Below are 57,671 nucleotides of genomic sequence, written 5' to 3'. Positions count from 1 at the left end.
ATTGTGCGGGAAGCCAGCTTACGGAACAGGCTGTCCTGACGGTTTTGCCGCACCGTGCCGACCACGTCGTACCCTTCATCGGCCTTTGCAACCAGACGCGGGATCTCTTCCGGCGGGTTTTGCAGATCGGCATCAAGCGTAATAATCAGATCGCCCGTCACGTGGCTGAACCCGGCCATAATGGCGGAGTGCTGGCCGTAGTTACGGTTAAGCAGCACGGCAACAATATGGCTGCCCTCGGCCTGCGCGGCTTCGGTCAGCATCAGCGCGGAATTATCGCTACTGCCATCATCCACCAGCAGTATTTCATAGGCTTTGCCGAGCGTGTCGCAGGCGGCCGTCGTGCGGCTGATCAGTTCGGGCAGGCTCTCCTGTTCGTTGTAAACGGGGATAACCACAGAAACTTTTTGTACAGGCGGTGCGCTGAACATATCAATTTCCTGCAAGCTGATGGAGCGCGGTAATGACGCGGGTTGTGTCGTCATGAGTCATGTCCGGGAAAAGGGGGAGAGAACAAATACGCGCGCTATTCCATTCAGAATTCGGGAGCGATACATCAGGAAAACGCTCGCGGTAGTATTTTTGCGTGTGCGCCGCGCGGAAATGCAGGCCGGTGCCAATGCCTTTTTCCTTCAGCGCTGCCATCAGGTTGTCGCGAGAAATCCCGCAACGGGCTTCATCCACGCGAATGATGAACAGGTGCCAGGCGTGGACGTGCGGCCATGAAGGAATACGCAGCGGCTGGAACGGCGTATCGGCAAGCTCGCGCAGATAGCGTTCAGCAATGTCATGACGTCGTGCGTTGGCCTCTTTCAGTTTGCCCAACTGCACCAGCGCCAGCGCGGCGTTGATATCCGCCAGGTTGTATTTGAAGCCGGGCGTGATAACTTCTGCCTGCGGCGCACGACCGTGCGTCTGGCGGTCGTAAGCGTCCACACCCAGGCCGTGGAATTTCAGGCTACGGATCCGCTGCGCCAGTTGCGCATCGTCCGTGACCACTAACCCGCCTTCGGCGCAGGTCATGTTTTTAATGGCGTGGAATGAGAAAATCGCGGTGCCCTGCCAGCCCACGTGGCGCGAGTGGTAGTACGTGCCGGCTGCATGCGCCGCATCTTCAATGATCGGAATACCGTGACGTTCCCCGATGGCGCGAATGGCGTCGATGTCACACGGCGCGCCGGCATAATGAACCGGAACAATCGCTTTTGTGCGTGGCGTAATGGCGGCGTCGACCGCATCCGGCGTGACCATCAACGTATCCCGGTCCACATCAATCATCACCGGGGTTGCGCCCAGCAGCACAATCATATTCAGTGTGGATACCCAGGTCAGAGAGGGGGTAATCACTTCATCGCCTGGACCAATACCCAGCGCCATCAGCGTGACATGCATTCCCGCGGTCGCTGAGCTGACGGCAATCGCATGTTGATTCCCGGTTAGCTGACAGAATGCCTCTTCAAGCGCCTGATTTTTCGGTCCTGTGGTGATCCAGCCGGAGGTTAATACCTCCTGCAACGCCGCTAATTCCTCGCTACCCATGGACGGCCGGGAAAAAGGCAAAAAATCACTCATCATTAATTTCCTTGAAATAAGAATGGCACGCTTTTGATATTAACCAAATGCCGGTTCGTTTATTTCAACGAACCATAAACTTATATCAAGGTAGCTAACATTTCTTAGGGAAAAATTAAGAAAGACATTCCATTCACTTTACCCAACCATTAACCACTTCAAATACAAAGAGTTAAATTATTATGAATTATTTATTGTGTGATCAAACTCGATCTTTGGCTGCAATTTTTTTAAACATAACATCAACAAACAAAAAAAATCCCGGCTATTTCTTTTAAAAGAAGAAATATCCGGGAACTTTTCTTTTTAGTTAATTGTCGCGCTTATTTTAAATTATCAGGAAAGTTTTTTGGTAACTCGCTCGCCGCACAGGCAATAACGCTTTCATTATTCGCGCCACAGTCGCGAACAAAGGTGATCGTCGCAAATTCATCAATGACTTCAGTGGGGTATGCCGGGCCCGCATCACGATACGCATTCATCAATGGAATATGATCGTTCTGGAAGCAGACGGTTTTTTCTGGATTGTTGATCACCCAACGTGGGAAGAAGATGGTGCCGTGGAACAGTTTGTCACCCAGGTTTGCTATCAGGCTCACGTCGGTACCGGTTGGTTCTGTCCAGGAAATTTTATAGATGCTCTCCCCTACGCGAACAATATAAGCCTGCTGATCTTTCACCCAACGGTTCGCCACAATCCCGCTGTGAATACGGTAATCAAGGGTGGTTTCATTTTTGACATAAATCTCGTAGTTCCAGCCATTATCATAGGTATATACAAGGTGTTTGCCGACGAAGCCGCTTAAGTCATGTTTGTCGAAGGTGTTCATAATGTGTCTCCTTTGTTTTGATGAGACGATCGTACCCCTTCAAAAAATGAATGAATAACGCTATGTTTGAATCAAATTCATCCAAATTTTAGATTAATCATGCATAAGACGACGCTTGAACAATGGTCATTACTGGAAAGAGTGGTCGAGGCAGGCAGCTTTGCCAAAGCAGCGGAAGAGACCAACCGCAGCCAGTCCTCGGTCAGCTATAACCTGTCGCTGCTGCAGGAGCGGCTGGGCGTGGCGCTGCTGGTGCCCGAGGGTCGGCGGGCTGTCTTAACCCCGGCCGGCGAACTCCTGCTCAACCAGGTTAAACCGTTGCTGAAAGCCTTCGCCTATGTTGAGATTCGTGCGGCAAGCCTGCGTAACGGAATGCGCACGCGGTTAGATCTGGTGGTGGACAGCATTTTCCCGCGCCGACGCCTGTTCGCTATTTTGCGTCAGTTCCAGCAGCTGTATCCGCAAACGCAGGTCCGTCTCACCGAAGTGCTGGAAAATAGCCGCACCGATGTCATTAATGATGAAGCCGACGTGATGGTGTTAACCCGCCGCCAGGACATAACCGGTCTTGGCGAATGGCTGATGAATATCGACTTTGTTGCCGTGGCGCATCATCAACATCCCCTCTTTAGCCTCGACGCGCCGCTTAACGACGATATGCTGCGCCCGTGGCCGCTCATTCAGATAGCCGACAGCCAGACCGACGCGCGTGCGGCCGGTGAGTCGTGGACCTTTTCCACCATTGATGCAGCCATAGAGGCGGTGATGTCTCAGGTCGGCTATGGCTGGCTGCCAGAGGAGCGTATTCAGACCCAGCTTGATCTGGGGGTGCTTAAACGCCTGCCGCTTAGCCATGGCGCACGCCGGGCTACGCCGCTGCACCTGATTGTGAAACGCTCCCTCGGCCCGCTGGATGAACAGGTTGAGACCCTGCTGCGCCTTTTTAGCCAGGAGCCGCCATCCTCACCTGCTACGCTTTAAGGTCCGAACGTTAAACACGATAAGGAGCAGATGATGAAGATCGATTTTACGGGGAAAGTCGCGCTGGTGACCGCCTCTACCGGCGGGATCGGGTTCGCCATAGCCCGAGGGCTGGCTGAAAGCGGTGCGGAAGTGATCATCAATGGCCGTAGCACGGAGTCTGTGAATAAAGGTATCCAGCAGCTACAACAGGTTGTGCCTGGGGTGCAGGTACGCGCCGCGATTGCCGACCTCAGCACGGCTGAAGGGGTGGAATCGCTGCTGAACGTGGCGACCCACGTCGACATCCTGGTCAACAATGCCGGCATTTACGGCCAGCAGGATTTTTATGGCACCGACGATGACACCTGGGAGCGTTACTGGCAGACAAACGTGATGTCCGGCGTGCGTATCTCCCGTGCGCTGCTGCCCGGTATGGTGCAGAAAGGCTGGGGACGCGTGGTGTTTATTTCGTCCGAGTCGGCCTGCAATATCCCGGCGGACATGATCCACTATGGCGTGACCAAAACGGCGCAGCTGTCGCTCGCTCGCGGGCTGGCGAAGTTCGTGGCGGGAAGCGGTGTCACGGTGAACAGCGTATTGCCCGGCCCCACCCTTTCAGACGGTTTTGCCGGCATGATGAAAGACGAGATCGAAAGAACCGGCAAATCGCTGGAGGAACTGGCGAAAGAGTTTGTGATGACTCACCGCCCGAGCTCGGTTATCCAGCGTGCCGCGACGGTGGAAGAAGTCGCCAATATGGTGGTGTATGTCTGCTCGCCCCAGGCCTCCGCCACCTCGGGCGCGGCACTGCGCGTCGATGGCGGCGTGGTGGATGACATCATCTGATCCCTCAGACAGAACGGTCTGTGACCCGTCGGGCAGTAATATAGTGCGCCTGCCAGTAGTCATCAGTCAGGGTTGAGACGGTTACGCCCTGGCTGCGTGAAGCATGAATAAACTGGCTATTGCCGATGTACACGCCCACGTGCCTTCGGTCTGGACCGATCTGAAAGAAGACCAAATCCCCCGCCTTCAGACGGTATTGCGCCACCTTCACGCCGCGATGGATCTGTTCGCCCGTCGTACGCGGCAGATTAAGGTGCGCCGCATCGCTGAACAGATGCTGCATCAGCGCGGAGCAGTCCACGCCCCGATGCGTGGTCCCGCCCCACTGATAGTGGGTGCCTTTCCACTTCTGGTATTGATCAAGGATCCGGTTACGCAGTGGTCCTGTTTCCTGGTGCAGCAGCGTAGATTTTGCCGGAGAAAGGGCGAGCTCGCGGTTCATTGACAGCATCGACGCCGGCAGTTGAAAACTCAATGCCGAAAACGAAGCCAGACTTAACGAGAGGATTGAAATAAGCGATCTAAACGTCATATCAAAATAGATTCAGTGAGTGAATATTTTCCTTACCGGTGGGGGCCAACGTTCCCCCGAAATAGCGCTCAATGTGGCGATAATATAGACAGCTCGCTTTTCAACCAATTATTATTGAGACCAAAAATGGACTCACTTTCCGATCGCAAGATCGCGAAAAAAATGCTCAAGACAGAAGGACAGACAGGGTAAAGCAGGTAAACTAATCAACAGAATGTGTATTTTAGCTAAGACGTATTTATGACCAATATGATTGCCGACGAGGCCGTGGCCAAATCCAACGTGCTCTCCGTCTTCGACTTTGATGGAACACTGACGCACCACGACAGCTTTATCCCTTTCCTGCGTTTTGCCTTTGGTAAACGTTACTTCGCGGGCCGCCTGGTGCGTATGGCCTTACCCACGCTGCACTGCGTGCGTCGTAAGCTGACGCGCGATGAGCTGAAGGAAGTGCTGATTAAAACGTTCCTGACGGGCGTGGATGAACACTGGCTACGCCAGCAGGCGGAAGCGTTTTGCGAAAAATACTGGGACAAGCTGATGCGCCCTGCCGGCGTACTGGCCGTCGCCGCAGAGGTGAATTCCGGTGCGGAAGTGACCATCTGCTCCGCCTCTCCGGCGCTGGTGCTCCAGCCGTGGGCTGACAAGCTGGGGATTAAGCTGATTGGCACACAGCTGGAAGTGAAAGACGGCAAGCTGACCGGGCGTATCACCGGCAACAACTGCCGCTGTGCCCAGAAGGTGGCGAGGCTGGAAAAAGTGTATGGCGATCTGAATAGCTACCACCTGCGCGCGTGGGGCGATACCCGCGGCGACCATGAACTGCTGGCGGCGGCGCAGGATGCACACTGGCGGCACTTCCATCCACCGCGCAAGCGTCGACATTCACCGATTAAGTGTTAGACACTGTCTACCCGAAAACGGCAACCAAAGGTTGCCGTTTTGCTTTTAATGGGCTTCTTTCTTCCCCGGGAACATCACGCTGGTGATAATCCCCAGCGCCAGCACGCCAAGCACCACAAACAGGCTTGCCGTGGCACCAATGCTGTAACCGTGGTGCCAGAAGTGATCGGTGGCATTTAATCCGAGCTTGAACGCCACGAAGAACAGCAGCAGCACGACCGCTTTCTCCAGATGCACCAGATACTGCTTCAGCGCTTCCAGCACGAAGTAGAGCGTACGTAAGCCGAGGATGGCGAACATCATTGCGCTGTAAATAATAAGCGGCTCACGGCTGACGGCAATAATGGCCGGCACGGAGTCAAACGCGAACATCACATCAGAGAGTTCCACGACCGCCACGCAAAGCAACAGCGGCGTTGCGTAGCGCTTCGCCTTCTTCACGCGTCCAACCGTTACGTCCTGGTTTTCAGGTTTCTCCAGCTCCGCGTCCACCTCTTTCTGGGTCAGAATAAAGGCATTGCTGCTGATTTTAGGCCAGACAGGATAGAAGCGTTTCACCAGACGGTAAGCCAGATGGCCGGAGTAATCTTCAACCTCGTCACTCTCTTCATTGCGTCTGAGCATCATCACCGCCGTCCAGCCGACGACCAGCGCGAAGATAACCTCGACGTAAGGCCCCAGACTTAACAAGCTGGTCCCGATGGCCACAAAGATACCGCGGAAAACAATCGCCCCCAGCACGCCCCAGTAGAGGACGCGGTGACGATATTTATCCGGCACGCCGAACCAGGCAAAAATCGCCATCATCACAAACAGGTTATCGACGGAGAGCACCTCTTCCAGCGCGTAACCGGTGAGGAACAGGCTTGCCATCTCTGCGCCGTGGTGAACATACAGGAACCCGGCGAAAGCCATGGCCATCATGACCCAGAAGAGGGACCACATGGCAGCGCTTTTCAGCGAGATCGGTTTATCGTGACGGTGCATAAAGAGGTCGATAAACATCGCCCCGACGGCCATCACTACAAAGACAACAACGGTTTCAGTCGGGAAACCGAGATGAGCAGCAGACATACACAACCCTTTTGGCAGACAAAACACAACACCATGCAAACTGGCGTAAACCAGGAACGGAAAGGGGCAGGCTGTTTACCAGCCTTTAACCCTTAAAACCGCGGCCTTCCAGGCCCGGCAAAGAGAGGTACTTTACCGCACTCCATGGGGTCGCGCATCTGCCGTTTAGGCGCTCATGCCGCGCAAACGCTGCAGTACGGCCACCAGAACCGCCACTGACCAGCCCACCATCAAGGCGCCGACCAGGCCTTCCACACCCCCAATCAGCCGCCAGTGCTGAGGCAACGTGACATCGCCGTATCCCACCGTGGCGTAACTGACCAGCGAAAAGTAGAAGCTGGTGTTCCAGTCGTTAAATGCATCAATAACAAAATAAAACCCGGCGAAGAGACCGGCTTCAAGAAGATGGGCGAAGATCATGGAGATAACGATCCCGACGTTACGCAAAACCACGCGCACCGCAGAGTCGACCTCTAAGTTAATGAATTTTAAAACGCAAAACATCCACAGCGAATGGATGACTACCGTAAGGGTAAGCAAAATAGTGATGCTGAGTAGCTGCATGAAAGGTGCTCTGACCGGGAAGAAAAATGACCCCGCGAACGCAGCGGGGCACCTGGAGCTGTCTGGCCTGGTCGAAGCTTAGTGGATCGGAGGAAAAAAGTTGTCGCAATAATTGCGCTGCGTGATTATCACCCTTATAGAGTCTCCTTTTTGCGGCTGATTCGACTGCTGTGAGCGATATATCTGGAGGGCACTATCTGTGAGTCACCTCTTATTTACATCATTTAAACCTTCCATTAACTGGATAAAAAGAACGCGCCGTCGCTATAGTGGTTTTGTTTAATAAAACTCAGTTGTACCTAATAAAACAAAGAACATACCCTGCGAGGACACAATGACAGAACATTTACGTAATGGTGCTACCGCCACCGAGGACATAGAAAGAGAGACGATGCGGAAGGTGATCTGGCGTATTCTCCCGTTTCTGATTGTCAGTTACCTGGTCTCCATTATCGATCGTGGGAATATCGGCATGGCTTCGCTGCAGATGAATGAGGACCTTGGCCTCAGCAAAGCTGCATTTGGCTTCGCCAGCAGTCTTTATTTCGTGGCCTATTTTCTGTTTGAAGTACCCAGCAACCTGGCCATGCAGAAAGTCGGCGCCCGTCTGTGGATCCCGCGCATTATGATCAGTTGGGGCATCGTCTCCATGTGTATGTCCCTGGTGCAGAACACCACGTCGCTCTATATCGTCCGTTTTCTTCTCGGAGCTGCAGAAGCGGGCTTCTTCCCGGGCGTCGTGCTGTATCTGACCTGGTGGATCCCGTCCCGCTACCGCGCACGCATTATTGCTTCCTTTATGGTCGCCATCCCGCTCGCTAACTTCATTGGCTCCCCGCTTTCCGGGTTGATACTGTCACTGGATGGCTGGCTGGGTCTTCGCGGCTGGCATCTGCTGTTCATTATTGAAGGCTTGCCGGCGGTGCTGCTGGGTATTGCCGCCTGGTTTATTCTCCGGGATCGCCCTCATCAGGCGAGCTGGCTTAGCAGTGACCAGAAACAATGGCTGGAAACCACGCTGGAAACCGAGCGCAATCAGCAAAAGAATATCGGACACCAGACCACCTGGCAGTTGCTAAAGCATCGCCAAATCTGGCTGATGGCGCTGATTTACGCGGGTGCATCGTCCGCGGGTACCACCATCAGCGTCTGGTCTCCTCAACTGCTGAAATCCTTCCATCTCGATAATCTTGAGACAGGTCTGCTTAACGCCATTCCTTACGGTCTGGCATCTGTTCTCATGATTGTATGGGGACGGAATTCCGATCGTACCAACGAACGCCGCTGGCATACCGCACTCACGCTATTCATAATTGCCGCCGGCGTGTTCGCCGCCTTTGTGAGCGTTTCGCTGTCTGCCACGATCGTTATCCTCAGCATTATGCTGATAGGCGCCTATTCAATGAAAGGGCCTTTCTGGGCGCTGGCGTCCGGTTGGATGAGCAGTACCTCAGCGGCGGCGGGACTGGCCGCGATTGGTGCCATCGCAAACCTGATAGGCGGGGCGGTGATGGTAAACGCGTACGGCATTATCAATGAGCGGACGGGCAGCTACACGCTGGCGATGCTTCCGCTGGCCGCGCTGTGCGTGGCCGGGGGGATAGCGGTGCTCATTATGGGCCGACAGGCCCGCAACGCTCAGCTACACGAAAAACAGGTCACGCATTAGCGTTGACAGAAGCGGGACAACTGTCCCGCTTCTGCATTTAAAGATGTTCTTCCGCCGTATCGCTCGTTTCCCCAAAAAACTGCTGACAGAAGAGCTTACTGGCTCCCATTTTCTGCGACAGACGGCTTGCTGCCGCCTTCATCAACTGACCTATCTCCTTCTCACGACGATCTTCCGTCAGCCGTGAGATGGGGCCGGTCAGGGCTAACGCCGCAACCAGCTTGTCGTGAACGCCGAAGACAGGCATCGCAAACGCAGCGGTGTGGGGATCGCGTGCCCCTGACGTGTAGAAAGGGAGTTCAGCGTCTCCCTCCGGCAGGCTCTCATTGAGCCCCCAATGGCGTAATACCTTACTGATGGCCGAATTATCGAGCGGAAACTGGCTACCGGGAAGATTGCTGTGTCGCAGGCCATGCGACGCTTCAGCACGAAACAGGCAAAGCCGCTGCCCTCCCTCCAGCACATACCAGCTGGCACTCTCCTGAGACGCCAGGGATAAGGCCTGAAGCTCTGGCTGAACCACTCGGGAAAGATGGAAAGATTGTTCATACAGCTTGCCGAGGTAAAGCAGACGTGGGCCCAGCGCATAATTGCCGTCTTCATGCCTGACGACGTAATTCATCCGTTCAAGAGAATTCATCAAGCGGTAAACCGTGGTTTTGTGATAACCCGATAGCTGTGCCAGCGCGGTCAGCGTCAGGCTCTCATCTCCAGGACGGAAGCAATCCAGTAAAGCCAGCGCTTTTTCAACCGCTACAACGCCTTCATTCCCCATCATTATCTCCTTGTTAGCCCGGCAGTGAGTGTACCTCAAATTTTGTGAGTCACTTCGTGTTTACATCACAAACGCCATCTCGGGTCTGGCTAAAAGGAAAGCAACACCGCTATAGTTGTTTTGCACTGTACACCTGCATTGTACTTAGTAAAACAATATGGAGGCATTCATGTCCGTTACTGAAAAAAAACCGATTAATCGCCAGTTTGATCGCGTTTCTGCCGAGGACGTTCGTCGGGCTGCCGAGTATCAGGCCGCTATTCTGGCCGACGTGGCCGGTCGCCGCGGTACGCTTCATGGCCGCATCAAACCGCTGGCCCCACACATGTCCGTTGCGGGTCCGGCCATCACCGTTGAAGTCCGGCCGGGTGATAATCTGGCGATTCATGCCGCGATGGCGGTGGCGCAGCCCGGCGATGTCCTGATCGTCGATGGCAAAGGCGACCTGAGCTGCGCGCTGCTTGGGGAAATCATGGCCACTCAGGCTCAGGCGAGCGGCATTGCGGGCATTATTATTGACGGCGCTGTACGAGACGCCGATACCTTGAGCAAAGGCCACTACCCTGTCTTTTCTGCCGGTCTGAACCCCTGCGGCCCGACAAAGCTAATTTCTGGTCGGGTTAATCATCCCATTTCAGTCGCCGGGGCGACGGTTCAGGCCGGGGATCTGGTTGTCGCGGATATCGACGGCGTGGTAGTCATCCCGCGCGATGAGGTTCAGGAAGTTATCGCGCTGGCAAAAGGAAAGCTGGAGATGGAGACCCGACGCCTTGCCGCCATCCGTGAAGGCGATTTACGTCCACACTGGCTTGATGACGCGCTTCGTAAGGCAGGTATGTTAGATGACGGGGAGACGCTGTGATGGGGGGCAAAGACGTAGTTCTGGTTACCGGAAGCGACCTGGCGGAGCAGGCCATGGTGATGTTGCAGGGCTTTGAGGTGGTGTTTGCGGGCCGCCAGCCCACAGAAGATGAACTGATCGCGCTGTGTGAACGACACAATCCTGTGGCGATTCTGGTACGTTACGGCAAGATCACCGCGAAAGTCATGGATGCCGCCCCCGCTCTGCAGGTTATTTCCAAGCACGGAAGCGGGATCGATGTGATAGACCAGACGGCAGCGGCCGAGCGCAACATCGCCGTCCGCGCTGCGCCAGGTGCAAACGCGGCGGCAGTGGCTGAACATACCTGGGCGCAGATCCTCGCCTGCGCAAAGTCGGTGGTGCCTCTGGACAAGCGCCTGCGAGACGGGCACTGGGATAAGGCGACGCATAAATCCATTGAACTGGAGGGCTTAACGTTAGGGCTCATCGGATTGGGTGCTATCGGCTCGCGTGTGGCACATATTGGTCACGCATTCGGCATGAAGGTGCTGGCTTACGATCCCTATGCTAAGTCCATGCCTGCCCTGTGCGAACGCGCAGAAACGCTGAATGGACTTCTTTCCCGTTCCGATGTCATCTCTTTGCACTGTCCGCTGACCGATGAGAATCGGGGGATGATCAATAGCCAGACGCTCGCACACTGCAAGCGGAACGCAATTCTGGTAAATACGGCACGCGGCGGACTGATCGACGATGAATCGTTACTGGCGGCGCTCAGGGATGGCACGCTGCACAGCGCAGCGCTGGACAGCTTTACCCACGAGCCGCTGACGGCGCCGCACCTCTGGCAGTCCGTAGAAAACGTGGTTATTTCACCGCATATTGGCGGCGTTACCGCAGCGTCATATATCAAGATGGGGACAGTGGCCGCGAGCAATATTCTTGCTGTAACAGACGTAACCACCGTCAGCCCGTAAAGCCATCTGTGACGAGTGGCAGTGCTCTTATGTCACTTGTCTTCTGCCAGCGCCTGAGCGCACGCCCAGGCACTTGCCCATGCCCACTGGAAATTGTATCCGCCGAGCCAGCCGGTCACATCCATCACCTCACCAATAAAATAGAGCCCCGGCACGTTGCGCGCTTCCATGGTGCGTGAGGAGAGTTCATTCGTGTCGACCCCGCCAAGCGTCACTTCCGCCGTGCGGTAGCCTTCGGTGCCGTTGGGCTGCACCCGCCAGGCTGTCAGCGTCTCAACCAGCACCGCCTGTTCGCGGCTGTTAAGCTGCTTGAGCGACACATCGGGGATCTGCCCCAGCACCTGCAAACATTCCACCAGACGTTTTGGCAACTGCATGGCCAGCGTGTTTTTCAGGCTTTGATTCGGGTGCGCCGCGCGTTGCTCGTTGAGGAAAGCCTCCAGGTCGCAATCGGGTAGCAGGTTAACCGTGACAAACTCCCCCGGCTGCCAGTAGCTGGAGATTTGCAGTACCGCCGGGCCGGAAAGACCACGGTGGGTAAACAGCAGGTTTTCACGGAACACCGTACCGTCTTCAGCCGTAATGACCGACGGCACCGAGACGCCAGAAAGCGTCTGCAGCTGTTCCAGCAGGGGCTTATGCAGGGTGAACGGTACCAGCCCCGCACGGGTGGGCAGCACGTTCAGGCCAAACTGTTCGGCAATCTTGTAGCCGAATGGTGAAGCACCGAGCCCCGGCATGGAGAGGCCACCGCTGGCAATCACCAGGTTATCGGCGCTGACGCTTTCCCCATTTAACTGCAGCGTGTAGCCCTGCTCATCGCGGGACACCTCCAGCACTTCCGTGCGCAGGCGCATCACCACGCCGCCCTTCTCGCACTCGGCCACCAGCATATCGACAATCTGCTGGGCGGAGTCATCACAGAACAGCTGGCCCAGCGTCTTCTCATGCCATGCGATACCGTGCTTACCCACCAGGTCGATAAAGTCCCACTGGGTGTAACGCGCCAGGGCCGATTTGCAAAAATGACGGTTCTGGCTCAGATAAGCTGCGGGTTCGACATAGAGATTTGTAAAGTTGCAGCGCCCGCCACCGGACATCAGAATTTTACGTCCTGGCTTTTTACCGTTATCCAGCAACAGCACGCGACGACCCGCCTGTCCGGCCATCGCCGCACAAAACATACCCGCCGCACCGGCGCCAATTACCACGGCATCAAACCTTTCCACGTCAAAATCCTCTTCGTTAACTGCCGCGGATTGTAAAGTTTCCTCTGTGGTCACACCAGCGCAATTAACCGAGATATCAGTCATATACTTGAAATATAAAATATATTTCTTTACCTAACGCCAACAAAGCCGAAGTTATATCAAAAAAAAGCTATATTTCACTTTGCCCGCCGCGCATTTGTCCTGGATAATGCGCCGCGTTCATGTCCTCAAAATGGCGTAACGTCCTATGCTACATTTGTTTGCTGGCCTGGATTTACATACCGGGCTTTTATTATTGCTTGCTCTGGTTTTTGTACTGTTTTACGAAGCGATCAACGGCTTCCACGACACTGCAAACGCAGTAGCAACGGTTATCTACACTCGCGCAATGCGATCGCAGCTCGCGGTTGTTATGGCGGCGGTATTTAACTTTTTTGGTGTTCTTCTGGGTGGACTGAGCGTTGCATATGCGATCGTGCATATGTTGCCAACGGATCTGCTTCTCAACGTTAGTTCTGGCCATGGCCTCGCTATGGTGTTCTCAATGCTGCTTGCTGCAATTATCTGGAACCTCGGTACCTGGTATTTCGGCCTGCCTGCATCCAGTTCTCACACCCTCATCGGCGCGATTATCGGTATTGGGTTAACGAATGCCCTCATGACCGGTACCTCGGTTGTTGATGCGTTAAACATCCCGAAAGTGCTGGGAATTTTCGCCTCACTGATTGTCTCCCCTATCGTGGGTCTGGTGGTAGCAGGCGGATTGATTTTCATCCTGCGTCGTTACTGGAGCAATACGAAAAAACGCTCCCGTATTCACCTGACGCCGGCAGAGCGTGAGAAGAAAGACGGCAAGAAAAAGCCGCCATTCTGGACGCGGATTGCCCTGATCCTTTCCGCTATCGGCGTAGCCTTCTCTCACGGCGCGAACGACGGTCAGAAAGGCATTGGTCTGGTAATGCTGGTACTGATTGGCGTCGCACCGGCGGGATTCGTGGTCAACATGAACGCCTCCGGTTACGAAATCACCCGTACCCGTGATGCGGTGAACAACGTTGAAATCTACTTCCAGCAACACCCTGAGCTGCTGAAGAAGGCAACCGGCGTTGACCAGTTGATCCCTTCTCCTGAAGCAGGCGCTACCACTGCGCCGGGCGAATTCCACTGCCATCCGGCAAACGCGATTAACGCGCTGGAACGTGCCAAAGGCATGCTGGGTAATATCGAAAGCTACGACAAACTGTCCGTTGAGCAACGTGGTCAACTGCGTCGCATTATGCTGTGCATCTCTGATGTCACGGATAAAGTGGCGAAGCTGCCAGAAGTGAATGCTGACGACCAGCGTCTGCTGAAGAAACTGAAAGGCGATATGCTCAATACTATTGAGTACGCGCCAATCTGGATCATCATGGCTGTCGCACTGGCTCTCGGTATCGGTACGATGATTGGCTGGCGTCGTGTGGCGACCACCATCGGCGAGAAGATCGGTAAGAAAGGCATGACGTATGCGCAGGGTATGTCCGCGCAGATGACGGCGGCGGTTTCAATCGGTCTGGCGAGCTATACCGGTATGCCAGTTTCGACCACCCACGTACTCTCCTCTTCCGTGGCAGGGACCATGATTGTTGACGGCGGCGGTCTGCAACGCAAAACCGTGACCAACATTCTGATGGCCTGGGTATTTACCCTTCCGGCCTCTATCCTGCTGTCGGGTGGGTTGTACTGGATTTCGCTGAAGCTTATCTAATCGGCAGAACGCGATAAAAAAGCGGGTCAGGAAACTGACCCGCTTTTTTTATGCTCAGTGCCAAATCATCAAGGCAATCATGCTGACCACAACCAGACCACACAGGGCGCTGGTTAAAATGAACTGACGGCGAAGACGCTCGCAACGGCGAATAAACTCTTCATCGTGGTGATCGCGATAACGCTGGTAATAGATATACCCTACCAGACGCATCTGCTTGCTGGGCTGTCCGTGCGAGGTGAAGAACCCTCCACCGTCCACATACTGATAAAGCAACGGATCGCAACCACGAAGTACCACTAACAGCGCACGTAACGATGAGAAGTAGCGCGCCATATTCACTATGCAAACCACGCATAACGCCCAAAACAATGCGACGGTGCTAATCATACATCCTCCCCGGCGTACGCCCACGAAGCAAGGCCTCTGAGCTACCGCACTCCAGTGCCCTGACAGACAGTTCAGTGAAAGAATGAACAAAAGTCGATCCGGTTCGCGTTTTAATATCCGAACGGCTCATTAAATAGTGTAGGAGATCCGTTAATTTTTTTGCCACAAGGTTAATCGTTATCAACACCAAAGCTTGAAAAATATGTTTTACTGGGCCGTAATGAAAGCATCAGACGACGGCTTTTCCATTTAGTCATCGATAACTTAAGGAAGGAGTAACACTATGGCTTACAAACACATTCTCATCGCGGTAGACCTCTCTCCGGAGAGTAAAGTGCTGGTTGATAAAGCGGTATCCATGGCACGCCCTTACAACGCGAAAGTTTCTCTTATCCACGTTGATGTGAATTACTCCGACCTCTATACCGGTCTGATTGACGTCAATCTCGGTGATATGCAGAAACGCATCTCTGAAGAGACACACCACGCCCTGAGCGAACTGTCCACCAACGCGGGCTACCCTATCACCGAAACCTTAAGCGGCAGCGGCGATCTGGGTCAGGTGCTGGTTGATGCGATTAAGAAATACGATATGGACCTGGTCGTTTGTGGTCACCACCAGGACTTCTGGAGCAAGCTGATGTCTTCAGCGCGTCAGCTGATTAACACCGTTCATGTGGATATGCTGATTGTTCCACTGCGTGACGAAGAAGACGAGTAAGTCTGCTTTCCCTCTCCCAAAGGGAGAGGGAACCGTTCGAGCCTCTTTCCAGCGCGGGTTGGGGTGACGGCATCAAACCGCACACCCTAACCTTCCTGTTCCGGCGTCCCCGAATAAATATCAAACCGGTGCCCTTTGGTGACCACCGCATTGGCCGTGGCCACGTCCGCCAGCGGCGGCGCATAGTCCGGACGTTTCACCACCACGCGCTTCGTGGCTAGCTGACGAGCAGGTGCCAGCAAACCATCCGCGTCTAAATCCGGCCCGACCAGCGACTGGAACACCCGCATCTCTTTCTTCACTAGCGCGCTTTTCTGCTTATGCGGGAACATCGGGTCGAGATAGACCACCTGCGGACGCGGAGTGATATCGGTCAGCGCCGTCAGGCTGGAGGCGTGAATCAACTGCAAGCGCGCCTGCAGCCACGGCCCAATCTCCGGGTCGGCATAGCCGCGCGTCAGCCCGTCGTCGAGCAGCGCGGCCACGACCGGATTGCGCTCCAGCATCCGCACGTGACACCCTACCGAGGCCAGCACAAACGCATCGCGCCCTAAACCCGCCGTGGCATCCACCACGTCCGGAAGATAGCTTCCTTTGACGCCAACCGCTTTGGCAACCGCTTCACCGCGACCGCCGCCGAATTTGCGCCGGTGCGCCATGGCGCCCCCCACAAAATCGACAAATATCCCGCCGAGCCTGGCTTCGTCACGCTTACGTAATTCCAGATGCGCCGGCGTCATCACCAGCGCCATCAGGTTTTCATCATCATGCTCCAGCCCCCAGCGGGCGGCCAGAACAGATAAGGCGCCGTCTCCGGCGCCTGTTTCATCGACTAAACAGATCTTCACGTAACGGTTAGCCTTTAATTCCGTAGTGCTCAAGCATCGCATCCAGCTGCGGCTCGCGGCCACGGAAGCGTTTGAACAGCACCATTGGCTCTTCAGAACCGCCGCGCGTCAGGATGTTATCAAGGAACGACTGGCCGGTTTCACGGTTGAAAATGCCCTCTTCTTCAAAGCGAGAGAACGCATCCGCCGCCAGCACGTCGGCCCACAGGTAGCTGTAATAGCCTGCCGCATAGCCGCCCGCGAAGATATGGCTGAACGCGTGCGGGAAGCGGCCCCAGGTTGGGCCAGGAATAACGGCGACCTGCTTTTTGATCTCGGCCAGCGTCTCGAGGATTTTCGCCCCCTGCTCCGGACTAAACTCGGCGTGCAGACGGAAGTCGAACAGGCCGAACTCCAGCTGGCGCAGGATAAACATCGCCGCCTGGTAGTTTTTCGCCGCCAGCATTTTATCCAGCAGTTCTTTCGGCAGCGGCTCGCCGGTTTCGTAATGGCCGGAGATAAACGCCAGCGCGTCCGGCTCCCAGCACCAGTTTTCCATAAACTGGCTTGGCAGTTCGACCGCATCCCATGGCACACCGCTGATACCGGCAACGCCTGCGGTTTCGATACGGGTCAGCATATGGTGCAGGCCGTGGCCGAACTCGTGGAACAGGGTAATCACTTCGTCATGGGTAAACAGCGCAGGCTTGCCATTCACCGGACGGTTGAAGTTACAGGTCAGGTACGCCACCGGCTTCTGCAGGGAGCCGTCCGCTTTACGCATCTGCCCGACGCAATCATCCATCCATGCACCGCCGCGTTTGTTCTCGCGAGCGTACAGATCCAGGTAGAAGCTCCCGCGCAACTCGTTCTTCTCGTCATACAGTTCGAAGAAGCGCACGTCCGGATGCCAGACGTCGATGTCGGTACGTTCTTTGGCGGTGATCCCGTAAATGCGTTTAACCACTTCAAACAGGCCGTTAACGGCTTTATTTTCCGGGAAGTAAGGGCGCAGCTGCTCATCGCTGATGCTGTAAAGGTGCTGTTTCTGTTTTTCGCTGTACCAGGCGATATCCCACGGCTGCAGCTCGCCGACACCGTATTCCGCTTTCGCGAAGGCGCGCAGCTGCGCCAGCTCTTTCTCGCCCTGCGGACGCGCACGTTTCGCCAGGTCAGTCAGGAAATCGAGGACCTGCTGTGGATTTTCCGCCATTTTGGTGGCGAGGGATTTGGAAGCGTAGCTCTCAAAGCCCAGCAGCTGTGACAGCTCGTGACGCAGCGCGAGGATTTCAGCCATCACCGGGCTGTTATCCCACTTACCGGCATTCGGGCCCTGATCGGAGGCGCGGGTGCTGTACGCACGGTACATCTCTTCGCGCAGCGCCTGATTGTCGCAGTAGGTCATGACCGGCAGGTAGCTCGGGATGTCCAGGGTTAAGAGGAAGCCTTCCTGCTCTTTCGCTTCGGCCTGCGCTTTCGCCGCCGCCAGCGCGCTTTCCGGCATACCGGCCAGCTCGGCTTCGTCGGTAATCAGCTTCGTCCAGCCCATGGTCGCGTCCAGCACGTTGTTGCTGTACTGGTTGCCCAGCTCAGACAGACGGGCCGCAATTTCACCGTAACGGGTCTGTTTCTCTTTCGGCAAACCAATACCGGAGAGTTCGAAATCACGCAGAGCGTTATCGACCGATTTTTTCTGCGCGGTATTGAGTTCGGCATAGTGGTCGCCATCGCGCAGGTCGCGATAGGCTTTGTACAGCCCCTCGTGTTGACCAACCCAGGTGCTGTACTCAGAGAGCAACGGCAGGGTTTGTTCATACGCTTCACGGAGTTCCGGGCTGTTTTTCACTGAATTCAGATGGCTTACCGGGGAGAAGAGGCGTCCCAGCACGTCATCCACTTCGGCCAGCGGCTGACACAGATTTTCCCAGGTGTACGGCGCGCCCTGCGCCACCACGCTTTCTACCGCCGCACGGCAGTTGTCCAGCGCCTGTGTTACGGCTGGAACCACATGCTCAGGGCGGATTTTAGAAAACGGTGGCAACGAAAAAGGCGTCAGTAATGGATTGGTCATAAACGCTGTCCTGTTGAATAAGATGAATGAAGCGCGCATCCGGCGCTGTGCATATGCGATCTAGAATGGGGATAAGTGTAGAGGATTTCAATGCCAGACGTTGCGCTTTCGCGGCAGGATAAACTTTTCTGTATACTGTGGCGATACGCTCTATTTTTGCCCGATGGCGCTACGCTTATCAGGCCTACGTTTACTACCTGGAACACATTCATTCATGCTCAGTTATCGCCACAGCTTTCACGCAGGCAACCACGCCGACGTCCTTAAACACACCGTTCAGAGCCTGATCATTGAATCACTCAAAGAGAAAGATAAACCGTTTCTCTATCTGGACACCCACGCGGGCGCGGGACGTTATCAGCTGAGCGGCGAACATGCCGAACGCACCGGGGAATACCTGGAAGGGATCGCCCGCATCAGGCAGCAGGACGACCTGCCGGCAGAGCTGGAGCCCTACATTGGTGTGGTGAATCATTTTAACCGCAACGGCCAGCTGCGCTACTACCCTGGCTCGCCGTTGATTGCCCGCCAGCTGCTGCGCGAGCAGGACAGCCTTCAGCTGACCGAGCTGCACCCAAGCGACTTCCCGCTGCTGCGTTCTGAATTCCAGAAAGACAGCCGCGCCCGTGTGGAAAAGGCGGATGGCTACCAGCAGTTGAAGGCCAAACTGCCGCCGGTATCCCGTCGTGGTCTGGTGCTGATCGACCCGCCTTATGAGATCAAAACCGATTATCAGGCGGTAGTGAGCGGTATTAACGACGGCTACAAACGTTTTGCGACGGGCACCTATGCCCTGTGGTATCCGGTGGTGCTGCGTGCGCAAATTAAACGCATGATCAAAGACCTGGAAGCGACCGGTATCCGCAAAATTCTGCAAATTGAACTGGCCGTGCGCCCGGACAGCGACCAGCGCGGCATGACCGCTTCCGGCATGATTGTGATCAACCCGCCATGGAAGCTCGAAGCGCAGATGAACAACGTGCTGCCATGGCTGCACAAGACGCTGGTGCCGGCCGGAACGGGCCATGCCACCGTCAGTTGGATCGTGCCGGAGTAATCGCAGTCATCGGTGGAAACTATTGATTTCAGGTATACAATCGCGGCAATTCACGATTAAGGATAAAAGCTATGACTAAGCATTATGACTACATCGCAATCGGCGGCGGCAGCGGCGGCATCGCCTCCATCAACCGCGCGGCCATGTATGGCCAGAAATGTGCGCTGATCGAAGCCAAAGCGCTGGGCGGCACCTGCGTCAACGTGGGTTGTGTACCGAAGAAAGTGATGTGGCATGCGGCCCAGATCCGTGAAGCAATCCATATGTATGGCCCGGATTACGGCTTTGACACCACCATCAATAACTTTGACTGGAACAAGCTGATCGCCAGCCGTACAGCCTATATCGACCGTATTCATACCTCGTACGACAATGTGCTGGGCAAGAACAATGTCGATGTTATTCATGGTTTTGCGCGCTTTGTTGATGCGAAGACGATCGACGTTAACGGTGAGACGATCACTGCCGATCACATCCTGATCGCGACCGGCGGGCGTCCGAGCCACCCGGATATTCCCGGTGTGGAATACGGTATCGACTCCGACGGTTTCTTCGAGCTGCCTGCTCTGCCAGAACGTGTTGCCGTGGTGGGCGCGGGATACATCGCCGTAGAACTGGCCGGTGTGATTAATGGCCTGGGCGCAGAAACGCACCTGTTCGTGCGTAAACACGCGCCGCTGCGCAACTTTGACCCGCTGATCGTCGATACGCTGGTCGAAGTGATGAATACCGAAGGCCCAACGCTGCACACCCACGCCGTGCCAAAAGCGGTTGTGAAAAATGCAGACGGTAGCCTGACGCTTGAGCTGGAAGATGGCCGTAGCCAGACCGTGGATTGCCTGATCTGGGCGATTGGTCGTGAACCGGCTAACGACAACTTCAACCTGGCGGCGACGGGCGTTAAAACCGATGAGAAAGGGTATATCGTTGTCGATAAATTCCAGAACACCAGCGTTCCGGGCATTTACGCGGTGGGCGATAACACCGGTGCGGTCGAACTGACGCCGGTTGCGGTTGCCGCGGGCCGTCGCCTCTCTGAGCGTCTGTTTAACAACAAACCGGAAGAGCATCTGGACTACAGTAACATTCCGACCGTGGTCTTCAGCCACCCGCCAATCGGCACAGTGGGCTTAACAGAACCTCAGGCGCGCGAGCAGTATGGCGATGACCAGGTGAAAGTGTATAAATCCGCGTTCACCGCGATGTATACCGCCGTCACCTCTCACCGTCAGCCATGCCGCATGAAGCTGGTCTGCGTGGGTCCGGAAGAGAAGATTGTCGGTATCCACGGCATTGGCTTTGGCATGGACGAGATCCTGCAGGGCTTCGCCGTGGCGCTAAAAATGGGTGCCACCAAGAAAGACTTCGATAACACCGTTGCGATCCACCCGACAGCGGCCGAGGAATTTGTCACCATGCGTTAAGCAAAATGCCCCTCTGCGGAGGGGCGTTTGTTTCAGACATAAATGGTTGCACAACGAATGCTCTGAATTATTTGCCCCATAAATCTGTCTAAAAATCCCTTTTAGCCTTTATTTTTCAGCGAATTACTGTTTTAACTCCGCAAATACCCCGCGCTTAAAAACGTGATCAACCGCACATTTCCCTCAGCCAACACCGAAGCGAATGTCTACGCTTATAAGACGCCCGGAAAAAACTGTTATTTTGAACACACAACCGGAGGTCCTTATCGCCATGTTCAACCAGAAACTACAGGCTGCCGAGAACATCGAGTTCGAGATTGCAGAAGAGCTGCGCTACGAGACCGATCCCTGCGAGTTAAAACTGGATGAAATGATTGAGGCGGAGCCGGAACCCGAAATGATTGAGGGGCTACCCGCCTCTGATGCTCTGACGCCCGCCGATCGCTATCTGGAACTGTTCGAGCACGTGCAGTCGACACGGCTGTTTGCGGACAGCAAAACCTTCCCCGACTGTGCCCCGAAGATGGATCCTCTGGATATTCTGATCCGCTATCGCAAGGTCAGGCGCCACCGGGATTTCGACCTGCGCCGGTTCGTGGAGAACCACTTCTGGCTGCCAGAGACCTATACCACGGAATATGTCTCCGACCCCGGCCTGTCGCTAAAAGAGCACATTGACAGCCTGTGGCCCGTGCTGACGCGCGAGCCGCAGGACCACATCCCCTGGTCTTCTCTGCTGGCGCTGCCGCAGGCCTATATCGTGCCCGGCGGGCGTTTTAGCGAGACCTATTACTGGGATTCCTACTTCTCCATGCTGGGTCTGGCAGAGAGCGGACGTAACGATCTGCTGAAATGTATGGCGGATAACTTTGCGTGGTTGATTGAACGCTACGGCCATATCCCGAACGGTAACCGTACCTATTATCTCAGCCGCTCCCAGCCGCCAGTATTTGCCCTGATGGTAGAGCTGTTTGAAGAGGATGGTGTGCGCGGTGCAAAGCGCTACCTTGAACACCTCAAAATGGAGCATGCCTTCTGGATGGACGGGGCGGAATCGCTGCTGCTTAATCAGGCCTATCGCAGCGCGGTGCGTATGCCGGATGGCTCGCTGTTAAACCGCTACTGGGACGACCGTGACACGCCGCGTGATGAATCATGGATTGAGGATGTGGAAACCGCCCGTCACTCTGGCCGTCCGCCGAATGAGGTTTATCGCGATTTGCGCGCAGGCGCGGCCTCCGGCTGGGATTACTCCTCGCGCTGGCTGCGGGAGCCTGGCCGACTTGCCAGCATCCGCACCACGCAATTTATCCCTATCGATTTGAACGCGTTCCTGTTCAAGCTGGAAAGCGCGATCGCCAATATTTCGGCATCGAAAGGGGATAAAGAGACCGCGGAACTGTTCCGCCAGAAAGCCAGCGATCGCCGCGCCGCGGTGAACCGGTATCTGTGGGATGACGAGAATGGCTGTTACCGTGACTACGACTGGCGCCGCGAGGTCATGGCGCTGTTCTCAGCGGCGAGCATTGTGCCGCTGTACGTTGGCATGGCGACCCACGAGCAGGCTGAACGCTTGTCGGATGCGGTAAAAGCACGTCTGCTGACGCCGGGCGGGATTCTGGCCACCGAGTACGAAACCGGCGAGCAGTGGGATAAACCCAACGGCTGGGCGCCGCTGCAGTGGATGGCGATTCAGGGCTTCAAACAGTACGGCAATGACTCGCTGGGCGATGAGATTGCCTGGAGCTGGCTGCAGACGGTGAATCATTTCTATAAAGCCCACCATAAGCTGATTGAGAAATATCACATCGCCAGCAGTACGCCGCGCGAAGGGGGCGGGGGTGAGTACCCGCTGCAGGATGGCTTCGGCTGGACTAACGGCGTGGTACGGCGGTTGATTGGGTTGTATGGGGAGCCGTGACCTTCTGCGGTCTGATGCCCGTATTCCATCCCTCTCCTCCCGGGAGAGGGAGAAGACAGGATTAACGAATCACTTCATAAATGGCGGTCTGGATGGACTGCCATTTTTTTGTGGTGGCATCCGGCTGTGACTGTGCCCGACGCGTCGCCATATCCAGATCATGCTGCTGGCGCTTCACCACAGCAGGCACGGTGCAAAATGCCTTCAGATACTGTTTACGCATTGACGTCAGGGACTCGCCATTCGACATGGCATGGCTGAGCGTGTTGATAAAGCGCCGGCACGGCTTCTGTTCCACCATGTTCTGTCGGTAGCGCAACATCAGCTCCAGAACGTCGTCATAGTCAGCCGACATCGCCTCTTCCGTCCAGGAGAGCTTCCAGTCCATCCCTCCCTGCAAAAACAGCAGTGCCACCCGGGTATCATTGCGGTTAATCGCCGAGCGGAAATTATTCTCGTCCCAGGTCACGCCCATGCGCGACAGCGTCTCGCGCGAGGACGGGGTTTCGCGCATCTCCTGAGGCTGGGCCGTTTCTGCAACGTTCCCGGCTGCAGGCTGGGGTTTACTGCTGGTTACCAGCCAGAAGCCGCCCGCCACAATGGCAATCACCATCACGCCAACCGCCCCCCATAACGCGCCGGAAATAAGCTGCTCACGCTGTTCTGGCGTGCGCGGTGCGCGCTGGGTCGGTTTTTCAATCGTGTCACGAACCTCAAAGAGATCCCCGCCGGTCACGCGATCCATTTTCTGCGCCTTTTCCCAGAAAGCATGCAGCTCGCTGGCATCCACCGCCATCAGTCCGGCCGGGTTGACGCGGGTTCTCCCCTCTTCAAAAGCACGTTGAACCGGTCGGGTGATCTGCGTGTAGTAGTTATCCAGCAGCTGGATTTGCGCCGAACTTAACGCTTTCTGCACGGTAATATTGTTGCGGATTTGCCGAATATCATCGAGGAAGGTTTGCAGGGTTTTCCGCGGTTCCACCATCAGCGTGAGCATTGACGGATCGTTAAACAGCGAGGCGTAGTAGCGGCTGAACTCTTTTTTATCCACCAGCATCTGTGCCAGCTCACTGAACATCATGCCGCTCAGCACATCATTGATGTCACCAAGCTTCAGCCAGCGCCGCACGCGGTCCGCGTTAAACAGGGTTTTAAGATGGTTATTCAGCCGCACCTGATCGGGCCAGGCCTGCTGGATGAGCCCTTTTATCATCAACTCAATTGTACGCACCTGCTTGTGCGCCTGTTGTTGCTGGAGTTCACTGCCAGGCGCCACTTCGGTGCTGTAGGTCAGAAGAGGCTGTTGCAAACGAAGGTGCTCCAGCGTGGTCACAAACCGCATCGCGGCAATCAGCTGGTTTTCACTGACATCCTGACCACTTTCGTACTGAGGAACACGCTGCTGAAGCAGACGCAATTGTAGTGTGAATTCGGACATCTCCGCGTCATTCAAATTGAGCGTCTTCGCAACCGCATTCCAGCCCCCCAGGCCTAAACGCGCGCTGTCCAGTTGTTCCAGAAACCAGCGTGGATCTTTTCCCTCAGAAACATGTACATTCAGGAGAAGTAAAATTTCAACCGAGGCCTGGCGAATAACCGCCAGACAGTGTTCGAACTGTTCGCGGATAGGGTGTGCTGTGCTGAGAGTCATTGTTTTCCTTAAGCGACAACGAAGACAACCAGAATGGGCCCGTAATGGCCGTTTTTCTTTTTATTTATACGAGGTTAACCATACCTGACTTTCTGTTGAAATAAAGTGACACCACGAAAATCATTTTAAATGTTTCAGGAGAATCTGAATGCCTGTCTTAACGACATCGCGTCTTATCTGTTCATCGCTGCAAGACCATGACTGGCCCTTTTTCCTGGCGTTGCAGCACGACCCCGAGGTGATGCGTTTTGTCGCGGAAGATCGCCCCGTGGAGGCGATCCGCGAGGCGTTCGAATCTCGTCTGACGCCCTGGACGCCGGGCAGCGCGCACTGGCTTTGCCTCGTTGTGCGTGACGCCACCTCCGGCGTACCGCTCGGCGTCACCGGTTATATTCATCGCGATGACGATTGCGCGGAAGTGGGTTTTCTTTTTGCACCTGCGGCCCAGGGGAAAGGCTACGGCTTCGAATCGCTGCAGGCGCTGTGCGGTTACGCCTTTCATCAGGGCGGCATACGCCGCCTCACCGCCACCGTCACGGCGGGGAATATCGCCTCCAGACGCCTGCTGGAAAAAACGGGCTTTCGTCTGGAGGGCGAGTTACGCGAGAGTTATTACCTTGGCGGACAATGGCATAATGACTGGCTGTTCGGTTTATTGAAGCAGGAATATCTCAGCAATCATTCCTGATCTATAGCCATTTGGCGGATATTTTGCGCGTGTCGTTTCCTCTACAATATTGCCATTAAGAGGAAACGAATATGAAAGGTCATGCGCTGAAGATATCTTCTGCCGCCATTGCGTTAATAAAAAAACACCAGGGGCTTTCTTTGGAGAAATATCGTGATGAAAACGGTTTATGGGTTATTGGCTATGGCCATGTTATTCGCCAGGGCGAATGTTTTCAGCGTCTTATCACGCCGCTACAGGCTGAATATTTACTTCACGATGATATTCAGCTGTGCGAAACGCTGCTGCGGGAAAAATTTAAACGCCCGTTAACCCAACAGCAGCACGACGCGCTGGTGTTGATGATGCTCAGTTTCGGTGAGACGACCTCACTCCCGACCGCAATTCTTCAGGCCGTCGCCCGGGTATAGTACATCGCGGCCTGGGTTCTGTTTTTCACCTCCAGGCGGCGGAAAAGCGCTTCCAGGTGCGCTTTCACCGTGGCGGCGCTGATGTTGAGATTGCGTCCGATCTCTTTGTTGGACTCCCCCGCCGCCAGTAATTTCAGGACTTCGCGCTGGCGTTCGCTTAAGGATAATAACGCCTGCGGCGCCGACGGTTGCCTCACCCACTCACCGGGGAAGCACACCATTCCTCGGGAGACCGAATCCAGCACTGCGGAAAAGCGCTCCGGGTGCGCATTGCGGGGAACAATGGCCATCACGTTTCGCTGCAGCAATTGCTCAACCCATCGGGCCTCTTTTTTAGCCAGAACCATTACCACGCGTATCGTCGGAAAACGCTGCATGATCGCTTCCAGCCAGCCGATCCCCTCATCCTCAATTAAATTCCCGTCAATCATGACGATAGCCGTGGGTGACGCTGAAATTTGCGCCCGTATATCTTCTGCCTGACAGCTTCCCGTAATATTTATTTCCGGAATTAATTTCTGAAGACTGTGTATCGCTCCGTGAATAAACAGGGACTGCCTGTCAAACATAATTACCCGCATCGTTTTTCTCCCTCTGAGAGTCGCGAAGGGAGATTCTACAGAGGTATTATTTAAGAAAAAACTCAATGAACGGAGACGTTACAAATCCACCAGTGTTATTTATATCTCCCAGTATCTGGACACATTCAATTTGAGGATTTCCTTAAGAGGTTCCATCCCCTTAAGCGAAGGCATCACAGGAACATACCGCCTGATACTTCAATACGTTGCGCATTCATCCAGCCCAGTTTATCGCTGAGCAGCGCCGCAATGGCATCACCGATATCATCCGGCAGCCCTACGCGCCCGAGCGCCGTCTGCGATGCCAGCATCTGATTAAGCTGCGCGTTGTCACGCACGCGTCCGCCGCCAAAGTCGGTTTCTATCGCACCGGGAGCAATGATATTGACGGAGATGCCGCGCGCGCCCAGCTCTTTCGCCTGGTAGCGGGTCAGCACTTCCATCGCCCCTTTCATTGCCGCATAGGTGCCGGAACCGGGTTGCGTAAAACGGGCCAGCCCGCTGGAGACGTTCAGGATCCGCCCACCGTCGTTCAGCAAGGGAAGCAAACGCTGCGTCAGGAAAAAAGGCCCTTTGAAATGGATATTCAGTGCCTCATCAAACTGGGCTTCCGTTGTCTCAACATAGGGCGCGTACAAGCCCGTCCCGGCATTGTTTAATAAATAATCAAAGGTTTCACGCTGCCATACGGTCTTAAGGATTTCCTGAAGCTGAGCGGCAAAAAGGTCGAAACTGGCAACATCTCCGACGTTGAGCTGCAATGCTGCCGCGTTAACGCCTTTTTGCTGAATTTCGCGCACAACATCCAGCGCGTCCTGTTGGCTTCGGTTATAGGTCAGGATAATTCCCGTTCCGTCTGCTGCGAGCTTCAACGCCGCATTTTTACCCAGACCACGGCTACCACCTGTGACTAACGCAATACGTTCAGACATAAGAAACCTCGTTTTGACTGTTGTGGAGATTGAGAAAGAGCTTATTAGGTGATAGAAGATCAATAAAGATGTCGCAGAGCGCTTCACTGTTTCAATTGCAACAACAATGAGCTTCGTCTATGGATAAAATTCACGCAATGCAGCTGTTTGTTCGTGTCGCGGAACTGGAGAGTTTTTCCCGGGCGGCGGAGTCACTGACGCTGCCGAAAGGCAGTGTTTCGCGGCAAATTCAGGCGCTGGAAAACCGACTGGGAACCCAGCTATTGCACCGAACCACGCGTCGCGTAAGCCTGACGCAGGACGGCATGGTGTATTACGAGCGGGCAAAAGATCTTCTGACAAACCTGGATGAACTGGACGGTATGTTCCAGCATGACCCCTCCACCATCAGCGGTCGGTTACGCGTGGATATGCCCGTCAGCGTTGCTCGAAATTTAGTCATCCCCAAACTGCCTGCTTTTCTGCAGCAATATCCGGGCATCGAGCTGGAACTTAGCAGCAGCGATCGCCTGGTGGATGTTATTCGTGAAGGGTTTGATTGTGTGGTACGCGTCGGCGCGCTCAAAGACTCGGGACTTATCGCCCGCCCGCTGGGCAAGCTGTCGGTGATTAACTGCGCCAGCCCGGATTATGTCACGCGTTTTGGCTATCCGGAAACGCTGGAAGATTTGGGTTCACACGCCGTCATTCACTACGCCGCCACGCTGGGAACACGTCCCCAGGGCTTTGAGTTTTATAACGGCACGTCGACGCAGTGGGTGAAGACGGGCGGGGTTTTGACCGTCAACAGCACAGAAACGTATCAGGCGGCCTGCATCGCCGGACTGGGTATTATCCAGGTGCCGCGCGTTGGCGTGCGTGACGCTCTGCGCACCAGGAAGTTGATTGAAGTTCTCCCGCAGTACCGGGCGGAACCGATGCCGGTATCGCTGATTTATCCCCACCGGCGCAACCTCTCCCGTCGGGTACATCTGTTTATGGAGTGGCTGACTGCACTCACAAAAGCTTACGTGGATTAGTCGCAAGCTATAATTCAATAACATCCAGCCAAACGAAAAGGAAAAGTCGCGTGACGCCGGAAAACAACCCGCAACGACCTACCCAACATTTAGATTACGAACCCATCCAGAAGATGGAAACCGGGCCTGAAGAAGCAAAAATGCCAGGCACCGCCAGCAAAGCGCTGGGGACTGTCACCAGCCTGGCAGAGCGGATACAGCAGTTCCCCATGATTGCGCACCTGATACGCGCAACAGAGCGGTTTAATGACCGCATGGGTAACCAGTTTGGGGCTGCCATCACCTATTTCTCTTTTTTATCGATGATCCCGATCCTGATGGTGTCCTTTGCCGCAGCCGGTTTTGTGCTCGCGTCACACCCAACGCTGCTGCAGGATATCTTCAATAAAATCCTGAATAACGTCAGTGATCCGACCCTTGCCACCACGCTCAAAAACACCATTAATACCGCCGTACAGCAACGTACGACGGTCGGTATCGTCGGTCTGTTGATTGCCCTTTACTCCGGGATTAACTGGATGGGCAACCTCCGCGAGGCCATTCGTGCCCAGTCGCGTGAGGTGTGGGAGCGTAAGCCTCAGGACCAGGAGAAAATCTGGGTTAAGTATCTTCGCGACTTTGTTTCGCTGATTGGCCTGCTCGTCGCGCTGATTGTGACGCTCTCCATCACCTCTGTCGCCGGTTCGGCGCAGCAGATGATTATCTCTGCGCTCTATCTGGATTACATCGAGTGGCTGAAGCCCGCGTGGCGCGGCATTGGACTGGCTATTTCCATCTTCGCCAACTATCTGCTGTTCTTCTGGATCTTCTGGCGCTTGCCCCGCCATCGTCCGCGTAAGAAGGCGTTGATCCGCGGCACATTGATTGCGGCGATAGGCTTTGAAGTGATCAAAATTGTGATGACTTACACTCTGCCATCGCTGGTGAAATCCCCTTCTGGCGCGGCGTTTGGCTCGGTGCTGGGGCTGATGGCGTTCTTCTACTTCTTCGCCCGCCTGACCTTGTTCTGCGCGGCGTGGATTGCCACCGCCGAGTACAAAGACGACCCGCGTATGCCGGGTAAAACACACCGATAACGCCTCTCCCGGGCTGAAACTTCAGCCCGCTTCATCATTTCAGCATATAAATCCAGTCCGTAACTTTTATTTAACCAAAAACCAGTTTTATCAGCTGATATTTGAAAACTGTGAAGCATTTCATGGAAGTGTTTTGTCTGGCCTGAACATTATCCGCTTTTTGTTGCTTTTATCACCAGTGCGCGGCTTTGTTACAGATTGAAATGTCGCTTTTGCTGTGCGTAATATGGCCTTTCGTCCGACTAAAAATAAGAAAATATTATGCAAGCAACAGCCACAACACTCGACTCCGGCGCGGAAACCGCGCCGGTTAACTCGCGAAACAAAGTTGTCGTCGCCTCGCTGATTGGCACCGCCATTGAGTTCTTCGACTTTTACATTTATGCCACCGCAGCGGTCATTGTCTTTCCGCATATTTTCTTCCCGCAGGGTGACCCGACGGCAGCCACGCTGCAGTCTCTGGCTACCTTTGCGATCGCGTTTGTTGCGCGTCCGATTGGCTCTGCCCTGTTTGGACATTTCGGCGATCGCATCGGCCGTAAGGTCACGCTGGTGGCCTCGCTGCTGACGATGGGGATCTCCACCGTCGCTATCGGCTTGCTGCCTACCTACGAAACCATTGGTATTCTGGCCCCGATGCTGCTGGCGCTGGCGCGTTTTGGTCAGGGTCTGGGGCTGGGCGGTGAATGGGGGGGTGCGGCGCTGCTGGCCACGGAGAACGCACCGGCACGCAAACGCGCGCTGTACGGTTCATTCCCGCAGCTTGGCGCACCGATTGGCTTCTTCTTTGCGAACGGGACTTTCCTGCTGCTCTCCTGGCTGCTGACGGACGAACAGTTCATGAGCTGGGGCTGGCGTATTCCGTTCGTCTTCTCCGCCGTGCTGGTGCTGATTGGCCTGTATGTCCGCGTGTCGCTTCACGAAACGCCGGTTTTCGCTAAAGTTGCCGCCGCGAAAAAACAGGTAAAAGTGCCGCTGGGTACGCTGCTGACTAAACACGTCCGCGTGACGGTACTGGGCACGTTTATCATGCTCGCGACCTACACGCTGTTCTATATCATGACGGTCTACTCAATGACGTTCAGCACCGCCGCCGCGCCGGTTGGGCTCGGCCTGCCGCGTAACGAAGTGCTGTGGATGTTGATGATGGCGGTCATTGGGTTTGGCGTCATGGTGCCGATTGCCGGCCTGCTGGCGGATAAGTTTGGTCGTCGCTCAAGCATGATTGTTATCACCACGCTGATCATTCTGTTTGCCCTGTTCGTCTTCCCGCCGCTGCTGGGTTCAGGTAGCCCTGCGCTGGTCATGGCGTACCTGCTCATTGGTCTGAGCCTGATGGGCCTGACCTTCGGCCCGATGGGCGCGCTACTGCCAGAGCTGTTCCCGACGGAAGTGCGTTATACCGGCGCGTCGTTCTCCTATAACGTTGCCTCTATTCTGGGTGCGTCCGTTGCGCCTTATATCGCCACCTGGCTGCAGGCAAATTATGGCCTGTTCTACGTGGGCGTTTACCTGGCCGCCATGGCAGCGCTGACGCTGATTGCCCTGCTGCTGACCCACGAGACGAAGCACCAGTCTCTGTAATTCACCGCGGCCTGATACCCTCTCCCCCAGGGAGAGGGTAAAGGTCCCGAAAGCCGCACGTTATTTTTTCATCTGCGACAAAATGTTCCGGCACTGATTCGCATCCCCTTCTGACGGCGAAATTAACGCCAACAGCGCCGCCGCTGGCGTAACCAGCGTCGCGAGTGCTGCCGCCACCGCGCCGCGCGCAATCAGCGGACCGGGTTTCACACCCGCCTGCGGATTTTTAAAGGTCCCACGCACGTAGAGCGGCGAACGCAGGGTGATGATACGAATCCCCTTACTTTCCGGATCGATGGTTAAATCAAGCTGCTCGGAGGCCATACTGGCGGTGCCGGTCACGTTGATGACCGCGTTCTCCGTATCGAAGGCAAAAATCTGCGGGCGCGCCACGCCGTTGACCAGATCCAGGTTGGCCGCCGCACAGTTCACCCGCACCTCATCATCACCGAAGATTTGCCCGATGACGTAGTTCCCGACGTTCAGCCCAAGGATCTCCATCAGGTTACGGCTCACCAGCCCGTCATTCATCAGAAGCTTCAGGTTACCGTTACTGCTCCCGAGCAGTGCAGCCACAGAATTCCCCACGCCGCGGATATCCGCATCGCCGTTCATTTCACCCAGGGTTTTCTGCATCAATTCCACGTTCGGCATCAGCTCTTTCAGTTTGAGCCGGCGGGCCTTGATATCGGCACGCCCCTGCATCGGCTTTTTATCGCCTTCGAGGTGAATGTTCGATGAGATGGTCCCACCCGCCATACCAAACTTCAGCGGCTGCAGGCGTAAATCGGCATTTTTAAGCAGGATATGGGTCGAAAGATTGCTGATCGGCAGCGTACTGCCATGTTCGATTTTGCCCCCTTTAAAGCGAACATCCGCATCCATTACGTCCCACTTATCGGTTTCAAAGCGATCGTAAGGCAGGACTTTCCCCGCCGGCTGGCGATCTTTCTTCACCTCTTTTGATTTCGTGCCTTTACCGGAATCAATCCCGATCAGCGGCCCCAAATCGGCCAGCCGCAGCTGGCGAGACTCCACATCGCCTTCCAGTTTCGGGCGCGGTTTTCCGGTGGTGTAGGTCAACGAGCCATGGATATCGCTGTCGCCAATACGGCCATTGAAATCGCGATAATCAAATACCGACGATTTTTCCGTATCGATTTTTGCCACCAGATGACCGTCCGTCTCAAACGGTGGCGTATCTGGCAGCAGGACGCCAGTGAGTTCATACAGTTCACCCAGCGAATCACCGGCAAACTTCAGCCGCAGATCAACGCCCCCCATGTTCATAGGATCGTTGACGGTCCCGGTGAAGGCCACCCGCGTATTCCCGGAGCGGAAATCCCCCTGCACAGGAAACGGCGTCGAGTCGCTTCGAAGCGCCAGCATGCCGCCAATTTTGCCGGTGCCGGTCAGGGGCTGCCCTTTGTAGCGCCCTTCGGCCTTCAGGCCGAAAACATAATCCCCGGCTTTGGCATTATCGCCCTTCGCTTTTGCGCCGGTCACTTCGCTAAACGGCAGCGGTTTGCCCAACGGATCGACCAGGATCTCAATATCAGCCTTGCTAACCTTGTCGTCGATGGCGATCCGCCCGCGATCGAAGAGAATATTGTCGAGACGGAATGACCATGATGAGGGCTGCGCATTGGGATCTTTTTCGTCGCTGCTGGCGAGATCAAACGTCCAGTTGTTGTTCTTTTCGGAAAGGCGGATCAGACGCGCATCGGGCTGCTGAAGCTTGATCCACGGCAGGTAAACCGTTTTGGTCAGTAGCGCTAACGGGGCCAGCGTGGCTTCTACGCGGGGCAAATGCACCATTGTCACGTCAGGAATATCCGGCGGGTTGCCGAGAATGATGTCGTCGGCGTGGACATGCGGCCAGGGGATCCAGCTTCGCCAGCCGGTCTCCTCTTTCTGGCGTTCCCACACCACCCCGAGATCGCCGCGTATGGCGAAGGGGCGATTGAGTTCGGTGGAGACTTTCTGGTTGATGGTCGGCTTAAGGCGGTTCCAGTCAAACGTCGCGATAATGACGACGGCGACCACGATCAACAACAATAAAATCCCTGCTGTCCAGGAGATTACCCTGGTTGTTTTTGTCATTGTTATCCCCTTTCCTGATGACCTTACCTGTAAAACTATAGTTCAGACAAAGGGAAGCGGGCAGATCAGAGGATCGTTATCACGGAATCGAGGGTATCCATTGGGACCGGACGAGAGAGGAAATAGCCTTGTGCCGCTGCCGCGGGAGAATTTTGCACATCACGCCACTCTTCCAGCGTTTCCACGCCTTCCACTATCACGCCCTGGCAGTAGCGGTTCATCAGCTGTAATAACAGCGTAAACAGATTCCGCCCTTCCGGGGTCTGGCGCAGCATAATGAACAGGTCGCGGGCCACTTTAATGTAGTCGTAACGCACTTCGCTGAGGGCAGAGAAGTTCGCCATCCCGGTGCCAAAGTCATCCAGCCACAGCGGGCCGAATTCGCACATCGAGGCAAATGATGAGTCCTGTGGCAGACGAACATGCTCCACCAGCTCAAAGCGCATCCACGGTAAGGAGGCGATCAGCTCCTGTAATTTCGCGTTCTGGCGCAGCGCCAGCAGGGTGGGTCCATCGACGTTGACCGAGGCGAGGATGGCGTGCTGTTCGAAAAAGGCCTGTTTGGTTGCCAGCATACGGAGCTGTTCTTCCAGCACATCCAGGCGCTGGCGCACGGCAACTTCGGCAAAATAGCGGTCCGGTGCGATACGCTGTGAGGGGTTTGACGGGTGCGTCACGACAGTCAAAATTTCAATAGCCATCAGTCGACCGTCCGTTCGGTAGATCGGCTGATAGGTGTACGCACGCTCACATTGCAGCCAGTAGCGATGCTCCTGCAAGTTCTCAATACTTGCCTCAGGCGTAGTGCTCAGCCGCTGGATAACCTGCTCTGACTTCATTTCAGATGTCCTGTTGTTGGATGGCCTTTCTGGACTCGTCAAAGGGTTATCGGCCCGGCAATTGAGAACTTTATGTTCAATTCACCGGGAAAATGAAATTAAGCGGGCAGAAATTAACAGGAACACGCGCTGGCTCAAATAAAATAATGGAACGTCGTTTTAATATAGTTGACCGAATAATTCACTCAGCGCACACTACCGAAAATTACTCTGTTCAGGTTCACGACTATGACCAAGAAAATTGCCGTGATTGGCGAATGCATGATTGAGCTGTCACAAAAAGGCGCGGAAGTCAGCCGCGGTTTTGGTGGCGATACGTTAAACACCTCCGTTTATATTGCCCGTCAGGTTGCCCCAGAGGCCCTTACCGTGAACTACGTCACCGCCCTGGGGACGGACAGTTTCAGCCAGCAAATGCTGGAAGCCTGGCAGAGTGAGCAGGTGGACACCTCGCTGATACAGCGTATGGAAAACCGCCTGCCGGGGCTTTACTACATTGAAACCGACGATACCGGCGAGCGGACCTTCTACTACTGGCGTAACGAAGCCGCGGCCAAATTCTGGCTGGAGAGCGACGCTGCGGCTGCCATCTGCGAAACGTTAGCCACCTTTGATTATCTTTATCTGAGCGGGATTAGCCTGGCTATTTTAAGTTCAGCCAGCCGTGAAAAGCTGCTGTCGTTACTGCGTGAATGCCGCGCCAATGGCGGCAAGGTTATTTTCGATAATAACTACCGTCCGCGCCTGTGGGCCAGCCGTGAAGAGACGCAGCAGGTTTATCAGCAGATACTGCAATGCACCGATATCGCCTTCCTGACGCTTGATGATGAAGATGCGCTGTGGGGTGAGAAACCCGTTGATGAGGTGATTGCGCGTACGCAGGCCGCCGGCGTAAGTGAAGTGGTGATTAAGCGCGGGGCTGATTCATGTCTGGTCGCCATCGCAGGTGAATCCGTCATCGACGTTCCTGCGGTGACGTTGCCAAAAGAGAAAGTGATTGATACGACGGCGGCGGGCGATTCATTCAGTGCGGGCTATCTGGCGGTGCGTCTGACGGGCGGGACGCCTGAAGCGGCGGCCCAGCGTGGACACCTGACGGCGAGCACCGTGATCCAGTATCGCGGGGCAATTATTCCGCGTGAGGCAATGCCACAGTAAAAAAAACCCTCTCCGACAGGGAGAGGGTTCTGGATGAGGGGCATTACTGCCCCTGCGGGATATCCGTTGCGTCCTGGTGCAAATCATCTGCCGTAGCAGCCTGCGATGGCTGCGGCGCGGAGGCCATAATGGTATTCCAGGTCGACTGAAGTTCCTTCATGTCATATTCCGGCTCGCCTTTCGGCTGCAGAAGAATCAACGCCATTTCCTGCGACAGCTGCTGACGTAAGTCCTGATTCAACATATCGACGGTCAACCCCTCCAGGAAGTCCTGACGAAGCTTCTGGTACTGCTCCGGCGCGATATCCACCACCTGATTCTGCAGTGAGCGAATACGCTGGCTGATCAGAATGTCGGTATCGGCGCGGGCATACGTTGCAAACAGCTTCTGCAGCTCAAGTTTTTTCTGCGCGACCAGCGCATTGAACTCTTCTTCCGACAGACCCTCTTTGCGCACTTTTGCCAGCTCTTTTGCCACCACGCCCAGATTCGCATTCAGCTTATCGCCCGGCGATTCGACGTTAATGGCACACTGTGCACGCTGGAACAACACGCGGCAGTCAAAGCCGAGACCGATATTCTTCACGTTATTCTTGCTGAGCGTCTGCTGAACGTGCCAGAACAGCGCTTCACGTGCCAGATCGGCACGCCAGTAGCGCAGCAGCGCCGCTGACTCACGGATTGGCTGCCAGGCGTTATCCCACATGACGGAGAGGCGATCCTGACGAACGGTATCCGTCATAATGCTGACAGGCTCTGCACGCAGCGGAGAGAGCGTTGGGACAGGGGCCGGTGTTTCGCGTTTGCCTTTCAGTTCGCCAAACGCTTTGTTGATCTGCTCCACCACCGCACGGCTGTCCACATTCCCCACCACGATAAGCGTCATCGCGTCCGGGGTGTACCATTTCTGGTAGAACGATTTTACCTGCTCAGCGTCCACTGGCTGTTTCAGCGGCTCAGCCGGGTCATGCCCAAGCAGCGTTGAACCCTTCAGGCGGTAACGCCACCAGCCCTCTTTGGTGTCCACAGGCCAGGTGGCAACCATGTCACTGTTGCTCAGCGCATAGTTAACGGTTTCCGGCGTAATCGCCAGATTGCCCGACGCATCGGCGAGATACGTAAGGGCTTCTTTGAGCAGGTCGTTACGGTTATTTGGCAGGCTCAGGTTGAACATGGTGTAGTCATACGAGACCACAGCCGGCGGAAGCGGGCGTTTAGGATCAATGGCCTGTTGCCAGAGCGAACGCACCTGAACTGCTTGCAAACTGCCGCTCTGCGTGAGCGCCAGTCGGGGAATAAAATGGCTAAAACCGGTTTGCTGAGTGCTTTCCGTGAGGGAGCCGGTATTGACAGACAGACGGATTTCAACACGGTCACTCGGACGTTGTGGGGTGGCTAAAACCTGCCACTGAAAACCGTTCGCTAGTGTCCCTTGTTGCCAGGCCGGGTCTGGCTGGAGCGCATCTGCCTGCACATAACTGGCTGCTGCCATCATCAGCAAACCGCCGGTTAAGAGTCGAATTTTTGTGCCCTGCATGTGAACCCCTGATCAACATTCCTGGTTAAAGAGAGTGTCTCGCGACGCGTTTCACTCTAAAAGATGACGATGAAAACACGTCGATTAGACCGCGTGTTCTACAAAACGTCACGGTCAGAAGTGAAATATACCCAAAAAAAATCTTGTCGAATTATGACAGGTACGAACAGTTATTATGCGCAGGAGCCCGCATCCCGACAAGGGAATGCGGGCATTTGTGACAATATTAAGAGGATAAACCAGGAGTTTTGCTGTCTGACTGGCGATTATTTAACGTATCGTCGAGCTTTTTGTGATCCAGCTCTTTCACCCATTTTGCCACGACTACCGTTGCCACACCGTTACCTACGAGGTTGGTTAAGGCACGGGCTTCAGACATAAAGCGGTCAATACCGAGAATCAGCGCCAGACCCGCCACCGGCAGGTGTCCGACCGCGGAAATGGTGGCCGCCAGCACGATAAAGCCACTGCCAGTAACACCTGCGGCCCCTTTAGACGAGAGCAGGAGCACCACCAGCAGGGTAACCTGATGGAAAATGTCCATATGGCTGTTGGTCGCCTGAGCGATAAACACGGCCGCCATTGTCAGGTATATCGAGGTGCCATCAAGGTTGAAGGAGTAGCCCGTCGGGATGACCAGCCCCACCACCGATTTACGGCAGCCCAGCTTTTCCATCTTATCGAGCATGCGCGGCAGGGCCGATTCTGATGAAGAGGTCCCCAGAACAATCAGCAGCTCTTCGCGGATATAACGGATAAATTTGAAAATGCTGAACCCTGCCGCGCGGGCGATTGAGCCCAGCACCACCACCACGAACAGAATACAGGTGATATAGAAGCAGATGATGAGCTGGCCCAGCTGCACCAGGGTACCCACGCCGTACTTACCGATGGTGAATGCCATCGCACCGAAGGCCCCAATAGGCGCCAGGCGCATGATCATATTGATGATGCCGAAGATGACATGCGAGAAGCTTTCAATGACGTTAAAGATCAGCTGGCCTTTGTTGCCCAGACGGTGCAGGGCAAAGCCAAACATGACGGCAAACAGCAGCACCTGCAGAATGTTGCCGCTGGCAAATGCACCAATGACGCTGCCTGGGATAACGTCCAGCAGGAAGGCCACTACCCCCTGGTCTTTCGCCTGATCGGCATACACCGCGACCGCTTTGGCATCCAGCGTCGACGGGTCAACGTTCATCCCCGCGCCGGGCTGCACCACGTTCACGATGATAAGACCAATAATCAGCGCAAGGGTACTGACCACTTCGAAATAGAGAAGCGCCACTGCACCGGTACGGCCTACCGCCTTCATGCTTTCCATGCCAGCGATGCCCGTCACGACGGTACAGAAGATCACCGGGGCGATGACCATTTTGATGAGCTTAACGAATGCGTCGCCAAGCGGTTTCATTTGTGCGCCAAGTTCAGGGTAATAGTGACCAAGCAAAATACCGATTGCGATGGCTGTCAGGACCTGAAAATAGAGACTTTTGAAGAGTGAGGTTTTCATAGGGTGTCCTTGGGAAGAAAAACCACAGGCTTTGTAAGGTTATGGTTAACCTGCGGCTCTAAAATAACACCCGTATAACAGGACAGAAATAAACCCAGTTCAAATTTGAAACACAAATGTTAAGAACTTTGAGCTGGCTCGCACAAGCCAGCAACAAAATTACACGTTTGCGCTATTGTCCCCACCGGAAAGGTAGCGTTGTTCAAAGACATCCGACGGAACAGCCGGTGCAAACAGGAAGCCCTGTCCGCCCTCCACGCCCGCTTCAGCCAGCCAGGTGCGCTGCGCGTCTGTCTCAATCCCTTCGGCAATCAGCTGCAGTTTCAGGCTGCGGGCCAGCTGGATAATGGCCTGGACCATGCTGCTGTCTTCCGGCAACCCTTCAACAAAGGCTTTGTCGATTTTCAGCACATCCACCGGCAGGGTTTTCATATGCTGGAGCTGACGCAGCCCGGCATAGCCCATACCGAAATCGTCCAGCGCGATGCGTATACCGGCATTACGCAGCGGTTTCAGAATCGCGACCGCCTCATTAGGATCGTCAATACGCCGGCTTTCCGTGACTTCCAGCGTTAGCGTATCAGGCTTGATCCGGTAACGATGGATCAGCTCCAGCATCTCAGACACCATAGTCGGATGCATCAGCTGCAGGGCGGACAAGTTGACCGACAGTGGGAGCGTCACGCCTCGTTCCTGCCAGGCAGCAAGCTGTCGGCACGACTCCTCCAGCACCCAGTAACCGACGGTGACCATCAGGCCACAGGATTCGATGCGCTCAATGAGCCCTTCCGGCAATTCCCATGAACCATCCGGCTGCTGCACGCGCAGCAGCGCTTCCGCGCTGATCACCTCGCCCGTCAGCAAATTCACCTGCGGCTGGAGCCAGAGGGCAAACTGACGGTTATCCAGCGCGGTCAAAATGTCGCTCTCTTCCGTCAGGCGCTGCTGCGCCCTTTCCATCTGTTCCGGGTCGAAGAACTGGATCTGATTTTTCCCTTTGCGCCGGGCGGTAAACGCCGCCGAGAAAGCACGACGGTAAAGCTGTTCCGCCGTTAAGTCACCGTAGTACATCGCAATACCGATACTGGCGCTTGGACGAAGCTGGATGCCCTGAATGGGCAGCCGCTCATTAATGACAGTGAGTACTTGCTGACCTAACGTGATCGCATGCCACGGCTCTTTCACGCCGTTGGCAATCACCACCAGGTCATACCCGCTGACCTGGGTCAGCACCATGCGCGGGGCCAGCACGGACTTCACTTTCTCCACCAGCGTCAAGAGCAGCATTTCACGCTGGTTCTCTTTGAGCACGCCGGCGGTGTCCTGCAGGGTTTCACAGGCGATCACCATCAGCGCGGTGGTTTGCTGGCGGGCAACAGTCTGTTCCAGCATCGCCATCAGGAAGGCTTTATTGGGCAGCTCCGACACCGGGAAGCGCGTGGCGCTGCTGTTCAGCTCATCCTGCTGGCGCTGCATCCGCTGCTGGTTGAGGTTATAGCTGCGCACCAGCATGCCAATCTCGTCATCATGATGAAGACGTGGCAGCGGAAGCTGATGCCCCACCTGGTCCTGCGGTGAAAGCGTGTTCAACTCCCGGGCAATCCGGCGTAGCGGATGCACAATCAGACGGTTAATACACCAGGTCAGCGCCACGCTCAGAATAAGCGTCATAAGTAAGCAAGTGGTCACTAACGTGACAACCCAGCTCATGACGAACTTGTACATGCGGTACGAGTCTGCCTGCAGAACAAGGTAGGCCAACGGCTGCGGATTCGCGGGACGCTCAAGTGAATAGACCGGCAGCGAAATCTGCACCGGCAGTTCAAACAGTCGCATCACCATCATGGGGACCGGGCGCTCGGGGATAAAACTCATCCGCAGCGCCTGAAACTGATTGGGTAACACCACGTCTGCGCGGCTCACGACACCGGCAGGCTGAATGCGTTTTAAAATGGTTTCCGCTTCGGGAATATCCCCTTTCAAAATAGAGGCAGAGAGCGGGCCACGCACCGAGCGGGCAATACTTTCTAATTGCGAAGCCGTGTTATAGCGATTCTGCTGTACGGAATGAAACAGCAAAATTACGCAAAAAAGGAGTACAAACAGCATTGTGACGGCAGAAACCATCGCCATCTGTTTGATAGTTAAGGAACGGCTGACACGCAAAATGACTCTCCACAAAACTCGAAGCGCAGGGCGCACCAGGGTGTAAACCTGGTGCGCCTGAGTATACCCGATTGCTGTACTTTTAAGAGAGACTTACAAATGGATTAAGTTAAATCCGATTACCAGTCCGCGTAAGGGATAAGCGGCTGCGGCGGTAAGTCCATATCGCCCTGCCAGCCTGCAGCAGAGTAGCGTACATAAAGCAGTGCGTGGCTTGGGGTATAATCTTTTGCTTCCTGAATATCCACACCGAGGCCCACAAACCAGTTGGACGTGACCCGGCGCTCGATAATGGCCCGTGCGGTATAACCCGTGCCAGAGGAGCTGCTGCCGGTTTCCATTTCGCCTCTGTCGGTGTAGCGACCGGGCTCATCGGTCGGAATCAGTCCCTGAATGGGGTAGCGCATCACGTCGTTAGTTTTAGAATGAGACCATGACACCGATCCGCCCAGCTCCCAGGACCAGTTCTCGGTACGTTTACGCCAGGTGACAGGCAACGCGAAGGAGACATACTCCTGCGGGCTGTAATAACCGCCCTGACCCAGGGTATAACCGCTCAGATCTTTATCGTAGTGCCAGAGCATGTTGCTCACGCCGACGGTCAGACGCTCATTGTTTTTATTGATGAGCTTGTAGTAGTAACCGGTCATCCAGCGGACGCGCCAGTTATCTTCCACATTTTTACCCGTCAGCGTTTCCGCATTCAGGCTCGACCAGACGCCGTGCGCCTCACCTTTGTCATAACTGATGCTCGCGCCACCGCCGGTTGCGCGCACGCCGCCCCAGGTGGTGCCGGTGTTGGTATCTTTTTGCCCGGCAAAGGCGAGCAGAGAGCTGGAGATCGGGCGACGATGGGCGTTAACGGTATAACCGATTGGCCCCAGGTCGCTGCTGTAGCTTACACCGCCGACCACGTCGACAACGTCAAAGCCCATCGGCGTGGTACCAATATCCCACGCCCAGGTTTTATTCTGCCAGCCCACGGCAATACTCGCGCCATTTGCTGACTGATGCGTGTTGCCGCTACACGGCGTTTCGTAACAGGTGCCCCATTTCGGATCGTAGGTACCGTTATCAGTGGAAAAGGACCCGGCATCCATATTGACCACATCGCTACGCAGGAACATACGGCCATCCGCCAGTGGCGCATCCGCCTGTAACATGGTGGTATGCGCTTTAAGATCGGAATAGCCGCCGGTGCCGCTGGAGCCCCAGTAATCATGCTGCAGCGTGACGTTAACATCCTGCTGACGGTACAAATCACCGGCGTCGCTACGCACGCCGCGTTTCAGCCAGTCGTCTTTTTCGTCGTTACGCGTCAGGCGGGTAAAGCTGTCATTGTCAGCCGGACGTGTCGTCGTAACGCCTGACGACACCATCGCATCTTTATACGTTTCCAGTGCCTGCTGAGGCTGACCATTTTGCGTCTGGAAACGGGCGGCATCACGTAATACCAGCGCGTTTTCCATAGATGCAGGCTGTGATTTCGCCCGAGGAATAATCTTGCTGAACGTCTGCTCTGCGGCGGCGGAATCCCCAAGGCCTGCCTGCGCCATCGCGATCCGGCGCTGCTTATTGAGCGACAGCGGCTCTCCGTTTTGCGCGGCAGGCAGTTTTGCCAGCGCGGCACGGGCTGCCTCTTTGTTGCCCTGGGCGCTATACACTTCGGTCAGACCGAGGATCGCATCTTCGTTCTGCGGTTCACGCTCCAGCACGGTGTTATAAGCCGTTTTCGCGGCCTCCAGATCGCCACGCTGCTGCGCCCAGTCCGCAAGGGTTAAGTCGATACGGGTAGAGGACGGCTGCTGGCGAAGGAGGTTTTCCGCCTCCTGCTCTTTGCCGCTGTCGCGCAGTCGGTTTGCCGTTTCCAGCGTCTGGTTACTCTGCAGGCGGTCAGCAAGCTCCTTAATATTGGCGTTCCACTGGCTGCGCGGAAGCGTCTCCAGATGCGTGAGCGCGGCCCGGTCCTGATCGTTTCCGGAGAGATACAGCCCACTGGCATACACCTGTTCCGGATCGGACGGTTTCTGGCTGGCAAGCTGGCGCATCAGGTTATCCGCCTGGCTGCGCTGGCCCGCGCTATAGAGATCGCGCGACAGACGGTAGGTTATCCAGACGTCGCCCGGAGAGAGCGCCAGACGACGACGCTGAATTTCCGCCGCCTGAGCGTATTGGCCCTGGTTTTCCAGCTGTTCCGCCTGGGCTGACAGCTGCTCGTTGGTCAGGCTACGTTCAATATCATCAATGCTTCGGCGCTGGCTGGCAGAGAGCGACTGGATAAACTGCGAGGCCTTTTCCGGGGACTGCGCACGATAAACATTGGCAAGGCCACGAACGGCATTGCTGTTACCGCTGTCCATACGCAGCGCCTGACGGTAATAACGTTCCGCCGCAGCCGTGTCTTTACGCGCCGCCGCGGCATCTCCCAGCCCCAGCACCGCATAACTGTCGGTATTGTCGAGGGCACGCGCCTGCTGGTAATAACGTTCCGCCTGCGCCGTATTGTTCGCTTTCAGGGCGGTATCACCCTGCTGGATCAGCAGCCAGTAGCGGTTAACTTTCAGCAAACTGTCCCATTTGCCACGGTTATCGCTCTGCGGATCGAGGGCGATCGCCTTTTCAAACTGCGCCACCGCACGGGCGCGATCGCCTTTCTGAGAGTACGCCTGTCCAAGCGCGCCCACGGCTTCGCTGTCGGCATGATTTGCGCTGACCGCTTTTTGCAGATCCGCCACCGCCTTATCGCCCTGCCCGGCATCCACCGCCGCCAGCCCTTGTGCTTTCGCACGGAACGTTGGGTCGGCGAGCTGTTTTTGCTGCGTATCAAGTTGAGTACGCGCCGCCGCTACGCTGTCGCCGTCGCTGAAGACGCTCAGGTATTTTTGCAGCGCGCTGACGCTGGCGTTGCTGACAGGCTGATCTTTGATCTGCTCATACCACATATCAGATGCCTGGCTGCGGCCATTGCTGGATTTGGCCATCTCCTGCAACACCGCAAAGCCTTCATCGCGGCGTCCGGTCTGGAACAGCAGCTGTGCCAGCGTGCCCTGCAGCTGCGTATTGCCCGGGCTGCTGGCGTTAATTTTCTTCAGCTGGTTAATGGCGACCCCACGGCGGGCAGGATCTTTCGCCACAACATTCCAGTATTCCGTCGCCACGTCACCGCCCGGCGGATTACCGTCAAAAAGCTTGTCATAGGCCGCAATGGCCTCCTGAGTATGACCCGTTGTAGCCAGTAACCGGGCCTGCTGTAACTGCTGACGGCCTTCAGGCGTAGAAAGCAGCATCGTATTGCGCGAGGACTGATACGCACTGGAGCCCGGCGCGATCCCTTTCAGACGATCCAGCTCTTTTTGCGCACCGGCGTTATCACCCTGACGAAGCAGGTAACGAAAGCGCGCCGCAATGACGTCGGGGTTGTTCGGGTCAATCAGCTCAAGGCGGTAGAGCGACTGACGAACCAAATCCTCACGCTGCGTCGATTCACCCAGCCGCACCTGTTGCAGCAGCTGTTGCTGCTGCGGGGAGTTAGCGGCCTGAGCCAGCGGCATCAGTGCCAGGCTAAGCGATAAACTGAGAAGATTTACTGTGAAGTTGCGCATTCCTGGCCCCAGTCCGGTATTAATTCACCTTGAGCGGTGAAGCGAAAACGATGCTGATCCCATCCTTGCCCGAAGAGAGTCAGTACGTAGCTGTAATAGGCATTATTATCGGGAAAATTATCTGCAACGCGCTGGCGCTGTACCGCCTGCGCATCACGCTGCTGTAAAAAAGGCAGCATCGCAGCGGAAAAGCCGACCGGCCCCTTGCCCGTCGGCTTCCCGCTCGCCACATCCACTTTTTCCGGCGGTACACCGTGTTTCGTGGTCATTGTCGCCATCGGCCGGAAGCGCGTAAGCAACCGGGCTTTCTGGGCGTCTTTGTCACTCATCATTCCGACCCAGAGGTAGACGCGGATGGCGTCGTAGCCGCCCACCAGCGATTTATCCTGCTGCAAATGCCAGCCTCTGTTTTTCTGATACTGCACCCAGTCCGGCGAAAACCCCTTTGGCGCCGTTTCCAGCAACAAGCGCAGGTTGGTTTCACGAAGGGTCGTCCACGGGGCACCAAAGCGCGTGAAATAGCTCGCTATCTGCGGAGGAAGATAGCTGGGGTTAAAGCGCCAGGCTTTCTCCTCGGCAAAACCGACCTTCCCGGGCAGCAGCATGGAGCCGAGTCCCGGTACTTTCACCACTTCCTCATGGGCAATGCGTTTAAGGAGCGCCTTACCCGTGCGGGTATAGTCCGGATGTTTCCACAGCCGGCCCGCCTCAAGCAGTGACCATGCAATCCAGACATCGGCATCCGAGGCGGAGTTGGTATCGATTATCGCCCAGTTGTCGTGGTCTTTCTGACCCCATAGCCAGGCGGGCAAATTATCGTTCAGATTGCCCCCGGCCAGATTGTCGCGCGTCCACGTCAGCAATTGATCAAAGGCTTTGCGATCGTTCGCGGCCAGGGCAAAGAACAACGCATAGCTTTGCCCTTCCGACGTGGTGATTTTGCGCGTGTCGATGGGATCAATGACACGCCCGCTCTCACTGATGTAATCCTTTTTAAACTGCTCCCAGGCAGGCCAGGTGCAGGCGGCGCGAAGAGGGATCGCCGCCAGCATCAACGCTGCTAACACACACCAGCGAAACGCTTTCATCGCCTGTTACTCATCCGGGTTAAGGCGACGACGGCTGATGATACGCAGCAGACGCCACAGCACCCACGCCAGCAACACCACGCTGACGGCGGCCAGGATAGCCAGCAGAACCGGATGGTTAGCCAGCGCATACCACAGACGCTCGAACCACGGCAGATGGCCCACATAGTACACATCGCCCACGCGCAGGCTATTGACCCCAGACTCGCGGATCACCGCCACCGAACCATACATCGCGGCACGTTTGCCGCTGTCGTTCATCGCGCTGTTGAGTAACGCATACCCACGCGGGCTGTCCGCCAGGAGCGCCACTACGCTACGCTGCTCGTTGTAAGGTGACTGGAAGCCAACCACCGCGGCCATTGGTCCCTGAGACGTAACGGTTGTCTGCACGCTGGCCTGACGATCGTTGATATCCGGCATAATGCTCGGGAACTCGGTCTGACGCAGTGGCGTGTTAACCCAGGACTGCGCCGCTTTGACCAGCAGATCGATACGCTTGTCATCCTTCAGCTTATCCGGGATGTTACCGATCACCATGATGTCCGCGTCTTTGTTTTGGATCTGGCTACCATCGTCAGTCAACGTGACGTTAATTGCCGGTAATCCGGTCTGCGCACCCACGGACGCCATGGTGTCCAGCAGGGTCGTCACCTGGCCCTCATTTGGTGCTTTTGGCATGACGACAATGGATTCAGAGAGATCGGCCATACGGCTGAACGGGAAGCTGGCATTGGCAAATGCACGCAGGTCCGGCATGGCAAGGAAGTGATAATACTTCGAGAAGTCGATGGTTGACTCATCACCAATCACAACGTGGTTCTGTACTTGCTGGAAGGTGATGCAGTTATCCACCGAGCCGCCAGGCATCGGGTTCATGTACTGGAAATCAAAGCGCAGCTGGTTGATCGCCCCAAGCTTCAGCGCCGGAATAGAGACGTCCGTTTTCCCGTCCAGCAGCCCCTGCAACACCGGCAGACGGAGCATCAGTCGGTTAGTATCCTGCGTGCTTGTCAGACTGAAAGATTGCAGGAACTGGTTGTTCAGGCTGATATCCATGCGTGAACTGTCTTTGGTTGCCGGCGCGGTGTAACGGTAGCTCAGATTGATATCAATGCCGTTGGTGCGCAGCAGGTACAGGTCTGGCGGCAGATTCAGTGACAGACTAATCGGGGCTGGCTCAAGCCCCGTCGCCTGCAGCTGTTCTTCATACGTTTTCAGTTCGCCAAACGTGACGGCACGGTCAGTACGCACCCAGTTTGGTGCATCATAAGGTTTACGCGGCAGCAGCGGTTTAACCTCATCCACCACCACGCTGTTTCCACGGAACAGAACGTTACCCTGGGCAATGCCCTTGGCCGCCTGCACCAGGTCTTTATCATCACGCCCGAAGACCACCAGCAGCTTCACGTACGGGTTATCCGGGTGGCTCATCATCTCAATGGTCGGCGCTTTTACGTCCGGGTGATCGCGCAGGAAGGCAGGACGTTTCGCGTTGGTCGCAAACACGATCGCGTTTCTGTCCGGCATTTTGTCGTACATCACCGGGAAGTTCTGCCCGCGCCAGCCGGAACGTGAACCAAACCACGATGCCACAATGGTGGCCGCCAGCTGCTCGGTGACGTCCGGAGACGCCGCAAACACCATTGGCAGCACTAACTGACGATTATCACGCGGATCAAAGAACGGAACCGGGAACGACGAGAGGTCGTTTTTCAGCGCCAGCGACTGGTAGGTCATCTGCAGCGAAGAGTTGCGTCCTACGTCTACCCACAGGGTATTGCTGGCAGGGTTCTCACAGACGTCACGGTAGTGACCGACAAACTCAAGACGTATGCGGTTAAAGTCGGTGATGAAAAGGGGGTTAATTGGCACCTGGGCCTGTGTTTTCTTACCCAGTTGCTCTTTCGTGACGGGCAGGACGTCCATCAGCTCATCATTCAGGTAAACCTTCAGCTGAGACTGTACCGGCAACAGCGACGGTGATGGCGTGTATTCAAGGTTCAGCATGGCGTGAGAGACAACCTCATCGCTGCGCATACCGAACTCAATGCCGCCGTTAGGGTTAATACCGCGCAGCACCATGCTGCCCGGCGGCGGCGCAATCTGCGCAAAGCTCAGCTTCACGTCCCGTGACGGGGCATCTTCCGCGACAATAGGCGCGTTTGCTCCCTGTACGCCCGGCATCACCTGACCGACGACATTGCTGTCTGCCGGCAGGGTGTTGCCGTCCGTAGGCTGGTTCGGAATGACGTTTTCCGTTTGACCGGGTGCCGCGGTGATAACCGGATCGGTCGCCTGGGCGACCACAGGCACCGTCGGAGCAGGCGTTGCCGCTGCGTTATCGGGTGCTGCGTTAGCCATCGTTGTGGGGAGCGCACTTACCCCCATTGCCACTGCACATAACCAGGAAAGTTTAGTTTTCATCGCGTTATCATCATTGTTGAGCCATAACCGGGTCCGCCTGCTTCGCCTCATCCCGCTCGGGACGACGAGGAACGAACGATACGATCCAGGAAACCAGCGAAGTAAGGGACCGGAAAATTAATTTCACCGACGACGGGGCAAATTCTGCAAGGTGACGATAGCCACGGAACCCCAGCTTCAGAATATCCAGCAGGCTTTCCAGAGGTTTATCTTCCGGGAAGCTGTCCTGCCAGAGAGCCCACGTGTCCGCGCGGGCAAACGTACACTGCACAAAATCAATATGTTGCTTTTTCGTCAGCGGCATCAGTTGCAGACCGACTTCATTACCGGCTACACGCACCACCTGCGTCGGGAAGACGTACTCCTGCTGGCCGCGTTTCAGCAGCAGGTTAACCTTCTGCCCTTCCAGCACCTTCGCCTGACCGTTGATTTTTATCCCCAGACCACCGTCTGAGAAGTCGTGCACGGTACAGGAGAAGAGGTGACCATCTTCACGGGCGATTGCCGCAGGCATGCAGATTTCCACGCGATGCGCACGGCGGACCTGTTTGCTCTCCACCGACACCGCAACCGCGCCGCCGAGGATAATCAGGTTGTAGAACACCCATGCCATACTCACGAACACGGTCAGGATCTCGTTTTCCGGGCCGTAGAAGTAGCGCCAGATACCGGCAATCACGCCCACGATATTCAGCAACACCAGGAAGATGTACGGCCGGGAGATGACCCAGTCGACATACTCCTCTTCCACCAGACCGCCCTTCGCGGTGACGTTGAATTTACCTTTGTGCGGGTTGATCAGCGCCACCATCGTCGGCGGCGCGATGTACCAGGCCAGCACCGTTTCGTAGATTTCACTCCAGAACGAATGGCGGTATTTACCCTGAATCTTCGAGTTCGTCAGGCTCGCGTGGATCATGTGCGGCAGAACAAACAGCGCAATCATCAGCGCAGGCGCGTAGATGATATAGGCGTGAAGAAGCAGGAACGCCAGCGGCGCGGTCAGGAAGATGAGGCGCGGGATACCGGACAGGAAGTGGAACATGGCGTTGACGTAGCACAGACGCTGCGCGAGTTTCAGCCCTTTCCCAATCAGGGGGTTATCGAGACGGAAAATCTGCACCATGCCGCGCGCCCAGCGAATACGCTGGCCGATGTGCGCCGAGAGAGATTCCGTTGCCAGACCCGCGGCCTGCGGAATACGCATATACGCGGAGGTGTAGCCCCGACGGTGCAGGCGCAGCGAGGTATGCGCATCTTCGGTGACCGTTTCGACGGCAATGCCACCGATCTCATCCAGCGGTTTACGGCGAATAACCGCACAGGAACCGCAGAAGAAGGTCGCATCCCACATGTCGTTCCCGTCCTGCACCAGGCCATAGAACAGCGTACCTTCATTAGGGGTTTTACGGAAACGGCCAAGGTTACGTTCAAATGGATCCGGCGAGAAGAAGTGGTGCGGCGTCTGCATCATCGCCAGCTCTTTCTCCTTCAGGAACCAGCCCATCGTCATCTGCAGGAACGAGCGCGTCGGCACGTGGTCGCAGTCAAAGATTGAGACAAACTCACCTTTGGCATACTTGAGGGCGTTATTGATGTTCCCGGCCTTGGCGTGTTCATGCGTGGTACGGGCGATGTACTCGACACCCACCTCTTCCGCGAACTGACGGAACGCCGGGCGGCCGCCGTCATCCAGGACCCAGATTTTGAGTTTATCTTTCGGCCAGTCGATACCCAGCGCGGCGTAAATCGTGTTTTTTACCACGCTCAGGTCTTCGTTGTAGGTCGGCACGAAGAGATCGACAGACGGCCATTGTGACGTGTCTTTTGGCAGCGGAACCGGCTGACGGTTGAGCGGCCAAATGACCTGGAAATACCCCAGCACCAGTACAACCCAGGCGTACGTTTCCGCAAACAGCAGAACCAGACCGCACACCAGGCTGACCGGGTCATCCCAGTTAAGCGTTGAGGTGTAACGCCACCAGATGTAGCGACAGGAGACGGTCAGCGACAGCACTATCAGCATCAGGGCGGAGAAGCGTCCCGGAATACGGCGCACCAGCAATGCCACGCCCCACAGCAGGATCAGGAAGGTGAACTGCGCCAGAGGGTTAAAGGGCTGCGTAATACAAACCAGGGCCAGAATGAGCGAGAAAACGACGATTACGCCGAGTATAAAACGCCGCAAGCCCGGGTGCAGATGCCCGAGCTCTTTATGGTTATCCAGATGGCTGGTCTTGTCACCCACGCGGTCAGGCAAACTGTCCAGCCACTGGTGATAGCGCTCACGTAAATGTTGCACGCGGGAGAAGCTGCGCCAGCGCGGCGCTTTGTGTTCTGAGCGGGACGACGTGGCCACCAGCCAGACAGCCTGAATGATATAACGCGCCGGATCCAACGGTCGCGGGCGGTCGGGATGAATATGCGGATATAACTCACTGTGCTGCGCACGAATGCGCTGCCAGCGCGGGTGTTCGAGGGGAATGAACGTCCAGGCCAGAATCATCCAGAAGCAGCCGAGCGCGGCGCTGAATGCCGAAGCTCCGTGCCGGCGAAAATGCCGGTAATGTTCGCTCAGACGCGAACTGACCGGCGGGATGAGTAACCAGCTGGCGAGACGGCTCATACAGAACTCCCTGCAGGCTCTGCCCCTTTGGCAAAGTGCAGCAGACACCAGTTCGCCAGCGTCAGGATCTCTTCTGCCGCCAGGGAATCGCTGCGGTATTCACCGAGTGGCTGTTTGGAGGCCAGGCATTCCGCCATGCCCTCATCACGATGGATAACAATCGGCAGCAGACGGCGCTGGCTTTGCAGCCAAACCTGATACAGGTCGTCCTGGATCTGGCTGCCAATGCGTAAATCATTAATCAGGATATGACCATTTTCAGGCAACCCTTGCTGATGCAGACGGATATGGCAATTCGCGTCGACGTTCACAATCGACAGCACGCGATCGCACTGCGCCATAAGCTGTCGGGTCAGCGTGCCGGCGCCGTGCGGCAGATCCAGAAGGATCCACTTATAATGGCCTTTTTCTTTCAGCTCCTGCAGCGCGACGGTGAACTGGGAAAACAGACGCTGATAGGCAGCTTCATTTTCACGCTCGGTAGTGGTCAATTGGCCAAATGGCAGTAAATCAAGCTGCGAGGTATAACGCATACCCGCATCGCGCCAGTCTTTATCATCAAGCAGCGCGCGAGCCCAACCCTCTGTACGCGTAAAGTCGACATTAAACGACATGCGCAGCAAATTATCGGCACAGGCGTCAATCACCAATACCGATTCACCTAAAAGCTGTAATGACCACGCCAGCGCCGCGGTAACGGATGTTGTACCTACTCCACCACGGACGCCCTGTAATCCTAGTATGGCCATCAATGGCTCCCTTATTGTTGTTGGGCAAATTCAGCTAATAGCGGCCAACGTTTAATAGCCGCGGCCAACTGTTCCCGCTGGGAAATGTCGGTGTAATCTATTTCAGGTAATGAAAACGCCTGCGTCAGCGCCAGAAAGTCGTTCTGGAATGTGTAACCCAGGGTTGAGTCGACTGGGGTGCCGGGTTCGTTATTATCCATTCTATTCCATCCCTTTGAGTAAAATCGCACAATCAGAAGTAGCGAGGCTTCCTGCCCTATCAAATTTCATTTACATGCTAAATCTGATGTTCTTTAATTTCAATGTTAGGTTTATTTCTACGCTTTCGCTAGTAAACTGAGATACAGAGAAATTAAACGAAAAGAGGGACACCGTGGACTCCATATTTTCTATTGGCATCCAGTCATTATGGGACGAATTGAGCCACATGCCAGTCGGAGGAGTCTGGTGGATTAATACGGATCGTAATGAAGATGCTATCAGTCTGGTAAACAAGACAATTGCCGCTCAGGGCAAGGATTCCCGCGTGGCCGTCGTGAGCATGGGCGAAGAGCCAAAGAAAATTATCACCCTTGAAAACGATCGCGGTCCGCAGACGGTGCGATTATTTTCCATGCCTGCGGAGGCCGATAGTCTATACTTTTTGTCCCGCGACATTCAGTGCTCTATTGATCCGGATCACTATCTGGTGATTCTGAAATGCTCAAATAACGCCCTGCAAAATATCCCTGCTGAAAAACTACTGCCCTGGCTGGAAAAAATCAATAAATGGGCAAAATTTCAAAATTGCACGCTATTGATAGTCAATCCTGGCAGTAATAATGACAAACTGTTTTCCCTTTTAATGGGCGAATATCGCTCCCTGTTTGGTCTGGTGAGTCTTCGGAACCAGGCAGACAGCTATCTCTACGATATTGCGTTCTGGTGTAATGAAAAAGGCGTAAGCGCCAGACAACAGCTCACCCTTAAACATATTGAGGGCGAATGGCACCTGGCGCACCAGGAAGAAACCGTGGTGCAACCGCGCAGCGATGAAAAACGAATCCTGAGCCATATTGCCGTTTTAGAGGGGGCACCTGCGCTCTCGGAAAATTGGTCGTTGTTTGATTCTAACGAAGCGCTTTTTAATGAAGCTCGCACAACCCAGGCGGCAACCATTGTTTTTTCGCTCATGCAAAATAACCAGATTGAAACGCTGGCGCGACAGATCCACACCTTACGTCGCCAGCGCGGAAGCGCCTTAAAAATAGTGGTGCGCGAAAATAACACCAGCCTTCGCGCCACGGATGAGCGCCTGCTTCTGGGCTGCGGTGCCAATATGGTGATTCCGTGGAATGCGCCGTTATCACGCTGCCTGACGCTTCTCGAAAGCGTTCAGGGTCAGCAGTTCAACCGTCACGTACCGGAAGATATCTCCACCCTGCTCTCCATGACGCAGCCGATGAAGCTGCGCGGATACCAGAAATGGGATACCTTCTGCGACGCCGTCGGCAACATGATGAGCAACACGCTGCTTCCTGCAGACGGGAAAGGGGTGATGGTTGCCCTGCGCCCGGTACCGGGTATCCGCGTTGAACAGGCGCTCACGTTATGCCGTCCGAACCGCACAGGAGACATCATGACCATCGGCGACAACCGCCTGGTGCTGTTCTTGTCCTTCTGCCGGATAAACGATCTTGATACCGCCCTTAACCATATCTTCCCCCTGCCAACCGGGGATATTTTCTCGAACCGTATGATCTGGTTCGAAGATAATTCTATCAGTGCAGAGCTGGTGCAGATGCGCGCCCTCGAGCCTGAACAATGGGCGAAACCGCTCACCGTGAAGAGCGATGCCAAACCGATTCTCAACGCCCGACATGACGGACACGTCTGGCGGCGAATACCGGAACCCCTTCGCCTGTTAACTGAGAATGGGGAGAACGCACCATCATGAATATCAGCGATATCATTCAACTGGTCGTATTCTGTGCGCTGATCTTTTTCCCGCTTGGCTACTATGCACGCCATTCCATACGCCGTATCCGCGATACGGCCAGAGTGCTGTTTGTAAAACCTCGCTATGTAAAACCAGCCGGAACACTGACACGGGCATCACACGTCAAGGCAGACCGAAAACATGACTAATTCTACCTATACCGCTTCGTCACCATCGCCGCTCTGGCAATACTGGCGCGGCCTTTCCGGCTGGAACTTCTACTTTCTGGTGAAGTTTGGTCTGCTGTGGGCAGGCTATCTGAATTTCCATCCCCTGCTCAACCTGGTGTTTATGGCTTTCCTGCTGATGCCTTTGCCCAATATCAGGCTGCATCGCTTGCGTCACTGGATTGCTATCCCTGTCGGCTTTGCTCTGTTCTGGCATGACACCTGGCTGCCGGGACCGGACAGCATTATGAGTCAGGGTTCGCAGGTGGCAGGGTTTAGCGCCAGCTATGTCCTTGACCTGACCGAGCGCTTTATTAACTGGCAAATGATAGGTGCCGTCTTTGTGCTGCTGGTAGCCTGGCTGTTCCTGTCACAATGGATCCGCGTCACGGTATTTGTCGTCGCCATTATGATCTGGCTGAACGTGCTGACGCTTGCAGGTCCAGACTTCTCCCTGTGGCCCGCGGGTCAACCCACGACCACGGTGACCACTACCGGGGGAAGTGCAGCGGCAACCGTCACGACGGCAGGTGATACGCCTGTGGTCGGCGATATCCCGACGCAGACCGCACCGCCGACGTCCACTAACCTGAACGCCTGGCTCTCCAGCTTCTATACCGCAGAAGATAAACGTCAGACCAAATTCCCGGAAGCCCTGCCGGCGGATGCTCAGCCGTTTGAGCTGCTGGTGATCAACATCTGTTCACTCTCCTGGGCTGACGTCGATGCCGCGGGTTTGATGTCTCACCCGCTGTGGTCCCATTTCGATATCCAGTTTAAAGACTTTAACTCTGCCACCTCGTACAGCGGCCCGGCGGCAATTCGCCTGCTTCGTGCAAGCTGCGGTCAGACATCGCATAAGAACCTGTATCAACCCGCCGGCAACCAGTGTTATCTGTTCGATAACCTCTCAAAACTGGGCTTCACGCAGCATCTGATGCTGGGACATAACGGCCAGTTCGGTAACTTCCTGAAAGAGGTGCGCGAACAGGGTGGTATGCAGGCACAGCTGATGGATCAAACCGGACTGCCGGTCACTCTGCTGGGCTTTGACGGTTCACCTGTTTATGACGATACCGCCGTGCTGCAACGCTGGCTGAAGACCATCGAAAAAGACAGTAATCCGCGCAGTGCAACGTTCTACAACACGCTGCCGCTTCACGATGGTAACCACTTCCCTGGCGTGAGCAAAACGGCCGATTATAAAGTTCGTGCGCAGAAATTCTTTGATGAACTGGACGCATTCTTTACGGAGCTGGATAAATCGGGCCGTAAAGTGATGGTGGTTGTGGTACCTGAACACGGCGCCGCGCTGAAAGGCGACAGGATGCAGGTGTCAGGTCTGCGTGATATCCCTAGCCCGTCTATTACCAACGTACCGGCAGGCATTAAATTCTTTGGTATGAAGGCACCTCATCAGGGCGCACCGATTGAGATCGCTCAGCCAACCAGCTATCTGGCCATTTCAGAACTGGTTGCCCGCGCGGTTGACGGCAAACTGTTTGTGGAAGACAGCGTGAACTGGGATCAGCTCACCAGTAACCTGCCGCAAACTGCCGAAGTCTCTGAGAACGCGAACGCGGTCGTGATTCAGTATCAGAACAAACCATACGTTCGCCTGAACGGTGGAGACTGGGTACCTTATCCGCAGTAAACCGCATTTCCCTCTCCCCCCAGGGGAGAGGGCTCACCCGTTCCGTTATGGCTGCTCAGCAAGCCATACAAGCATTTTCAGGCTTGCGGAGTAGTAATCATCCTTTGCAGTGATCTCGGGTTCTCCGGATGGCTGTCCCATCGTTAAATCACGTACCGCCAGCAGCCCCCCTTCCATCATGTAAGGCGCATATTCATTGGTCGTCACGTTTACCCATGCGGGAGTTTGTTCGCGGGGGAACTGACCGAACCAGGCTCGCCACGGCGTTAACAGCGGGCTCTTCTTATCAGACCAGGCCAGGTAAAGTGGAATGCGGATCGCGTCGTAGCTCATCCGTGGCGGCCAGGCTTTGGCCGGGGACAACGTGCCCGTAGAGTCCAGCGAGACCCAGTCCGTGGGAAGCCTGGCTTTACCCGATCCCATTTTTGCCAGCAAACGATGGCCATCCTGAATCAACTTGCCCCAGACCGGCGAATGGCTGCGACTGGCAAAGGCCTGCCAGGCCGGGAAGACGAAATAAGAGGGGTTAAGCACGATCTCGCCGTCGAGGGTAAACCCCTGAACGCCGGGCAGCATCACGCGGTAACCCGCATAACGGGTCACGGTGTGGCTAATGAGTGCTTTCGTTATCGCATCCGATGCGGCACTGTACTGTTTGTCATGCCAGCGCGTATCCGCTTTCAACAGCGCCCAGGCAATCAGTACATCGCCATCGGCGGCGTTATTTTTGTCGGCAATCGGGTTGGACTCGGCAGGGTTATAACGCCAGTAAAACAGACCATTTTCTTTGTTCTTCAGCGTACTGTCAGTCCATTTCCAGAGCTTATCGAACGTGGCTTTATCGTCGTTAGCCACCGCCATCAGCATGGCGAAGCCCTGGCCTTCAGTATGCGAAACATTACCGTTGCCGGTATCGACAATCCGCCCTTCAGGCGTAAAGAAGCGTGCTTTGTAACTCTCCCAGGCCTGGCCCGCCTGAGAAAGGGGGGAGAACAGTAAACTCATCATGACGGCCAGAGCGGCGCATGCGGGTTTTCGCATAATGGGTTATTCCGCGCTGCGCAGTGAAATCTCACCGCCCACCCAGGGTTTAATCACGCCATCCTGCTCCAGGAGCAACGCGCCCTGTGCGTCGATGCCGCGGGAAATACCGTAGATCTCTTTATCACCAATCAGCAATTTCACCGGACGGTTAATAAAGTTATCCAGCTTTTCCCAACGGGACAGGAAGGATGCCAGCCCCTCTTGTTCAAAGAGCGAAAGCGAACTGCGTAATTCTTTAATCATACGCACGGCAAGGGTGTTGCGATCGATGGTGATCCCCGCTTCCTGCAGGTTGGTCCACGCCTGATTCACCACGTCATTTTGTACATTGCGCATCACCATATTGAGGCCTGCACCAATGACAATTTGCGCCGCGTCGCCTGTTTTACCCGTTAATTCAACGAGAATACCGGCAAGTTTACGATCGTTCAGATAAAGATCGTTTGGCCATTTCACCCGCACCTTATCAGCGCCCAGATCGTGCAACACTTCTGCCATCACAATCCCGATGACCAGACTCAGGCCAACAGCAGCAGCGGGACCCTGCTCCAGACGCCAGTACATGGAGAGATAGAGGTTGGCACCAAATGGCGAAAACCACTTGCGGCCTCGACGGCCACGCCCGGCCTGCTGGTACTCGGCTACACAGGCATCCCCGGAGGATAATTCGCTGAGTCGATCCATAAGGTACTGGTTGGTCGAATCGATCACCGGCAAGACCGCAACATTGCCATGCTCTACCTGGCTGCGGATCAGCTCTTCATTCAGCAGCTGAATCGGCTCCGGCAGGCTGTAGCCTTTTCCGGGTACCGTAAAGACATCAACACCCCAGTCGCGGAGGGTCTGGATATGCTTGTTAATGGCGGCACGGCTCATGCCCAGGTGTTCACCCAGCTGCTCGCCGGAATGGAATTCACCGTCGGCAAGAATGCTTATCAGGGTTAAAGGGATAGTATTGTCCTTCACGCGATAACCTCCACGGCATTCACTTCACCCGTACGGCCAATGAAGCGGACCTCTGGCTCCAGCCAGACGTTAAATTTTTCGCCCACTTGCTGACGGACGTGATGGGCCAACTGGACAACATCCTCGCTGGTCGCATCGTTTTGGTTAATCAGCACCAGAGCCTGCTGGCGATGAACGGCCGCACCGCCCACGGAGGCACCTTTTAACTGGCATTGATCGATAAGCCAGCCTGCGGCCAGCTTCACGCTACCATCCGCCTGTGGGTAATGGGGTGCGGCAGGCCAACCTGCAAGAAACGCTTGGGCGTTTTCGCTGCTGATAACCGGGTTTTTGAAGAAGCTTCCCGCATTTCCATTCACTTTAGGATCAGGAAGCTTGGTCGTGCGCATATGGCACACCGAGTCAAAGACGTCACGGGCAGTCGCCGTTTCGGGATCGAGACGCGTTAAATCACCGTAGGTTAGCACCGGCTGCCAGTTTTTTGACAGACGCAGGCCTACGGCGATAATCACGTAGCGATCCTGATATTCATGCTTGAAAATACTGTCACGGTAGCCAAAACGGCACTGTTCAGCGGTTAAACGCTGAGCCGCGCCGGTCGCCAGCTCAATACAATCTACGTATTCACAAACGTGTTTCAGTTCGATGCCATAGGCACCGATATTTTGAATGGGGGATGATCCGGCGCAGCCAGGGATAAGGGCAAGGTTTTCCAGTCCAGGCATCCCTTTGTCCAGGGTGTATTGCACCAGATGATGCCAGTTTTCACCGGCGCCAACGTGCAAATGCCAGCTATCGGTACGCTCTTCCACATCAATTCCCATGATGCGGTTAACGATCACCGTTCCCGCAAAATCATCGAGAAACAGGACATTACTTCCTTCGCCCAGAATCAGTACAGGTTCGTCTTGTTCTGTTGCGCTTTGCCAGGCATCCAGCAGCTGCTGTGCAGTATCGGCACGTACAATTTTATTAGCATTACGTTGAATGCCAAAGGTATTCCAGGGCTTAAGGGAGTGATTCATAGACGCTATCCTGAGACAAAAACCGGGATAGTTTACCGTATATACGGGGGGATAGGTGATTAGTTTAGAGCAACGAGGAAGGGATAAAAACGCAAAAAGGCCATCCTTTCGGATGGCCTCTTCACTTATTTGATGCCTGGCAGTTCCCTACTCTCACATGGGGAGACCCCACACTACCATCGGCGCTACGG

The 57,671-nt window shown here is 55.4% G+C and carries 48 protein-coding genes (1 of these 48 running past the window's edge); 20 read left to right on the top strand and 28 right to left on the bottom strand.

Annotated elements, in window-relative coordinates; all coding sequences use genetic code 11:
• The 3 genes from arnC to AAIR21_RS13105 all read right to left on the bottom strand — a co-directional run.
• Nucleotides 1-431 carry the 5' portion of an undecaprenyl-phosphate 4-deoxy-4-formamido-L-arabinose transferase gene (arnC, locus tag AAIR21_RS13115; protein ID WP_020884516.1) on the bottom strand. The gene continues 553 nt to the left of window position 1, outside the view, so 431 of the gene's 984 nt are visible here — the first part of the coding sequence; the start codon lies at nucleotides 429-431; its stop codon lies off the left edge, out of view.
• 1 nt (nucleotide 432) lies between these two features.
• Nucleotides 433-1,572 (bottom strand): UDP-4-amino-4-deoxy-L-arabinose aminotransferase, encoded by a 1,140-nt coding sequence (arnB, locus tag AAIR21_RS13110; RefSeq protein ID WP_078774774.1) that lies wholly within the window; start codon nucleotides 1,570-1,572, stop codon nucleotides 433-435.
• 323 nt (nucleotides 1,573-1,895) lie between these two features.
• The gene (locus AAIR21_RS13105; RefSeq protein ID WP_020884514.1) at nucleotides 1,896-2,402 is read right to left on the bottom strand and encodes a phenolic acid decarboxylase; all 507 of its coding nucleotides are present in this window, start codon (nucleotides 2,400-2,402) and stop codon (nucleotides 1,896-1,898) included.
• 99 nt (nucleotides 2,403-2,501) lie between these two features.
• On the opposite strand from AAIR21_RS13105, the gene AAIR21_RS13100 reads away from it, so the two are divergent.
• Both AAIR21_RS13100 and AAIR21_RS13095 read left to right on the top strand, forming a co-directional pair.
• Nucleotides 2,502-3,383, top strand: coding sequence for a LysR family transcriptional regulator (locus AAIR21_RS13100; protein WP_183516878.1), 882 nt, complete (start codon nucleotides 2,502-2,504; stop codon nucleotides 3,381-3,383).
• Nucleotides 3,384-3,416: 33 nt separating this feature from the next.
• Nucleotides 3,417-4,211, top strand: coding sequence for an SDR family NAD(P)-dependent oxidoreductase (locus tag AAIR21_RS13095; protein ID WP_025202822.1), 795 nt, complete (start codon nucleotides 3,417-3,419; stop codon nucleotides 4,209-4,211).
• Between the two features lie 4 nt (nucleotides 4,212-4,215).
• Here the strand turns inward: AAIR21_RS13095 and AAIR21_RS13090 are convergent, their stop codons facing one another.
• Nucleotides 4,216-4,743 carry an NlpC/P60 family protein gene (locus AAIR21_RS13090; protein WP_183516877.1) on the bottom strand — a complete coding sequence of 176 codons (528 nt, stop codon included), beginning with the start codon at nucleotides 4,741-4,743 and terminating at the stop codon, nucleotides 4,216-4,218.
• 240 nt (nucleotides 4,744-4,983) lie between these two features.
• Between AAIR21_RS13090 and AAIR21_RS13085 the strand changes: the two genes are divergently transcribed.
• Nucleotides 4,984-5,646 carry an HAD family hydrolase gene (locus tag AAIR21_RS13085; protein ID WP_014172059.1) on the top strand — a complete coding sequence of 221 codons (663 nt, stop codon included), beginning with the start codon at nucleotides 4,984-4,986 and terminating at the stop codon, nucleotides 5,644-5,646.
• Nucleotides 5,647-5,691: 45 nt separating this feature from the next.
• Here the strand turns inward: AAIR21_RS13085 and AAIR21_RS13080 are convergent, their stop codons facing one another.
• Nucleotides 5,692-6,720, bottom strand: coding sequence for a TerC/Alx family metal homeostasis membrane protein (locus tag AAIR21_RS13080; protein ID WP_025202820.1), 1,029 nt, complete (start codon nucleotides 6,718-6,720; stop codon nucleotides 5,692-5,694).
• Nucleotides 6,721-6,885: 165 nt separating this feature from the next.
• A complete protein-coding gene (locus AAIR21_RS13075; protein WP_183516876.1) occupies nucleotides 6,886-7,284 on the bottom strand; it encodes a potassium channel family protein in 399 nt (132 codons plus the stop codon).
• A 334-nt stretch (nucleotides 7,285-7,618) separates the two neighbouring features.
• On the opposite strand from AAIR21_RS13075, the gene AAIR21_RS13070 reads away from it, so the two are divergent.
• The gene (locus AAIR21_RS13070) at nucleotides 7,619-8,953 is read left to right on the top strand and encodes an MFS transporter (protein ID WP_025202819.1); all 1,335 of its coding nucleotides are present in this window, start codon (nucleotides 7,619-7,621) and stop codon (nucleotides 8,951-8,953) included.
• A gap of 37 nt (nucleotides 8,954-8,990) precedes the next feature.
• Here the strand turns inward: AAIR21_RS13070 and AAIR21_RS13065 are convergent, their stop codons facing one another.
• Nucleotides 8,991-9,728 carry an IclR family transcriptional regulator gene (locus AAIR21_RS13065; protein WP_020884507.1) on the bottom strand — a complete coding sequence of 246 codons (738 nt, stop codon included), beginning with the start codon at nucleotides 9,726-9,728 and terminating at the stop codon, nucleotides 8,991-8,993.
• Between the two features lie 169 nt (nucleotides 9,729-9,897).
• Between AAIR21_RS13065 and AAIR21_RS13060 the strand changes: the two genes are divergently transcribed.
• Both AAIR21_RS13060 and AAIR21_RS13055 read left to right on the top strand, forming a co-directional pair.
• Entirely contained in the window at nucleotides 9,898-10,590 is a 693-nt protein-coding gene (locus AAIR21_RS13060) for an RraA family protein (protein WP_025202818.1), read from the top strand.
• Nucleotides 10,590-11,528, top strand: coding sequence for an NAD(P)-dependent oxidoreductase (locus tag AAIR21_RS13055; RefSeq protein ID WP_020884505.1), 939 nt, complete (start codon nucleotides 10,590-10,592; stop codon nucleotides 11,526-11,528). The genes AAIR21_RS13060 and AAIR21_RS13055 overlap by 1 nt, the downstream gene beginning before the upstream one ends.
• Nucleotides 11,529-11,560: 32 nt before the next feature.
• Here the strand turns inward: AAIR21_RS13055 and AAIR21_RS13050 are convergent, their stop codons facing one another.
• The gene (locus tag AAIR21_RS13050; RefSeq protein WP_063157153.1) at nucleotides 11,561-12,757 is read right to left on the bottom strand and encodes an NAD(P)/FAD-dependent oxidoreductase; all 1,197 of its coding nucleotides are present in this window, start codon (nucleotides 12,755-12,757) and stop codon (nucleotides 11,561-11,563) included.
• A gap of 229 nt (nucleotides 12,758-12,986) precedes the next feature.
• On the opposite strand from AAIR21_RS13050, the gene pitA reads away from it, so the two are divergent.
• Entirely contained in the window at nucleotides 12,987-14,486 is a 1,500-nt protein-coding gene (pitA, locus tag AAIR21_RS13045; RefSeq protein ID WP_014172068.1) for an inorganic phosphate transporter PitA, read from the top strand.
• Between the two features lie 54 nt (nucleotides 14,487-14,540).
• Here the strand turns inward: pitA and uspB are convergent, their stop codons facing one another.
• Nucleotides 14,541-14,876: a universal stress protein UspB gene (gene uspB / locus AAIR21_RS13040; RefSeq protein ID WP_003861224.1), complete on the bottom strand. Its 336-nt coding sequence runs from the start codon at nucleotides 14,874-14,876 to the stop codon at nucleotides 14,541-14,543.
• Nucleotides 14,877-15,159: 283 nt separating this feature from the next.
• On the opposite strand from uspB, the gene uspA reads away from it, so the two are divergent.
• On the top strand, nucleotides 15,160-15,597 hold the full coding sequence (gene uspA / locus AAIR21_RS13035; RefSeq protein WP_003861223.1) for a universal stress protein UspA: 438 nt from the start codon (nucleotides 15,160-15,162) through the stop codon (nucleotides 15,595-15,597).
• Nucleotides 15,598-15,683: 86 nt separating this feature from the next.
• On the opposite strand, the gene rsmJ is transcribed toward uspA, so the two are convergent.
• Nucleotides 15,684-16,445, bottom strand: a complete 762-nt coding sequence (rsmJ, locus tag AAIR21_RS13030; protein WP_113656934.1) for a 16S rRNA (guanine(1516)-N(2))-methyltransferase RsmJ — start codon at nucleotides 16,443-16,445, stop codon at nucleotides 15,684-15,686.
• Nucleotides 16,446-16,452: 7 nt separating this feature from the next.
• Nucleotides 16,453-18,495 carry an oligopeptidase A gene (gene prlC, locus AAIR21_RS13025; RefSeq protein ID WP_183516875.1) on the bottom strand — a complete coding sequence of 681 codons (2,043 nt, stop codon included), beginning with the start codon at nucleotides 18,493-18,495 and terminating at the stop codon, nucleotides 16,453-16,455.
• Between the two features lie 214 nt (nucleotides 18,496-18,709).
• On the opposite strand from prlC, the gene AAIR21_RS13020 reads away from it, so the two are divergent.
• The 3 genes from AAIR21_RS13020 (at nucleotide 18,710) to AAIR21_RS13010 (ending at nucleotide 22,897) form a co-directional block, all read left to right on the top strand.
• Nucleotides 18,710-19,552 carry a 23S rRNA (adenine(2030)-N(6))-methyltransferase RlmJ gene (locus AAIR21_RS13020; RefSeq protein WP_183516874.1) on the top strand — a complete coding sequence of 281 codons (843 nt, stop codon included), beginning with the start codon at nucleotides 18,710-18,712 and terminating at the stop codon, nucleotides 19,550-19,552.
• 71 nt (nucleotides 19,553-19,623) lie between these two features.
• On the top strand, nucleotides 19,624-20,976 hold the full coding sequence (gorA, locus tag AAIR21_RS13015; protein WP_014172073.1) for a glutathione-disulfide reductase: 1,353 nt from the start codon (nucleotides 19,624-19,626) through the stop codon (nucleotides 20,974-20,976).
• Between the two features lie 271 nt (nucleotides 20,977-21,247).
• On the top strand, nucleotides 21,248-22,897 hold the full coding sequence (locus tag AAIR21_RS13010; protein WP_020884498.1) for an alpha,alpha-trehalase: 1,650 nt from the start codon (nucleotides 21,248-21,250) through the stop codon (nucleotides 22,895-22,897).
• 61 nt (nucleotides 22,898-22,958) lie between these two features.
• Here AAIR21_RS13010 and AAIR21_RS13005 read toward each other — a convergent pair whose 3' ends face one another.
• Entirely contained in the window at nucleotides 22,959-24,548 is a 1,590-nt protein-coding gene (locus AAIR21_RS13005) for an STY4199 family HEPN domain-containing protein (RefSeq protein ID WP_121340488.1), read from the bottom strand.
• Nucleotides 24,549-24,696: 148 nt separating this feature from the next.
• On the opposite strand from AAIR21_RS13005, the gene AAIR21_RS13000 reads away from it, so the two are divergent.
• Together AAIR21_RS13000 and AAIR21_RS12995 are read left to right on the top strand one after the other, a co-directional pair.
• Entirely contained in the window at nucleotides 24,697-25,236 is a 540-nt protein-coding gene (locus tag AAIR21_RS13000; RefSeq protein WP_183516873.1) for a GNAT family N-acetyltransferase, read from the top strand.
• Between the two features lie 71 nt (nucleotides 25,237-25,307).
• Nucleotides 25,308-25,646, top strand: a complete 339-nt coding sequence (locus AAIR21_RS12995; RefSeq protein ID WP_014172077.1) for a lysozyme — start codon at nucleotides 25,308-25,310, stop codon at nucleotides 25,644-25,646.
• On the opposite strand, the gene AAIR21_RS12990 is transcribed toward AAIR21_RS12995, so the two are convergent.
• Nucleotides 25,625-26,227, bottom strand: a complete 603-nt coding sequence (locus AAIR21_RS12990) for a response regulator transcription factor (protein WP_183516872.1) — start codon at nucleotides 26,225-26,227, stop codon at nucleotides 25,625-25,627. The two genes, AAIR21_RS12995 and AAIR21_RS12990, sit on opposite strands and share 22 nt — an antisense overlap.
• 173 nt (nucleotides 26,228-26,400) lie before the next feature.
• Complete coding sequence (locus tag AAIR21_RS12985; RefSeq protein ID WP_078774782.1) at nucleotides 26,401-27,159, bottom strand: SDR family NAD(P)-dependent oxidoreductase; 759 nt, start codon at nucleotides 27,157-27,159, stop codon at nucleotides 26,401-26,403.
• Between the two features lie 119 nt (nucleotides 27,160-27,278).
• Here AAIR21_RS12985 and AAIR21_RS12980 point away from each other — a divergent pair, with 119 nt between their 5' ends.
• The 3 genes from AAIR21_RS12980 to AAIR21_RS12970 all read left to right on the top strand — a co-directional run bounded on the left by AAIR21_RS12980 (nucleotide 27,279) and on the right by AAIR21_RS12970 (nucleotide 30,838).
• Entirely contained in the window at nucleotides 27,279-28,178 is a 900-nt protein-coding gene (locus tag AAIR21_RS12980; protein WP_014172080.1) for a LysR family transcriptional regulator, read from the top strand.
• Nucleotides 28,179-28,228: 50 nt separating this feature from the next.
• Complete coding sequence (gene yhjD / locus AAIR21_RS12975; protein ID WP_032679193.1) at nucleotides 28,229-29,254, top strand: inner membrane protein YhjD; 1,026 nt, start codon at nucleotides 28,229-28,231, stop codon at nucleotides 29,252-29,254.
• A 261-nt stretch (nucleotides 29,255-29,515) separates the two neighbouring features.
• Nucleotides 29,516-30,838, top strand: coding sequence for an MFS transporter (locus AAIR21_RS12970; RefSeq protein WP_014172082.1), 1,323 nt, complete (start codon nucleotides 29,516-29,518; stop codon nucleotides 30,836-30,838).
• A 60-nt stretch (nucleotides 30,839-30,898) separates the two neighbouring features.
• Here the strand turns inward: AAIR21_RS12970 and AAIR21_RS12965 are convergent, their stop codons facing one another.
• A complete protein-coding gene (locus AAIR21_RS12965; protein WP_183516871.1) occupies nucleotides 30,899-32,941 on the bottom strand; it encodes an AsmA family protein in 2,043 nt (680 codons plus the stop codon).
• Nucleotides 32,942-33,006: 65 nt separating this feature from the next.
• Nucleotides 33,007-33,780, bottom strand: coding sequence for a cyclic-guanylate-specific phosphodiesterase (gene pdeH / locus AAIR21_RS12960; RefSeq protein WP_020884490.1), 774 nt, complete (start codon nucleotides 33,778-33,780; stop codon nucleotides 33,007-33,009).
• Between the two features lie 228 nt (nucleotides 33,781-34,008).
• Between pdeH and AAIR21_RS12955 the strand changes: the two genes are divergently transcribed.
• A complete protein-coding gene (locus AAIR21_RS12955; RefSeq protein ID WP_183516870.1) occupies nucleotides 34,009-34,938 on the top strand; it encodes a sugar kinase in 930 nt (309 codons plus the stop codon).
• A gap of 43 nt (nucleotides 34,939-34,981) precedes the next feature.
• Here AAIR21_RS12955 and AAIR21_RS12950 read toward each other — a convergent pair whose 3' ends face one another.
• From AAIR21_RS12950 to bcsR, 9 genes are all read right to left on the bottom strand, one after another.
• Entirely contained in the window at nucleotides 34,982-36,475 is a 1,494-nt protein-coding gene (locus AAIR21_RS12950; RefSeq protein ID WP_014172086.1) for a M16 family metallopeptidase, read from the bottom strand.
• Between the two features lie 226 nt (nucleotides 36,476-36,701).
• Entirely contained in the window at nucleotides 36,702-37,988 is a 1,287-nt protein-coding gene (locus AAIR21_RS12945; protein ID WP_183516869.1) for a dicarboxylate/amino acid:cation symporter, read from the bottom strand.
• Nucleotides 37,989-38,147: 159 nt separating this feature from the next.
• A complete protein-coding gene (gene hmsP / locus AAIR21_RS12940) occupies nucleotides 38,148-40,154 on the bottom strand; it encodes a biofilm formation regulator HmsP (protein WP_025202803.1) in 2,007 nt (668 codons plus the stop codon).
• 119 nt (nucleotides 40,155-40,273) lie between these two features.
• Entirely contained in the window at nucleotides 40,274-43,756 is a 3,483-nt protein-coding gene (gene bcsC / locus AAIR21_RS12935; protein ID WP_183516868.1) for a cellulose synthase complex outer membrane protein BcsC, read from the bottom strand.
• The gene (gene bcsZ, locus AAIR21_RS12930) at nucleotides 43,738-44,844 is read right to left on the bottom strand and encodes a cellulose synthase complex periplasmic endoglucanase BcsZ (RefSeq protein WP_183516867.1); all 1,107 of its coding nucleotides are present in this window, start codon (nucleotides 44,842-44,844) and stop codon (nucleotides 43,738-43,740) included. Before bcsZ ends, bcsC begins: the two co-directional genes overlap by 19 nt.
• Nucleotides 44,845-44,850: 6 nt before the next feature.
• Entirely contained in the window at nucleotides 44,851-47,271 is a 2,421-nt protein-coding gene (gene bcsB / locus AAIR21_RS12925; RefSeq protein ID WP_032670490.1) for a cellulose biosynthesis cyclic di-GMP-binding regulatory protein BcsB, read from the bottom strand.
• A 10-nt stretch (nucleotides 47,272-47,281) separates the two neighbouring features.
• Nucleotides 47,282-49,897 (bottom strand): UDP-forming cellulose synthase catalytic subunit, encoded by a 2,616-nt coding sequence (gene bcsA, locus AAIR21_RS12920; protein WP_047355815.1) that lies wholly within the window; start codon nucleotides 49,895-49,897, stop codon nucleotides 47,282-47,284.
• Nucleotides 49,894-50,646, bottom strand: a complete 753-nt coding sequence (gene bcsQ / locus AAIR21_RS12915) for a cellulose biosynthesis protein BcsQ (RefSeq protein WP_020884482.1) — start codon at nucleotides 50,644-50,646, stop codon at nucleotides 49,894-49,896. The genes bcsA and bcsQ overlap by 4 nt, the downstream gene beginning before the upstream one ends.
• Nucleotides 50,647-50,657: 11 nt before the next feature.
• Nucleotides 50,658-50,846, bottom strand: coding sequence for a cellulose biosynthesis protein BcsR (gene bcsR / locus AAIR21_RS12910; RefSeq protein WP_020884481.1), 189 nt, complete (start codon nucleotides 50,844-50,846; stop codon nucleotides 50,658-50,660).
• A 173-nt stretch (nucleotides 50,847-51,019) separates the two neighbouring features.
• Here bcsR and bcsE point away from each other — a divergent pair, with 173 nt between their 5' ends.
• The 3 genes from bcsE to bcsG are packed head-to-tail and all read left to right on the top strand — an operon-like array spanning nucleotide 51,020 to nucleotide 54,445.
• Nucleotides 51,020-52,582, top strand: coding sequence for a cellulose biosynthesis c-di-GMP-binding protein BcsE (gene bcsE / locus AAIR21_RS12905; RefSeq protein WP_183516866.1), 1,563 nt, complete (start codon nucleotides 51,020-51,022; stop codon nucleotides 52,580-52,582).
• Nucleotides 52,576-52,773: a cellulose biosynthesis protein BcsF gene (gene bcsF / locus AAIR21_RS12900; protein ID WP_025202797.1), complete on the top strand. Its 198-nt coding sequence runs from the start codon at nucleotides 52,576-52,578 to the stop codon at nucleotides 52,771-52,773. Before bcsE ends, bcsF begins: the two co-directional genes overlap by 7 nt.
• Complete coding sequence (bcsG, locus tag AAIR21_RS12895; RefSeq protein WP_020884479.1) at nucleotides 52,766-54,445, top strand: cellulose biosynthesis protein BcsG; 1,680 nt, start codon at nucleotides 52,766-52,768, stop codon at nucleotides 54,443-54,445. The genes bcsF and bcsG overlap by 8 nt, the downstream gene beginning before the upstream one ends.
• 45 nt (nucleotides 54,446-54,490) lie before the next feature.
• Here bcsG and AAIR21_RS12890 read toward each other — a convergent pair whose 3' ends face one another.
• From AAIR21_RS12890 to murB, 3 genes are read right to left on the bottom strand one after another with little or no spacing between them, the layout of a single operon-like run.
• A complete protein-coding gene (locus tag AAIR21_RS12890; protein ID WP_183516865.1) occupies nucleotides 54,491-55,486 on the bottom strand; it encodes a glycosyl hydrolase family 8 in 996 nt (331 codons plus the stop codon).
• Between the two features lie 6 nt (nucleotides 55,487-55,492).
• Nucleotides 55,493-56,455: a bifunctional biotin--[acetyl-CoA-carboxylase] ligase/biotin operon repressor BirA gene (gene birA / locus AAIR21_RS12885; RefSeq protein WP_032680102.1), complete on the bottom strand. Its 963-nt coding sequence runs from the start codon at nucleotides 56,453-56,455 to the stop codon at nucleotides 55,493-55,495.
• Nucleotides 56,452-57,480, bottom strand: a complete 1,029-nt coding sequence (gene murB, locus AAIR21_RS12880; protein WP_063215133.1) for a UDP-N-acetylmuramate dehydrogenase — start codon at nucleotides 57,478-57,480, stop codon at nucleotides 56,452-56,454. Before murB ends, birA begins: the two co-directional genes overlap by 4 nt.
• Nucleotides 57,481-57,671 lie beyond the last annotated feature (191 nt).

The sequence above is a fragment of the Enterobacter sp. PTB genome, assembly GCF_051130085.1.
Taxonomy (GTDB): Bacteria; Pseudomonadota; Gammaproteobacteria; order Enterobacterales; family Enterobacteriaceae; genus Enterobacter; species Enterobacter ludwigii.
Note: the sequence above shows the minus strand (reverse complement) of the source record. Positions and strands in the feature narration are given on the sequence as shown.

Coding starts and splice junctions, on each gene's coding strand:
- bcsQ (WP_020884482.1), bottom strand. CDS start 50,646: ATGGCCATACTAGGATTACAGGGCGTCCGTGGTGGAGTAGGTACAACA.
- AAIR21_RS13010 (WP_020884498.1), top strand. CDS start 21,248: ATGTTCAACCAGAAACTACAGGCTGCCGAGAACATCGAGTTCGAGATT.
- AAIR21_RS12980 (WP_014172080.1), top strand. CDS start 27,279: ATGGATAAAATTCACGCAATGCAGCTGTTTGTTCGTGTCGCGGAACTG.
- AAIR21_RS13065 (WP_020884507.1), bottom strand. CDS start 9,728: ATGGGGAATGAAGGCGTTGTAGCGGTTGAAAAAGCGCTGGCTTTACTG.
- murB (WP_063215133.1), bottom strand. CDS start 57,480: ATGAATCACTCCCTTAAGCCCTGGAATACCTTTGGCATTCAACGTAAT.
- AAIR21_RS13080 (WP_025202820.1), bottom strand. CDS start 6,720: ATGTCTGCTGCTCATCTCGGTTTCCCGACTGAAACCGTTGTTGTCTTT.
- AAIR21_RS12950 (WP_014172086.1), bottom strand. CDS start 36,475: ATGCAGGGCACAAAAATTCGACTCTTAACCGGCGGTTTGCTGATGATG.
- bcsG (WP_020884479.1), top strand. CDS start 52,766: ATGACTAATTCTACCTATACCGCTTCGTCACCATCGCCGCTCTGGCAA.
- arnB (WP_078774774.1), bottom strand. CDS start 1,572: ATGAGTGATTTTTTGCCTTTTTCCCGGCCGTCCATGGGTAGCGAGGAA.
- bcsA (WP_047355815.1), bottom strand. CDS start 49,897: ATGAGCCGTCTCGCCAGCTGGTTACTCATCCCGCCGGTCAGTTCGCGT.
- bcsR (WP_020884481.1), bottom strand. CDS start 50,846: ATGGATAATAACGAACCCGGCACCCCAGTCGACTCAACCCTGGGTTAC.
- AAIR21_RS12945 (WP_183516869.1), bottom strand. CDS start 37,988: ATGAAAACCTCACTCTTCAAAAGTCTCTATTTTCAGGTCCTGACAGCC.
- AAIR21_RS13090 (WP_183516877.1), bottom strand. CDS start 4,743: ATGACGTTTAGATCGCTTATTTCAATCCTCTCGTTAAGTCTGGCTTCG.
- AAIR21_RS12985 (WP_078774782.1), bottom strand. CDS start 27,159: ATGTCTGAACGTATTGCGTTAGTCACAGGTGGTAGCCGTGGTCTGGGT.
- AAIR21_RS12995 (WP_014172077.1), top strand. CDS start 25,308: ATGAAAGGTCATGCGCTGAAGATATCTTCTGCCGCCATTGCGTTAATA.
- bcsB (WP_032670490.1), bottom strand. CDS start 47,271: ATGAAAACTAAACTTTCCTGGTTATGTGCAGTGGCAATGGGGGTAAGT.
- AAIR21_RS13100 (WP_183516878.1), top strand. CDS start 2,502: ATGCATAAGACGACGCTTGAACAATGGTCATTACTGGAAAGAGTGGTC.
- AAIR21_RS13105 (WP_020884514.1), bottom strand. CDS start 2,402: ATGAACACCTTCGACAAACATGACTTAAGCGGCTTCGTCGGCAAACAC.
- AAIR21_RS12965 (WP_183516871.1), bottom strand. CDS start 32,941: ATGACAAAAACAACCAGGGTAATCTCCTGGACAGCAGGGATTTTATTG.
- uspA (WP_003861223.1), top strand. CDS start 15,160: ATGGCTTACAAACACATTCTCATCGCGGTAGACCTCTCTCCGGAGAGT.
- AAIR21_RS12890 (WP_183516865.1), bottom strand. CDS start 55,486: ATGCGAAAACCCGCATGCGCCGCTCTGGCCGTCATGATGAGTTTACTG.
- AAIR21_RS12990 (WP_183516872.1), bottom strand. CDS start 26,227: ATGCGGGTAATTATGTTTGACAGGCAGTCCCTGTTTATTCACGGAGCG.
- AAIR21_RS13075 (WP_183516876.1), bottom strand. CDS start 7,284: ATGCAGCTACTCAGCATCACTATTTTGCTTACCCTTACGGTAGTCATC.
- AAIR21_RS13070 (WP_025202819.1), top strand. CDS start 7,619: ATGACAGAACATTTACGTAATGGTGCTACCGCCACCGAGGACATAGAA.
- AAIR21_RS13060 (WP_025202818.1), top strand. CDS start 9,898: ATGTCCGTTACTGAAAAAAAACCGATTAATCGCCAGTTTGATCGCGTT.
- AAIR21_RS12955 (WP_183516870.1), top strand. CDS start 34,009: ATGACCAAGAAAATTGCCGTGATTGGCGAATGCATGATTGAGCTGTCA.
- AAIR21_RS13095 (WP_025202822.1), top strand. CDS start 3,417: ATGAAGATCGATTTTACGGGGAAAGTCGCGCTGGTGACCGCCTCTACC.
- AAIR21_RS13020 (WP_183516874.1), top strand. CDS start 18,710: ATGCTCAGTTATCGCCACAGCTTTCACGCAGGCAACCACGCCGACGTC.
- AAIR21_RS13055 (WP_020884505.1), top strand. CDS start 10,590: ATGGGGGGCAAAGACGTAGTTCTGGTTACCGGAAGCGACCTGGCGGAG.
- AAIR21_RS12970 (WP_014172082.1), top strand. CDS start 29,516: ATGCAAGCAACAGCCACAACACTCGACTCCGGCGCGGAAACCGCGCCG.
- gorA (WP_014172073.1), top strand. CDS start 19,624: ATGACTAAGCATTATGACTACATCGCAATCGGCGGCGGCAGCGGCGGC.
- pdeH (WP_020884490.1), bottom strand. CDS start 33,780: ATGAAGTCAGAGCAGGTTATCCAGCGGCTGAGCACTACGCCTGAGGCA.
- AAIR21_RS13000 (WP_183516873.1), top strand. CDS start 24,697: ATGCCTGTCTTAACGACATCGCGTCTTATCTGTTCATCGCTGCAAGAC.
- bcsZ (WP_183516867.1), bottom strand. CDS start 44,844: ATGAAAGCGTTTCGCTGGTGTGTGTTAGCAGCGTTGATGCTGGCGGCG.
- prlC (WP_183516875.1), bottom strand. CDS start 18,495: ATGACCAATCCATTACTGACGCCTTTTTCGTTGCCACCGTTTTCTAAA.
- AAIR21_RS13085 (WP_014172059.1), top strand. CDS start 4,984: ATGACCAATATGATTGCCGACGAGGCCGTGGCCAAATCCAACGTGCTC.
- pitA (WP_014172068.1), top strand. CDS start 12,987: ATGCTACATTTGTTTGCTGGCCTGGATTTACATACCGGGCTTTTATTA.
- AAIR21_RS13005 (WP_121340488.1), bottom strand. CDS start 24,548: ATGACTCTCAGCACAGCACACCCTATCCGCGAACAGTTCGAACACTGT.
- uspB (WP_003861224.1), bottom strand. CDS start 14,876: ATGATTAGCACCGTCGCATTGTTTTGGGCGTTATGCGTGGTTTGCATA.
- bcsC (WP_183516868.1), bottom strand. CDS start 43,756: ATGCGCAACTTCACAGTAAATCTTCTCAGTTTATCGCTTAGCCTGGCA.